At 38.7% G+C, this 48,312-nt stretch carries 44 protein-coding genes (1 of these 44 only partly in view); 24 read left to right on the forward strand and 20 right to left on the reverse strand.

Going from position 1 to position 48,312, the window contains the following annotated elements:
- Positions 1-584, forward strand: partial view of a 30S ribosomal protein S1 gene (gene rpsA, locus ACYVFA_RS00965; RefSeq protein WP_460469910.1) — the 3' portion only. It extends 1,228 nt beyond the left edge of the window; the window shows 584 of its 1,812 coding nt (coding positions 1,229-1,812); its start codon lies off the left edge, out of view; its stop codon occupies positions 582-584.
- A gap of 59 nt (positions 585-643) precedes the next feature.
- On the opposite strand, the gene vapB is transcribed toward rpsA, so the two are convergent.
- Together vapB and ACYVFA_RS00975 are read right to left on the reverse strand one after the other, a co-directional pair.
- Positions 644-823, reverse strand: coding sequence for a DUF2281 domain-containing protein (vapB, locus tag ACYVFA_RS00970; RefSeq protein ID WP_460469911.1), 180 nt, complete (start codon positions 821-823; stop codon positions 644-646).
- Positions 824-1,045: 222 nt separating this feature from the next.
- Positions 1,046-3,193, reverse strand: a complete 2,148-nt coding sequence (locus ACYVFA_RS00975; protein WP_460469912.1) for a S9 family peptidase — start codon at positions 3,191-3,193, stop codon at positions 1,046-1,048.
- 143 nt (positions 3,194-3,336) lie between these two features.
- Here ACYVFA_RS00975 and ACYVFA_RS00980 point away from each other — a divergent pair, with 143 nt between their 5' ends.
- On the forward strand, positions 3,337-4,329 hold the full coding sequence (locus ACYVFA_RS00980) for a PKD domain-containing protein (RefSeq protein WP_460469913.1): 993 nt from the start codon (positions 3,337-3,339) through the stop codon (positions 4,327-4,329).
- Between the two features lie 91 nt (positions 4,330-4,420).
- Here ACYVFA_RS00980 and rpsG read toward each other — a convergent pair whose 3' ends face one another.
- Together rpsG and rpsL are read right to left on the reverse strand one after the other, a co-directional pair.
- Entirely contained in the window at positions 4,421-4,888 is a 468-nt protein-coding gene (rpsG, locus tag ACYVFA_RS00985) for a small ribosomal subunit protein uS7 (protein ID WP_460469914.1), read from the reverse strand.
- Between the two features lie 114 nt (positions 4,889-5,002).
- Complete coding sequence (rpsL, locus tag ACYVFA_RS00990) at positions 5,003-5,428, reverse strand: 30S ribosomal protein S12 (protein WP_460469915.1); 426 nt, start codon at positions 5,426-5,428, stop codon at positions 5,003-5,005.
- 288 nt (positions 5,429-5,716) lie between these two features.
- Here rpsL and ACYVFA_RS00995 point away from each other — a divergent pair, with 288 nt between their 5' ends.
- Both ACYVFA_RS00995 and ACYVFA_RS01000 read left to right on the forward strand, forming a co-directional pair.
- Positions 5,717-6,583: a ThuA domain-containing protein gene (locus ACYVFA_RS00995; RefSeq protein ID WP_460469916.1), complete on the forward strand. Its 867-nt coding sequence runs from the start codon at positions 5,717-5,719 to the stop codon at positions 6,581-6,583.
- Positions 6,584-6,766: 183 nt separating this feature from the next.
- Entirely contained in the window at positions 6,767-9,928 is a 3,162-nt protein-coding gene (locus ACYVFA_RS01000; RefSeq protein ID WP_460469917.1) for a PVC-type heme-binding CxxCH protein, read from the forward strand.
- Positions 9,929-9,984: 56 nt separating this feature from the next.
- Here the strand turns inward: ACYVFA_RS01000 and ACYVFA_RS01005 are convergent, their stop codons facing one another.
- Positions 9,985-10,737 carry a hypothetical protein gene (locus ACYVFA_RS01005; RefSeq protein WP_460469918.1) on the reverse strand — a complete coding sequence of 251 codons (753 nt, stop codon included), beginning with the start codon at positions 10,735-10,737 and terminating at the stop codon, positions 9,985-9,987.
- Positions 10,738-10,803: 66 nt separating this feature from the next.
- Here ACYVFA_RS01005 and ACYVFA_RS01010 point away from each other — a divergent pair, with 66 nt between their 5' ends.
- Positions 10,804-11,961 (forward strand): helix-turn-helix transcriptional regulator, encoded by a 1,158-nt coding sequence (locus ACYVFA_RS01010; protein ID WP_460469919.1) that lies wholly within the window; start codon positions 10,804-10,806, stop codon positions 11,959-11,961.
- Between the two features lie 114 nt (positions 11,962-12,075).
- A complete protein-coding gene (locus ACYVFA_RS01015; protein ID WP_460469920.1) occupies positions 12,076-13,242 on the forward strand; it encodes an acyltransferase family protein in 1,167 nt (388 codons plus the stop codon).
- 96 nt (positions 13,243-13,338) lie between these two features.
- On the opposite strand, the gene ACYVFA_RS01020 is transcribed toward ACYVFA_RS01015, so the two are convergent.
- A complete protein-coding gene (locus tag ACYVFA_RS01020; protein ID WP_460469921.1) occupies positions 13,339-13,704 on the reverse strand; it encodes a hypothetical protein in 366 nt (121 codons plus the stop codon).
- A gap of 240 nt (positions 13,705-13,944) precedes the next feature.
- Complete coding sequence (locus ACYVFA_RS01025) at positions 13,945-15,459, reverse strand: choice-of-anchor I family protein (protein WP_460469922.1); 1,515 nt, start codon at positions 15,457-15,459, stop codon at positions 13,945-13,947.
- 301 nt (positions 15,460-15,760) lie between these two features.
- On the opposite strand from ACYVFA_RS01025, the gene ACYVFA_RS01030 reads away from it, so the two are divergent.
- From ACYVFA_RS01030 to ACYVFA_RS01045, 4 genes are all read left to right on the forward strand, one after another.
- The gene (locus ACYVFA_RS01030) at positions 15,761-17,902 is read left to right on the forward strand and encodes a S9 family peptidase (protein WP_460469923.1); all 2,142 of its coding nucleotides are present in this window, start codon (positions 15,761-15,763) and stop codon (positions 17,900-17,902) included.
- Positions 17,903-18,131: 229 nt separating this feature from the next.
- Entirely contained in the window at positions 18,132-18,815 is a 684-nt protein-coding gene (locus ACYVFA_RS01035) for a 3-keto-disaccharide hydrolase (protein WP_460469924.1), read from the forward strand.
- Between the two features lie 49 nt (positions 18,816-18,864).
- Positions 18,865-19,215, forward strand: coding sequence for a hypothetical protein (locus tag ACYVFA_RS01040; protein WP_460469925.1), 351 nt, complete (start codon positions 18,865-18,867; stop codon positions 19,213-19,215).
- Positions 19,216-19,278: 63 nt separating this feature from the next.
- Positions 19,279-20,802 (forward strand): zinc-binding dehydrogenase, encoded by a 1,524-nt coding sequence (locus ACYVFA_RS01045; protein ID WP_460469926.1) that lies wholly within the window; start codon positions 19,279-19,281, stop codon positions 20,800-20,802.
- An 11-nt stretch (positions 20,803-20,813) separates the two neighbouring features.
- Here ACYVFA_RS01045 and ACYVFA_RS01050 read toward each other — a convergent pair whose 3' ends face one another.
- The 4 genes from ACYVFA_RS01050 to prmC form a co-directional block, all read right to left on the reverse strand.
- A complete protein-coding gene (locus ACYVFA_RS01050; RefSeq protein ID WP_460469927.1) occupies positions 20,814-20,972 on the reverse strand; it encodes a hypothetical protein in 159 nt (52 codons plus the stop codon).
- Between the two features lie 2 nt (positions 20,973-20,974).
- Positions 20,975-21,415 carry a DUF6934 family protein gene (locus ACYVFA_RS01055; protein ID WP_460469928.1) on the reverse strand — a complete coding sequence of 147 codons (441 nt, stop codon included), beginning with the start codon at positions 21,413-21,415 and terminating at the stop codon, positions 20,975-20,977.
- A gap of 17 nt (positions 21,416-21,432) precedes the next feature.
- Positions 21,433-22,404 carry an AAA family ATPase gene (locus ACYVFA_RS01060; protein WP_460469929.1) on the reverse strand — a complete coding sequence of 324 codons (972 nt, stop codon included), beginning with the start codon at positions 22,402-22,404 and terminating at the stop codon, positions 21,433-21,435.
- 144 nt (positions 22,405-22,548) lie between these two features.
- A complete protein-coding gene (gene prmC, locus ACYVFA_RS01065; RefSeq protein ID WP_460469930.1) occupies positions 22,549-23,445 on the reverse strand; it encodes a peptide chain release factor N(5)-glutamine methyltransferase in 897 nt (298 codons plus the stop codon).
- A gap of 61 nt (positions 23,446-23,506) precedes the next feature.
- On the opposite strand from prmC, the gene ribD reads away from it, so the two are divergent.
- The 4 genes from ribD to ACYVFA_RS01085 all read left to right on the forward strand — a co-directional run bounded on the left by ribD (position 23,507) and on the right by ACYVFA_RS01085 (position 28,738).
- A complete protein-coding gene (gene ribD / locus ACYVFA_RS01070) occupies positions 23,507-24,523 on the forward strand; it encodes a bifunctional diaminohydroxyphosphoribosylaminopyrimidine deaminase/5-amino-6-(5-phosphoribosylamino)uracil reductase RibD (protein WP_460469931.1) in 1,017 nt (338 codons plus the stop codon).
- 266 nt (positions 24,524-24,789) lie between these two features.
- On the forward strand, positions 24,790-25,590 hold the full coding sequence (gene proC / locus ACYVFA_RS01075) for a pyrroline-5-carboxylate reductase family protein (protein WP_460469932.1): 801 nt from the start codon (positions 24,790-24,792) through the stop codon (positions 25,588-25,590).
- 180 nt (positions 25,591-25,770) lie between these two features.
- Positions 25,771-26,892 carry an acyltransferase family protein gene (locus tag ACYVFA_RS01080; RefSeq protein WP_460469933.1) on the forward strand — a complete coding sequence of 374 codons (1,122 nt, stop codon included), beginning with the start codon at positions 25,771-25,773 and terminating at the stop codon, positions 26,890-26,892.
- A gap of 178 nt (positions 26,893-27,070) precedes the next feature.
- Entirely contained in the window at positions 27,071-28,738 is a 1,668-nt protein-coding gene (locus ACYVFA_RS01085) for a S41 family peptidase (protein ID WP_460469934.1), read from the forward strand.
- A 50-nt stretch (positions 28,739-28,788) separates the two neighbouring features.
- Here the strand turns inward: ACYVFA_RS01085 and ACYVFA_RS01090 are convergent, their stop codons facing one another.
- Complete coding sequence (locus tag ACYVFA_RS01090; RefSeq protein ID WP_460469935.1) at positions 28,789-29,832, reverse strand: M28 family peptidase; 1,044 nt, start codon at positions 29,830-29,832, stop codon at positions 28,789-28,791.
- Positions 29,833-30,117: 285 nt separating this feature from the next.
- On the opposite strand from ACYVFA_RS01090, the gene ACYVFA_RS01095 reads away from it, so the two are divergent.
- The 4 genes from ACYVFA_RS01095 to gltX all read left to right on the forward strand — a co-directional run bounded on the left by ACYVFA_RS01095 (position 30,118) and on the right by gltX (position 33,647).
- The gene (locus ACYVFA_RS01095; protein WP_460469936.1) at positions 30,118-30,444 is read left to right on the forward strand and encodes a nucleotide pyrophosphohydrolase; all 327 of its coding nucleotides are present in this window, start codon (positions 30,118-30,120) and stop codon (positions 30,442-30,444) included.
- A gap of 12 nt (positions 30,445-30,456) precedes the next feature.
- The gene (locus ACYVFA_RS01100; protein WP_460469937.1) at positions 30,457-31,392 is read left to right on the forward strand and encodes a hypothetical protein; all 936 of its coding nucleotides are present in this window, start codon (positions 30,457-30,459) and stop codon (positions 31,390-31,392) included.
- A 93-nt stretch (positions 31,393-31,485) separates the two neighbouring features.
- Complete coding sequence (locus ACYVFA_RS01105; protein ID WP_460469938.1) at positions 31,486-32,001, forward strand: DUF2480 family protein; 516 nt, start codon at positions 31,486-31,488, stop codon at positions 31,999-32,001.
- A gap of 140 nt (positions 32,002-32,141) precedes the next feature.
- On the forward strand, positions 32,142-33,647 hold the full coding sequence (gene gltX, locus ACYVFA_RS01110) for a glutamate--tRNA ligase (protein WP_460469939.1): 1,506 nt from the start codon (positions 32,142-32,144) through the stop codon (positions 33,645-33,647).
- On the opposite strand, the gene ACYVFA_RS01115 is transcribed toward gltX, so the two are convergent.
- Positions 33,639-34,340, reverse strand: a complete 702-nt coding sequence (locus ACYVFA_RS01115; protein WP_460469940.1) for a hypothetical protein — start codon at positions 34,338-34,340, stop codon at positions 33,639-33,641. The two genes, gltX and ACYVFA_RS01115, sit on opposite strands and share 9 nt — an antisense overlap.
- A 69-nt stretch (positions 34,341-34,409) precedes the next feature.
- Here ACYVFA_RS01115 and ACYVFA_RS01120 point away from each other — a divergent pair, with 69 nt between their 5' ends.
- Positions 34,410-34,607: a hypothetical protein gene (locus tag ACYVFA_RS01120; RefSeq protein WP_460469954.1), complete on the forward strand. Its 198-nt coding sequence runs from the start codon at positions 34,410-34,412 to the stop codon at positions 34,605-34,607.
- 1 nt (position 34,608) lies between these two features.
- Here the strand turns inward: ACYVFA_RS01120 and ACYVFA_RS01125 are convergent, their stop codons facing one another.
- The 3 genes from ACYVFA_RS01125 to ACYVFA_RS01135 form a co-directional block, all read right to left on the reverse strand.
- Positions 34,609-35,301 carry a hypothetical protein gene (locus ACYVFA_RS01125; RefSeq protein WP_460469941.1) on the reverse strand — a complete coding sequence of 231 codons (693 nt, stop codon included), beginning with the start codon at positions 35,299-35,301 and terminating at the stop codon, positions 34,609-34,611.
- A gap of 258 nt (positions 35,302-35,559) precedes the next feature.
- Entirely contained in the window at positions 35,560-35,784 is a 225-nt protein-coding gene (locus tag ACYVFA_RS01130; RefSeq protein ID WP_460469942.1) for a cysteine-rich CWC family protein, read from the reverse strand.
- Between the two features lies 1 nt (position 35,785).
- Entirely contained in the window at positions 35,786-36,292 is a 507-nt protein-coding gene (locus ACYVFA_RS01135; RefSeq protein ID WP_460469943.1) for a PAS domain-containing protein, read from the reverse strand.
- A 160-nt stretch (positions 36,293-36,452) separates the two neighbouring features.
- Between ACYVFA_RS01135 and ACYVFA_RS01140 the strand changes: the two genes are divergently transcribed.
- Complete coding sequence (locus ACYVFA_RS01140; protein ID WP_460469944.1) at positions 36,453-38,876, forward strand: endonuclease MutS2; 2,424 nt, start codon at positions 36,453-36,455, stop codon at positions 38,874-38,876.
- Positions 38,877-38,941: 65 nt separating this feature from the next.
- Here the strand turns inward: ACYVFA_RS01140 and ACYVFA_RS01145 are convergent, their stop codons facing one another.
- Complete coding sequence (locus tag ACYVFA_RS01145; protein WP_460469945.1) at positions 38,942-40,576, reverse strand: hypothetical protein; 1,635 nt, start codon at positions 40,574-40,576, stop codon at positions 38,942-38,944.
- Between the two features lie 122 nt (positions 40,577-40,698).
- Positions 40,699-42,411 carry a lysine--tRNA ligase gene (gene lysS, locus ACYVFA_RS01150; protein WP_460469946.1) on the reverse strand — a complete coding sequence of 571 codons (1,713 nt, stop codon included), beginning with the start codon at positions 42,409-42,411 and terminating at the stop codon, positions 40,699-40,701.
- A gap of 166 nt (positions 42,412-42,577) precedes the next feature.
- On the opposite strand from lysS, the gene ACYVFA_RS01155 reads away from it, so the two are divergent.
- From ACYVFA_RS01155 to ACYVFA_RS01170, 4 genes are all read left to right on the forward strand, one after another.
- Positions 42,578-43,429: an SPFH domain-containing protein gene (locus tag ACYVFA_RS01155; RefSeq protein WP_460469947.1), complete on the forward strand. Its 852-nt coding sequence runs from the start codon at positions 42,578-42,580 to the stop codon at positions 43,427-43,429.
- A complete protein-coding gene (locus ACYVFA_RS01160) occupies positions 43,429-43,593 on the forward strand; it encodes a type II toxin-antitoxin system antitoxin (protein WP_460469948.1) in 165 nt (54 codons plus the stop codon). Before ACYVFA_RS01155 ends, ACYVFA_RS01160 begins: the two co-directional genes overlap by 1 nt.
- A 268-nt stretch (positions 43,594-43,861) precedes the next feature.
- Positions 43,862-45,295 carry an asparagine--tRNA ligase gene (gene asnS, locus ACYVFA_RS01165; RefSeq protein ID WP_460469949.1) on the forward strand — a complete coding sequence of 478 codons (1,434 nt, stop codon included), beginning with the start codon at positions 43,862-43,864 and terminating at the stop codon, positions 45,293-45,295.
- Positions 45,296-45,308: 13 nt separating this feature from the next.
- Complete coding sequence (locus ACYVFA_RS01170; RefSeq protein WP_460469950.1) at positions 45,309-46,394, forward strand: complex I subunit 1/NuoH family protein; 1,086 nt, start codon at positions 45,309-45,311, stop codon at positions 46,392-46,394.
- Between the two features lie 16 nt (positions 46,395-46,410).
- On the opposite strand, the gene ACYVFA_RS01175 is transcribed toward ACYVFA_RS01170, so the two are convergent.
- Positions 46,411-46,980 (reverse strand): hypothetical protein, encoded by a 570-nt coding sequence (locus ACYVFA_RS01175; RefSeq protein ID WP_460469951.1) that lies wholly within the window; start codon positions 46,978-46,980, stop codon positions 46,411-46,413.
- Between the two features lie 179 nt (positions 46,981-47,159).
- Positions 47,160-48,312, reverse strand: a 1,153-nt coding sequence (locus ACYVFA_RS01180; protein WP_460469952.1) for a 3-coathanger stack domain-containing protein, incomplete at its 5' end; no start/stop codon positions are given.

Below are 48,312 nucleotides of genomic sequence, written 5' to 3' on the forward strand. Positions count from 1 at the left end.
GTTTGGTTCACGTATCTGATTTATCTTGGACTAAGAAAATCAAACACCCGTCTGACTTCGTGAAAGTTGGTGATACGCTTGAAGTAGTGGTACTTGAGCTTGACGTTGAAAACCGTCGTTTAGCCCTTAGCCACAAACACCTGGAAGAAAATCCTTGGGATACTTTCGAGCACATCTTCACAGTAGGTTCTGAGCACGAGTGTACAATTATCTCTAAAAATGACAAACAAGCTACTCTTGAGCTACCTTACGGTATCGAAGGATACGCCTTGTTGAAACATTTGGCTAAAGCTGACGGTACAGTAGCTGAAGCTGGTGAGAAATTGCCATTCCAGGTGCTTGAGTTCCACAAAGAAGAGAAGAAAATCATGCTTTCTCACTCTAAAACCTGGGAAGCTCCTAAGGAAGACGAGAAAAAAGAAGCTAAGAAAAAAGGTGGAAAAGAAGCAACTGCTTCTTCAAACGAAGAAAAATCAACACTTGGAGATCTTGATGCCCTTGCTGCTTTAAAAGAGCAAATGGTAGAAGGTGAGAAAAAGAAACTTTCTAACAAAAAGAAAGAATCTGAATCAGTATCTGAGTAAGATAACATATGAGTAACAAAAAAGGCTTCCCGGTGGGAGGCCTTTTTTGTTTTAATTGGTTACATATATTCTTTAAAATCTTCTAAAGGAGCATCAAAATCACTTGCCATTTTAAACATTCCTTTCCCTGAACCAAACTTAGGAACACGCTTCTGTAATTGACTCTCTGAAAATTGTTTTGATAACAAAAAATCAAGATACAGAATTAAATCCTTTTTTAGTTCTTCTGATTGAAACATACTTATCTTTGATTGGATCAAAAGGTCAATCATTTCTAAATTTCTTATGTAAGAATATATCAGCGTATACACAGCAGCGAATAAAATTCGCCGTCTAAATTAACAAAGGAATAATTATTCATGTAAGCCGGACTTAAGTCCGGCGATGTATGAGGACAATACCTTTGTTATCTTAGCCACCGACTTCAGTCGGTGAACTTTGGTAGTAGAGAAACGAAGCCACTACTTCACCCCCACAAACCGCTCAAAAAATTCATAAATCCTCAAAATTCTATCTATTCTCTGGCGGACATTACCTGTTCTTGATAGTTCATGTGTAGCACCCGGCATACGAACGTATTCCACATCTTTACCCAGATATTTCAGGCTTCTGAACATCATTTCTGATTGGATTACACCCGTGCGCAAATCGTTTTCACCGTGCTTAATTAAAAATGGAGTCCTAATCTGATTAACAAAAGTATAAGGCGAATTCGCATCTATTTTGGTTACTTTTTCATCTTCCCAAGGTAGGCCGAAATAATTTGGTACTAAACGCCACGCATTGGCTTCTCCCATGAAAGTAGTCAGGTCATAAACCCCACGTTGCGCAAATGCGGCTTTGAAACGATGGTCTTGGGTAATAATCCATGCTGTTAAATATCCTGCATACGAACCTCCGGTAATTACTTGTTTTGATGTATCTGCCCAAGCTTCTTTAGCTGCTGCACTACAAGCACCTAAGGCATCTTCCTGTGGACCTTTACCCCAATCGCGGTAATTAGAAAACTGAAATTCTTTACCATAACCACCTGAGCCTCTTTGGTTTGGATAGACTACACCATACCCTTGTGAACAGAAATACTGAAATTCATGCCACATAGATAGCTCTCCCGGTCCCCACATAGCTGTTGGGCCACCGTGCATGTTCAACAATAATGGATATTTCTTACCTGCTTCCATAAAAGTAGGTTTCATAATCCAGTAGTCTACTTTTTCGCCTTTTGAATTGGTGTACACGTGTTTTTCAGGATAGCTTAGTTTTCTGTCTTTCAACCAGCCATCGTTATGTGCGCTGAGTTTTACACCATTTTTCATGGTTAAATCAGCCATGTATAATTCTGATGGATTGGCAACTTCCGTTTTGGCAAAAACTACCTTATCGTTGGTCAATTCAAATGGGCTTGCCCCTGATTCGTAATCGCTTAAGCGCTCAATTTTACGGGTTTTAACATCCATTCTGAAAACAGGAATTCCACCATTAGAAGAAGCAGACAGATAGAGATATTTATTATCCGAAGTCCATTTAAGATTACCCGGCACACGGTCAAAATCTACTACCTGACGGTTGGTACCATCAGCATTTGCAATCACTAATTGGCCGAAAGAAAGTAAGTTTGGTGTGTTCATGGTCATAGCCAATAGTTTACCATCTGGTGAAGGCTCTATACCTGAAAAGCTTTTGCCATTTTCAGATACTAACACTTTTCTATCAGAACCATCCGGATTCATGCTTATGACTATACTTTCTTGTTCACGGTCAGGGTGTTGGTCGGCATCTTTACCACAAACGGCTAATACTCTTTTACCATCTGTTGCCCAGGTGGCTTGTCCATACGACCAGAATCCGGTTGTTAATGGAGTAGCTTTGGTATTTTCTTTTACGTCTGTAACGAAGATATGTGAGAAACTCAATTCAGGTTCTACAGTAGCCTCACCCTGAAAATTCAGGCGGTTTACTACTCTGGCTTTCTTATCTTCTACATCTTTATCCAGATAAGCTCTTATTTCTTCGATATTCCCGTCAGGATTAGCCTTGATTTTTTTGTCTTTAGTCAAGAACTCATTTTTTGGAAAACCCGGTTTTTCTAAAGACCATACCGGCCCTGCTTTCGATGGATTCAGGGTTGAATCTTTCAATAATTCATTAAAAGAGATACCCCCACTAAACAGGATTTTTGAACCATCAGGCGAAAATGAGGGGTTGCCAGCACCATATTTAGAGTTAGTTAACTGCCATGCTTCACCTCCATCCAGAGGCATGATAAAAATCTGTCCTTTACCCTTTGTGGCTCTTACGAATGCTATGGTTTTGCCATCAGGCGAAAAGGTAGCTTGTGAGGCACTCTCTGTGCCACGTGTTAAGGCTTTGGGCGCGCTACCAGCCAGTAAATCTACCAGATATAGGTGGGTACGATAATCGTACTCCAAAGCATTATCAGCATTTGTCTCAATAGTTCTCAGACCATAAACGGCCTTTTTTCCATCAGGCGATGTAGCGATAGATACGACTTGCTTGATTCGGGTTAAATCTGAGACTAAGACTTTCTGTGAATGGGTTTGTGCAAAGACTAGGTTTGAAATGAAGAGTAATATCAGAAGTATTCTCATAGTAGTTTGTTTTGAGGTTTATGTGGTAAAAATACGAAAACCAAAGAAATTAAAAACAGATGTTTCCAAAAGACCACTCTTTTTACCACCATTCCAACCTTTTTATAGATTGATAAGTCAAAAGCATATATATAAAACAATCAATGAAAACAACGCTGTGCATATTAAGTATCCTTTTTGTTTTACTGGCTTGCCAGCAAAATAAAGTACCACCCATTGTATATGCCGTACCAGACGCGACAATTCTGGTAATCAATGTAGATGGTTCTAATACCGCCGCTTTTACTTTTCGATATAATAGTGGAGATATCTATACATTCGATTTTGGCGATGGAAATACATTGACAGATAGTTTAACAGGAATTACTGGCTATGGAGAGTATCAACGAATTGGTCATCACTATGCAAAAAATGGCGATTATACCGTAACACTTACAATTAAAAATCCAAAATATACCAGTCAGAGCCAAACAATTGTTGAGGCTAGAAGAATAGCTATTGCTGATTTTAGTTATGAAATATTAGCCAATGGGCAGGTGAAATTGAAGAATTTATCTGAAAATAAAAATGGTTCCTACAAATGGCTTGTTAGCACTTACGCCCTTTCAGATGGTAATTGTTTTATTTATACCTCTGGTAAAGAAGAGCCTGTTTTCAATTTTGATTTAAATGGAAGATATAAAATAAACCTACAAGCTATCAACGGTAATACAAGTGAAGTAACAAAGACCATAGATATTAGCAATGCTAAAAATCAAATGACATTTTCGGGTCATTATAAAGGTGAGAAAGTCAACTTTGTCTTAAATGGGTATGATTTTGGTTATACTTGTTTTGCCAGAGATGGGGAAATAGAGCTGATAGTTCATAATCAGAATTTTCGGACTGCGGAATCAATAGTATTCTGGAGGAGGTATTATTACCAATTTGATATTGGAAAAGAGAAAAAGTACGTAATACTCAAGGATTATATTAAAACTCATGATACAGAGGTTGTTCAGTTAGAAGAAGAAACGCTCGACCCTGATTTGTATAATAATATCGGAGAGATTTATTCCAAAGCGCTTTGGGTAACCTACAAAGTAAAAAATGAGCAATTGGATGGAGAATTAAAAGTTCGACTACTCATACACTAATGATAACAGACATCATTATAAATTTATACCAACAAAAAACCGCAAGCACCTTTCAGTACTTGCGGTTTTGTATGTAAACACTTCTGATTGATTAGAATCTGAAGTGTGAGAACGCTTTGTTAGCTTCTGCCATACGGTGCGTATCATCTTTTTTCTTCACTGCTGCACCTTCACCTTTTGAAGCCGCAACGATTTCACCTGCCAAACGCTCTGTCATGGTTTTCTCTCCACGTCTACGTGAATAGCTGATCAACCATTTCATTCCTAAAGATTGTTTACGCTCCGAACGTACCTCTGTTGGTACCTGGAAAGTAGCACCACCTACACGACGGCTCTTAACCTCTACCGCTGGTGATACGTTGCTCAACGCTTTTTTCCAAAGCTCCAAGCCGTTTTCTTTTGTACGTTTCTCTACTAGCTCTAATGCACCGTAGAAAATACTGTAGGCAATACTTTTCTTGCCATCGTACATCAGGTTATTAACGAATTTTGTTACGACTACATCTCTGAATTTAGGATCAGGTAATACGTAACGTTTTTTTGGTTTTGCCTTTCTCATTTTTTTAAATAAGGTTTCGTTTTTTGAAAACTAATTCACCCTGAACCCTCAGGATTACTACCCCGTAACTAAACGAATTTCCGTAGTGACGGTACTAAAACACATTAACAGCGATTATTTTTTCTTACCGCCGCCTTTGCCGCCTTTTTGTGGCGCTGCAACCTGACCTGGTTTAGGACGTTTCGCACCATATTTAGAACGACTTTGTTTACGATTGTTCACACCTGAAGTATCAAGGGCTCCGCGAACAATGTGGTAACGTACACCCGGAAGGTCTTTTACACGACCACCACGAATCAATACGATTGAGTGCTCCTGTAAGTTGTGGCCTTCACCCGGAATATAGGCATTCACCTCTTTTGTGTTACTTAAGCGAACACGAGCTACTTTACGAAGCGCAGAGTTTGGTTTCTTTGGAGTCGTAGTATACACACGAGTACACACGCCACGACGTTGTGGGCATGAGTCCAACGCTGGAGACTTCGATTTCCAAGTCATTTGCTCTCTACCGTTTCTTACTAACTGTTGTATAGTAGGCATTTTGTTTTGAAAATTATTTTTCGTTTAGTTACTAAATTCCTAAATAGGGCTGCAAAGGTACAGACTATTTTTGAGAAAAGAAAACAGTTTTTAAATATTTTAGGGCAAAACTGGCCTTATTATCAATTATTTAACAAAAAAACACTCTTTTTGAGGCAATTAGCCCAATCATTTTAATATCGGGCAGCAAACAATGATATTATTTAAAAATATGTAAATTGCGTACTAAATATTCAAACCTCGGGGTATTTAACCATATCCCTATATAAACCTATAAACCTTCTATTTATGGCAAAGTCCATAGTATCCACCTTTCTTTTGATTGTATTTATCCATGTATCGGTAATTCAATCATTCGCTCAATCCAAAAACGCGCCCCTGATAGTTTTTGTCACAGGCGACCACGAGTATAGTGGCGAACACACCCTTCCGCTGATTGCCGCTGAATTAGAAAAAAACTACGGTTTCAGAACCAAAGTATTAAAAGCCTATCCCGACCAGAATGCTGAAAAGGATATTCCGGGCTTAGAAGCACTGAAAGATGCTGATTTAGCAGTATTTTATCTGCGTTGGCGTCAATTACCCAAAGAACAATTGGATTACATTGAAGCCTATCTGAAAACAGGTAAGCCTGTGATGGGTTTCCGTACTACTACCCACGCTTTCAATTATCCTAAAGGAAGTGAATTAGAGAAATGGAATGCCTTTGGCGAATTTGCGCTAAATGCCCCTCCGGGTTGGGGAGGCAAAGCGGCTCATACCCATTATGGACATGAAAGTAGTACTGATGTGACCATTATTCCTGCGGCAGCTAAACATCCGATTCTAACAGGTGTAGCTCCAAGTTTTCATGCCCGCTCATGGTTGTACCGAGTTTTGCCTGATTATCCAACCAAAGGCTCAGAGTGGTTATTGATGGGCAAATCGGTAAATCCTGACAAAGCAGCCATTGAAAACCCTGTGGCATGGACAGGCACTAATTCTTTCGGAGCTAAAGTATTTACCACAACTTTAGGCCACCCGGAAGATTTTCAGGTAGAATCATTTCAACGACTGGTAATTAATGCTATCCATTGGGAATTAGGTAAACCAGTTCCTAAAAAATGGAAGGGCAAAATTGATATTAATGTACCTTATAGAGGTATGACGAAATAACTTATGACAACCCCATCCCCAGCCCTTCCCCAACAGTTGAGAAGGGAGCAAAAGCTCTCTTCTCAACTTTCGTATCTTCAGTGGAAAATGGATTTCAATCCCCTCCCCACTTTTGGAGAGAGCTAGGACGGTCGCCCGCTGGCGTGGGGATGTTTTTTAACACAACCCTAAAATATTCTATTCATGAAACTCAATATCAGACTACTCATAGTCCTATTTGTGCTGACAGTCTTTGCTATCAGTTCATTTCAGGCTACCCCTCCCCCAACATTGACCGTTCAGAAAGACTCACATATATCTTTAATCGGTGGAAACTTAGGTTCGAGAATGATGAATTACGGGCTTTTTGAGACCGAAATGCATGTTCGCTATCCCGATTACAATTTATATATCCGCAATATGTGTGATGGCGGAGATACCCCGGGTTTCAGACCACACGCCAGCCGTAATTTACCTTGGGCTTTTCCGGGAGCAGAGAAATTCCAGACAGAATACGTCAAAAACTCCCAGAGTGAAGGACATTTTGATTCACCTGACCAATGGCTTACCCGCCTGAAAACAGATATTATCATTGGCATGTTTGGTTATAGCGAATCTTTCTTAGGCAAAGCCAAACTTGATACCTACAAAGCGGAGCTAGATGCGTTTATCAAATACACACTCAATCAGAAATATAATGGTAAAAGCGCTCCGCAATTAGTCATTGTTTCTCCGATTGCTTTCGAAGACCTGTCAGGTAAATACGATTTACCGAATGGTGTAAAAGAGAATGAAAATCTGTGGTTGTATACCAAGGCAATGAAAGAAGTAGCCGACCAGAATAATGTATTATTCGTTGATGCTTTTACGCCTTCTAAAAAATGGTATGATACTACACAGGAATTTTTAACCATTGATGGCTCTCAATTGAATGCAGAAGGTTATAAAAGATTTTCTAATTTAATAACGGACGCCATTTTCGGCAAAGCCCCTGCCAAAGCGGAATCTAACCGAAACCTGATTCTGGCGGCAGTAAAAGAAAAAAACTGGATGTGGCACAACGACTATAAAATTCCAAATGGGGTGCATGTGTATGGTCGTCGGTATAATCCTTTCGGGCCGGATAATTATCCTGCAGAGATTGAAAAGATTCGCCAGATGACCGATATTCGCGATAAGGCCGTTTGGTTGGCAGCCTCAAAAGGTGAGAAAATGGATGTGACAATGGCTGATAAAAATACGAGAACCTTACCGGAGGTAAAAACGAACTTCAACCCGGAAAAGAATGGTAGCTTAACCTATCTCTATGGTGAAGAAGCGCTTAGTAAACTGAAAGTACCAGCAGGTTATAAAATCGAGTTGTTTGCTTCAGAACAGGAATTCCCTGATCTGGCTAAACCGATGCAGATGTCATTCGATAATAAAGGTCGTTTATGGGTAGCAGCCATGCCGAGTTATCCGCATTATAAACCGGGAGATACCAAGCCCAATGACAAGATTCTAATCTTTGAAGACACCAATAATGATGGTAAAGCTGATAAAGAAACCGTCTTTGCCGATGGTTTACATCTACCTTTAGGTTTTGAAATCACACACGAAGGCGTTTTTGTTTCACAGGGTACGAATCTGAAATTGCTTACTGATACCAATGGCGATGATAAAGCAGATAAAGAAGAGATTATATTCAGTGGATATGACGACCATGATACGCACCATAACAGCCATGCGTATACCGTTGACCCATCAGGCGCTATTTATTCGGGCGAAGGTGTATTCTTACATACCAATATAGAAACTTCTTATGGAACTGTACGTGCTACCAATGGTGGTTTTTATAGATTCAGCCCACAATTGCGCAAACTGGAACGTACGGCACAATTATCTATACCGAATCCGTGGGGAATTGCTTTTGATGATTGGGGACAACCATTTTTTGCTGAAACCTCAAGCCCAGATGTACGTTGGATGATGCCGGGTACTGTATTGCCTCGCTACGGAGAATTCACCCATAAAAGTGTGCAATTGATAGAAAAAGACCACATGGTTCGCCCGACTTCCGGCTTAGAGTTTGTTTCTAGCCGCCACTTCCCTGATGAAGTACAAGGAGATTTATTAATCAATAATACCATTGGTTTCTTAGGCATGAAGATGCACAGCATGGTTGATGATGGCACAGGTTATAAAAGCAAGCACGTAGCAGATTTGATTGTGAGTGAAGACCGTAACTTCCGTCCAGTAGATATGGAGTTTGCCCCTGATGGTTCGCTTTACCTGATTGACTGGCATAATATTCTGATAGGTCATATGCAACACAATGCCCGTGACCCGCTTCGCGACCACTCTCATGGCCGTATCTATCGTATCACTTATCCATCAAGACCATTGGTAAAACCTGCTTCAATCGCCGGAGCAAGTGTAGAGACCTTGTTAGATAATCTGAAACTACCAGAATACCGCACACGCTACCGCACTCGTAGAGAATTAAGAGGTAGAAGCGCGGCAGAAGTATTACCAAAAATTACTAAATGGGTAGCTGCGCTAGATAAAAATGACCCACGCTATGAGCATAACGTATTAGAGGCACTATGGGTTACCTGGGGCTTAGACAAGGTTGACCAGAAATTATTGAAACAAATGCTCAAAGCCAAAGATTACCATGCCAGAGCGGCCGCAGTTGAAGTTTTGCGCTTTACGGGACATCAAGTGCCTGATCAAGCCGCCTTATTAATGCAAGCGGTAAAGGATGAAAATAGTCGTGTACGTCTGGATGCCATTGTGGCGACTTCGTGGATTGGGAAAGAAAAAGGTAATCCTATTCTGGCAGAAGCGAAAAAGAAACCTTTAGACGACTGGATGATTCATGCCTATGAAACAGCAGTAGCGCATCTAAACGATATGCCTGTGAAGAAAGAGAAAGAAGTGGCCGAAAAATCTACGCTGAAAGGCGCAGAACTGGAATTGTTTAATATTGGTAAAGCGATTTATGCTAAAGAAGGCTATTGCGCTACTTGTCATCAGGCAGATGGTAAAGGGCTTACGGCTTCAGGCTTTCCGCCATTAGCTGGTACTACCTGGGTAAATGGGAATGAAGAGCGCGCTATTAAGATTGTATTGAAAGGCTTATTAGGCCCGATAGAAGTCAATGGCAAAAAATATCCGGGACAAGTGCCTATGACACCGTTTGAAGGCTTATTGAATGATAAAGAAGTAGCGGCAGTATTAACTTATGTACGCAACTCTTTTGGAAACAATTCGCCTGCCATTCAGCCTGAAAAAGTGAAAGCAGTGAGGGCAGCTTTGAAAAACCAGAAAGATATTTATAATGCTTCGAAGCTATTAGCGGAGCATCCGCTAGAGAAGCAATAATTTTGCAGTTATTATCAAAAACATGGAGCTGTGCACAACGGCTCCCTATTTTTGATTTAAATCAAATAGAATCTATTTATCAAGTATTTTACTTTTAAAATACCATCTATATCGCCATAATCTTTAAAATTAGCTTTGATTTTATAGGTTACCCAAAACGCCTTGGGATAATAAGCCAATTGAAACCTATCCAGCTTAGTGGTAATGGTTTTAGTATCCACTTCTCTAACTTCTAATATCTCAATATAAGCACCTTCTTTTATACTTTGCCATTTATAACTTATTCTCTCATTAAGTGTAATTCCTACACTCCAGTGAATAGGGCCAGTATTAGTTAAAGACTCTTTCTGCACTCCTACTTTTAGCATTCTTTTTAAATAATTATAAGTGCTATCAGGAACAGATATTCCGTCACCATAATCTTTAAACAAACCCAAACTTACATTAATAGATATTTTATCGTTATAATGTATATCATTTGGTTGAGTAAGATACAATTTATTTATGATAGGACATATGGAATATTCCCCATAGCTATCTTTATAGCCTTTACCTGAAATATTCTTGAATACACTGTCTTTTTCACTAAAGACAACCTCTTTTCCTAAAAATATGCCTCTGAATTCTGCACTGAATGTTTTGTCCGAAGCATTATTCAATACCTGATCCTTTTCAGAAAAAACTGCCTCTTTTTCTAATAATTCATTGCTAACCTCTGTCGACCTATTTTCTTTCAATACATCTGTTTTTTTACAAGAAATCAAGCAGACGACAGTAAGTGAAATAACAAAAGCTATTTTTCTCATCATATTAAAAGTCTATTTTATTCAGCTAAAAAATAATTTATTCGTAATTTGGTCTGAAAATTCGCCTGAATGTTTAAAACACTGCCCCTCAAAATTGATTTGTTTGCGATTGTTATACTATTAGGCGTAGTACAAGGCTTCTTTCTGGCGTTTTTCTTTCTCACTACCAAACAAGGCAACAAAGTAGCCCACCGATATTTAGGCTTGTTTTTGTTTTCGATGGCTTTTGCCATTACAGAAGTATTAATGGGTTATACTAATTATACTTTCCAGACGCTTTATCTGGTAGACATGGCCGAGCCTACTAATTTTATAATGGCGCCACTCTCTTTTCTTTATATTCAGACCTATATCACCGAGCGATTTACAAAGGCACAGCTCTTGCACTTTATTCCGTTTTTTGCGTATCTTATTTATATGTCGGTCTTGTTTTATCCCTTATCCGACACTTATCATTATAATTCTTATCTCTACGCTTTTCATCCTGACATGACTACCATACCTTATGACTATGCTGAGCGGGAATGGTATTATTTTTTTAAACATCATGTGAATGACCTGATGTTTGTCCAAATGGTTGTATATACTATAGCAGGTTTTTATGTAGTTATTAAGGCATTTAAAAAAGAGGGCTTACCTTTTAATTCAAACCAGAGTTCTAAATTGAGTTGGGCGCGTAGTCAGGTTATTTCGCTGGCTTCTATCGTTATTATCTTCTTGATTATCAAGCGCACTTTCATTCATGATTTAGGCGATCATATTCTGGCAGGCCATATCACGATTATTATCTATGCGATTTCTTTCTCAGTTATCAGCCGCTCAAAATTCTTTCATGAAGAACAGGCCAGGACCGTCAAGAAATATGAGAAATCATCTCTCACAACTTATATTCAGGATAATGTATTAGAAAAATTGACAGAGGTAATGAATACCGAAAAGCCTTTTCTGAATGACTCCTTTTCCTTGCCCGGTCTGGCAAAAATGCTGGCTGTTTCGCCGCATCATCTCTCACAAATTCTGAACGAAAAGTTGGGGCAGAGTTTTTTTGATTATACAGCCACCTATCGTATCAGGGAAGCACAACAATTATTAGTATCTCCCGAACACGCCCATATCAAGATTGAGGAAATAGCCGAAATGGTGGGTTATAACTCAAAATCAGCCTTTAATACCTCATTTAAGAAGATTGTGGGGCAGACACCCTCACAATTCAGGGTAAAGAAATAAGGTTTTTCATGTTCGTTTTTATCGGCTCGAACGTCTGGTTTATCGGCAAAGGCTTCCTGAGCCTATGAGTCCCTCTACTTTTGTGGCATCATTTAAACAATTATGCACAAAATCATGGAACCTATTACTGTAACAGCAACCCCCGAAACCAAAACGGCCAAACGCCAGTATTATATCGACTGGATCCGGGTATTGGCTTTCTGTATTCTTATTTTCTTTCATAGTGGAATGTTCTTCGTCAGTTGGGATTGGCATGTAAAAAACAATGTCATTAATCACACAATGGAATACCCGATGGAGTGGCTACACCTCTGGCGCTTGCCTCTCTTATTCTTTATTTCTGGTGTAGGTGTAAGCTTTGCCATGAAATCCCGCACGGGTTGGCAATTTGTAGGTGAGCGCACCAAGCGTTTATTGTTGCCTTTGGTATTTGGTATGTTTATCATTGTGCCTTCGCAGATTTACTTTGAGCGCCTGCAAAGCGGCCAATTCAATGGGTCTTATGTAAATTTCTACCCGAATGTTTTCAATTTCATTCCTTATCCCAAAGGAGATTTTTCGTGGCATCACTTATGGTTTGTGGCATATTTATGGGTTTTCTCTTTGCTGGGCACGCCTTTGTTTGTATGGTTAAAATCAGCTCATGCGCAAAAAATTGTAAAGACTGTAAGAAGTTTATTCAGCAATATCTGGGGAGTATTATTATTGAGTGTAATACCAATGATTCTTTACTGGACGCTCCGCCAAAAATGGCCTGTGGCCAATAATCTGATTGCCGATTGGTATAATTTCACTCTATCTCTTACCATTTTTATCTATGGTTATCTGATAGGAACAAATCAGAAAATATGGGATTTGATGGAGAAATACTGTGTGGCACTTATTAGCGTCGGGACATTTATTGTAGCCTTTAGAATTTCTTTTGATGCGCTTATCGGGGAAGTTCCCGAAGACCTTCCTTTTATGCCCTTTATCAATGGCTTTCTGACTATGGTCAGCCTCTGGACAACTATTCTGGGTATCTGTGGATTGGCGAAACATCACCTTAATTTCAAAAACAGGTTTCTAACCTATAGTACAGAGGCGGTTTATCCATTCTATATTCTGCATCAGACCATTACTGTTGCTATTGGCTTCCATATTGCTGATTGGGATTTGAATGTGTGGTTGAAGTTATTGATTCTTGTGCTAGGTACATTTGGGTTTAGTTTATTTATTTATCATTTTCTTATCCGGCCATTTAATTTTATGAGGTTGTTGTTTGGGGTAAAGGGGAGGTAAGTTTTTATCATGGAGTTACCCGGAGTTATACACGAGATTATACAGAATATAAAAAACTAGGAAGACAAAATACTCTTAAGCACTTTGTTTTCGTACTTAGTTAGAAATTTTCACCATTTCAGAGGGCAAGTCTTTCAATTTCCAGGTAGCTTCAACAGGAACTTTAACCAAATAAGAGTCAGTTGCTTTTTTAATAAAAGAACTTCTTATCATTGGGTTTGGTGTGGTATTTAAATCTTCTCTCACTACTTTCACATCAATATAGTTGCCCGTTTTATTATATTCATAATCAACACCCGGCGAATAATAGGATGCCTCTTTAGGTACAGTATAGTAAATGCTCACATAATTACCATCTGAAATAGTTTTCAACAACTCTACTTTTTCTTTTGCATAATAGTTATTCTTAGTAGAACAACTCATTACAGCTATGCTTATTAGTATGCCTATTATCTTTCTCATTATCAGTTTTGCGTTTGTTTTTATCTGATTTGTTAAACGATTTCTTTAATCAATCCGTAAATATAAAATCCCATTTACCATATTTTATGATTAAAATTCTTTAATTTATGTAGACATTTTGCTTGATGATGAATCAGATACTTGGCAAGATAAAGCAGCCGACTCGATAAATTATAAAACTGGCATAAAAAAAGGTGCTTAATCAAGCACCTTTTTCAAAATTCTCCAAACAGATATATATTACAATTTATTTGCCTTATATACTTTTACTACACCGTCGTTTTCGCTACTTACCACAATCAAACTTTGTTGGATAGGGCTTTTTGACGAAGGAATAAACAATACACCTTCTGGTGCATCACCCGTAGGTATTACTTTTACACATACCGGCGCAGCCGGGTTAGTTACATCATAAATCGCTACGGCATCTACTCTTTCCATGCCAACATAAGCAATCATTTTGCTACCTACTCTACCAATAGCAACTGCCTCTGGTTCAACTGATTTATCATCACTTCTGGTATCATCATAGAAACCAGCTTCTTTGATTTTCACATCCAGTTCATTTTTGCTGTCATATACTTGTTGACCGGTTTGTGCATTCCATACAGAGAAAGATCTTGCACCAAAGCTGTAAAGGGCATCATAGTCACCGTCACCATCTGTATCACCCAAAGTATTGGTCACGTTCAAACGTCCCATTTGTGTATCTCCCTGAAGTGCCGCGGCATTAGGGAAAGCAGTTGCGTCTAATTTCAAGTCTTTTACGCGTTTTACTTCTGCAAAAGCATCATATTCGCGGGCATCACCTTCGTTGGCTGTAAATAAGTAAGTGATACCGTTATGTTTCATAGAAGCAATCGCATCAGGCATATACGTACCAAATACTTTCCAGTTGGCAAAATTGCCTACGGCATTATCTCTATCGCTGATGTCAATCAGGTTTCCGGCAGCATTATAATCTTTAAAGCCAAGTGGAGCTATTTTTGTGATAATTCCGGCAGCGATATTAATTTCTGCGATGGCATTGTTTTCTTGTAGTGTTACCCACGCAGTTTTTGAATCGTCAGAAACCGTAATATACTCAGGCTCAATATCTTTTACAAAATCTTTACCAGGCCCAAAAATTCTGAATCCTTTAGAAGTCAAATCAGCCAACTGACTCGCAAAAGCAGAGAAATTAACTGTTTTCACCGCATAATTATTAGCTACGTCAATAATGGAGATTGAACCCTCAGGATCATTGGTATAACTGGCATTAGGCTCACCTTCGTTGGCACTCAGGATATATTTACCATCCGGACTATAGGTAACCATATCAGGCAAAGCACCTACGGTAATCACTTTTTCTTCGGCATAAGTAGCGGCATTAAATACAACTACTTTTCCAGCGGCTTGTTTGTCTTTAGATTCAATAGCAGCAGCTACTTTGCCTTCAAAGGCCGATACACTGTTTACATAACCACCATAAGGAGCCATGCTGATTGAGTGAATCAACGAGATACTGGCAGGATTAGCAAAATCAATTACGTCGATTTTGTTAGTAGTACCATTGTTTACTGCGAATAATCTTTTGGTTTGTGCATCATAAGTAGTGATTTCTGCAGCTCCTAAATCTCCTAAGTCGATAGTAGAGATTTCTTTGTAAGAAGATACATCTTCATTTACTGTAAATTCCAGTGCAGGTACTTCTTCTTTGTTACATGCTACTACAGCAATAGCTATAGCGCAAGCTAATAAAATGTTTTTTTTCATAAAAGTCTTTAATGTCCGTAGTTTAGGGCGCAAAAGTAGAGTTCGAAAATTATCCTGGTGTTAAGGAAAAATAAAGAAATAATAAATGAGAGGTATTTTTGGGCGCTCCCTCAGTAATAAATATTTATGGTATCTTGATTCTGCTCAGAAGCATCTACTTTTTTGCGATACTTATCTATGATTAACCGATTATTGGCTTCACCTCATGCAGATGACATAAAAATTACCTATTTTTAAGCGTCAATTATCTATAAGCGTATCAGAAACCTATAATCATTTTAAACTAAACACTTCATAAACCATGAAAAAAGTCTTAGCACTTTTACTCCTCACTCATGCTGGTGTCTTTGCTCAGAAAAAAGATTTTAATGAAAAAGAATTAAAAGCAGGTCGTCCGCCACAGAATTTCCAACAAACTCTACCGCTCGTACAATGGGCTGATGGTGATAAGTTGTCGGTAGTACAAAGAAGCGGCGAGACCAAGAATTTTGTCTTAGACCTGACTAATGGTAAAATGACAGAAGGAACAGCGCAGATTTCGTCAAAAATACCTCAACCAAAAAAATCAGTCTCGATAAAGAATGGTGATATTTTCCTGAAAGATACCAACGGAGAAAAACAATTAACGAACGATAAAGCAGAAGAGAAAAACCCGACTTTCTCACCAGATAGTAATTTTATTGCCTATACTAAAGACAATAACCTCTATACTTTCAACCTGAAAACCAATAAAGAAATACAGCATACAACCGATGGTACTAAAACTACCCTCAACGGCTATGCAACTTGGGTATATTGGGAGGAAATCTTTGGCCGTCCGACTCGTTTCAGAGCTTTCTGGTGGAGCCCTGATAGTAAGAAACTGGCCTTTATGCGTTTTGATGAAAGCAAAATTCAGATGTTTCCTTTATATAATAGTGAAGGACAACACGGCTTTATAGAAGAAACCCGCTACCCGAAAAGCGGCGACCCGAACCCGGAAGCAAAAATAGGTTTTGTATCGCCGGAGGGTGGAAAAGTTACCTGGGCTGATTTCAATGAGAAAGATGAACAATATTTTGGCTGGCCTGAGTGGTTGTTAGATGGCAGTGGATTAATGGTTCAATGGATTAACCGTGGAAACGATAATCTGAAAATGTATAATGTATCACCAAGTAACGGAAGCAAAAAAGAAGTTTATGCCGAAACACAAAAAGCATGGATTGATATTGATGATGCAGATAACCGTTTGACTTTGCTTGATGGTAATAAAGAAATGATTATCCTGAGTGATAAAAGCGGTTGGAAACAATTGTATTTATATGGCTTGGATGGTAAATTGATTAACAATATTACAAACGGGAAATTCACTATCAAATCTGTTGAAGGTATCGACCAGAAAAACAGAGTAGTGTATTTCCATGCGAGAGGTCTTGAAAACTCGGCCCGTTATGATTTTTATCGGGTAGGTTTTGATGGCAAGAATATGAAACGCTTGACTTTCGGCGATTTTAATCACCGTCAGATTCAATTATCGCCTGATTTCAAATATTTTATCACTACTTACTCTAATATCACTACTCCTACCCAAATGGCAGTAGTAGATAATACCGGAAAAATCATTAAAGATTTAGGCACAGTAAAAGGCGCTGAAATGGATACTTATAATGTAGCCAAATCGGAGTTATTGAGAGTAAAAAGTGATGATGGCTTATTTGATTTGCCTATGACCATCACCTATCCTCAGAATATGATGCCGGGCAAAAAATATCCGGTATTAATCAGCATCTATGGAGGCCCTGATGCAGGAACGGTATTTGACCAATGGTCGTGGACACCTCGCAGCCAATGGTATTCACAAGAAGGTTTAATACAGGTATCACTTGACCACCGCGCGAGTGGGCACTTTGGTAAAGAAGGTGTAGCCTATATGCACCGCAATCTGGGTTATTGGGAAATGAAAGATTATATCACTCTAGTAAAATCATTGATTGAGAAAGGTATAGCTGACCCAACCAAAATCTGTATTACGGGCTTTAGTTATGGAGGTTATATGAGTTGTTATGCGCTTACTTATGGGGCAGATGTGTTCACACACGGCATGGCCGGTGGAAGTGTAACCGACTGGAGTTTATACGATAGTGCCTATGTAGAACGCTTTATGGATTCGCCAAATGAAAACCCGGAAGGATACAAAAGTAGTAGTGTCATGACACACGTTGATAAATACAAAGGTATGTTGCAAATTGTGCATGGTACGATGGACGACAATGTACATATGCAAAACAGTATTCAGTTAATCAACAAACTGGAAGATCAGAAAAAGGATTTTGAGTTTATGCTCTATCCGGGTGGCAGACATGGTTGGGGAGGTAATAAAGGTCTTCATTTTGATAACCTGAAAACCAAATTCATCTACAAATATTTACTAGAAAAACCAGTTCCTGAAGGTCTTTTAAAATAAGTCGAAATAAAAAATTATGTAGCCAATAGTACTTTTAAAAAGCTATTGGCTATTTTTATGTACGTAAGGCTATTAAACATGGTTTACTTTTACCACGGAGTAACACTGAGTTTTGCACAGAGTTGCACTAAGTACTATATAAAACTCCGTGAAACTCAGTGCAAAACTTAGTGACACTCCGTGGTTTAAAGTCTCAATAAATTCAATCCAATATAAAACCTATCAATTTATGAAAAAAGTCCTTTTTATTGCAGCCTTAATAGTCTCCTCACTTACAATCAATGCCCAAACTCGAAGCCTGTTCAACTTTAAAAACTTTGATGGCTGGCATATTGATGTGCCTGCATTAGATAATAATCCTAATGGTAAAAATCCGTTTATTATACGTAATGGTCTATTAGTAAGTCTGGCAGACCCACAAGGACATATCATTACGGATTCGGTTTATGAAAACTATCGCCTGGAAGTGGAATATCGTTTTGCGGCCAAGCCCGGTAACTGTGGGGTTATTTTGCATGCCTCTACGCCAAGAGTATTGTATGCCATGTTTCCAAAATCTATTGAAGCGCAATTAATGCATAAAAATGCAGGAGATTTCTGGTGTATTGGTGAAGACATCAGCGTACCTGATATGGAGAAAAGAAGAGGGCCTAAAAAGAACTGGGGTTCTGTAGACGGTAAAGAACGCAGAATCGTGAATCTGACCGATAATTCTGAAAAGCCTGTGGGTGAATGGAATACTATGCGTGTAGAATGCCTGGGTGATCAGATAAAAGTATGGGTCAATGGCGATTTAGTTAATCATGGGTTTAATTGTACTGTACGCAAAGGGCAAATTGCTTTACAAGCCGAAAGCTCAGAAGTAGAATTTCGTAGAGTAGATTTTACGCCAATTACGCAATTATCGAATTAGTTGGATATGAATGACTGGAAAGAGATGAAAGTTAATAATAAAAAATATTATGATTCCGAAGCTTGAAAATTCCCATCAGGTGGCTAATCTTTTTCCGATTTTTTCCCAAAAACAGGGCAAACAAATTTTATTTGATGAGAGTAAAATTGAGATAATAACTAATGTGAAATTGACTTTAGAAAATACTATTGGTATTTATACTATTAGAAGTAGAGTTGCAAAAGAAAAGAAAAAAGATTTATACCCACAATTACAAGAATTAGTAAAATGTTTAAAAAAAGTAGATTTTGAATATATCTTATCTATTAGAATTGAAATTAAAGAAGATAACAGCAATCTTAACTTTTTGATATTCTCGAATATTGATTTAGATAAGAATATTTTTACTATTGAATTTTAAAAATACAAGTTAGTACTAAACCATAAAAACATTAGAAATACCCACCATCAAACAAAACCATCTATGAAAGCCCTTTTGTGTAAAGAATTTGGCAAACCAGATACCTTAGTTTTAGAAGAATTAGAGCCGTTAAAGGCAGAAGCAGGCAAACTGGTTATTACCATCAAAGCTTGTAGCGCCAATTTTCCTGATACGTTGATTATCCAAAACCTATATCAGTTTAAACCAGCTCTGCCTTTCTCTCCGGGTGGTGAGGTTTCGGGTGTGGTAAAAGAAGTAGGTGAAGGTGTCAAACACGTAAAAGTGGGTGATAAGGTTTTTGCGATGACAGGTTGGGGAGGCATGGCAGAAGAGGTATTAGTAGATGCCCGTCGGGTTTTTCCGATGTTGCCTTCAATGGATTTTGTTACAGCGGCGTCGGTTATGTATAATTATGGCACTTCTTACCATGCTTTGAAAGATAGAGCCGAGTTAAAAGCAGGCGAAACGCTATTGGTTTTAGGTGCTGCCGGAGGGGTTGGATTAGCAGCGGTTGAACTGGGTAAAATGATGGGAGCCAAAGTAATAGCCGCGGCATCAAGTGATGAAAAGTTAGCCGTTTGCAAAGAAAAAGGAGCAGATTATACTATTAATTATAGCAGGGAAGATTTAAGAGAACAAATCAAAACATTCACCGAAAACAAGGGAGTAGATGTCATTTATGATGCCGTGGGAGATAAATATGCTGAACCGGCCTTGCGTTCTATCGCCTGGAAGGGTCGATACTTAGTAGTAGGTTTTGCCGCAGGTGAAATTCCTAAAATTCCTTTGAATCTGGCTTTACTAAAAGGTTGTTCTATTGTGGGAGTTTTCTGGGGACAATTTGCTGAAAAAGAATCAGCAAAGAACTTTCAGAATATTCAGGAGTTGGCAGGATACTTTATGAAAGGCAAACTTCGTCCGCATATCCACAAATTATACCCATTGGAAGAGGCTGCTGAAGCTATAGCTGATTTGATGAATAGAAAGGTTGTTGGGAAAGCCGTAGTAGTGATGTCGGCTGACGTAAAGATGCCACCTTATGAAGCGCCTAAAGAAGAGGTAAGAGCAAAAGAAGAAAAACCTGCCGAAATCAAGAAAGAAGGCAATATGATTCTCTTTAAAAATATTGCCGAACTCAAAGCTTTCAAAGGCAAAGAACTCGGTATATCAAGTTGGCAGACACTCTCACAGGAAATGATTAACGATTTTGCCAAAGCGACTTTCGACGACCAATGGATTCATGTGAATGAAGAAATGGCGAAACAGCTTTCTCCTTTTGGCAAAACCATTGCTCACGGCTTTCTTTCCTTATCGCTTTCACCCAAGTTTATGTATGAAATGTTTAAGGTAGAATCAGCCAAAATGGGATTAAACTATGGCACTAATAAAGTTCGTTTTATTTCTCCTGTGCCATCTGGCAGCAGAGTGCGCATGAAAGCGGTTTTAAAAGAAGTAGAAGATATGCAGCCCAATGGAGTAAAACTGATAATTGATGCTGTTTTTGAACTAGAAGGCTCTGAGAAACCTGCTTGTGCTGCAGAGTTGTTGAGTGTGATTTATGAGTAGGAAAAATAGCGTTATTTTTCTAATTCCTTAGGCAAGCCAACCTTTTTAAGCAACTGATTAACCTCTTCTAATTTTTGCTCAAGAAATGGTTGGTTTTGTCTTTTAGCAGTAGACTTACTAACTAATTTACTTGAAGCTAAGCTCTTAATATTTTTTTCTATGGTTTTCATAGTTACTTTCTTTTTGCTAAAAATGCTGTGTAATTTTTATTTTTTTCGAATAACTCCCAACTCTCATTGAACAATCCCCATATTACAAATAGTTCAGAAATTTCATCAAAGTTGCTATTTATTCCCATCTGATATAACCTTGTTCTGGCAGCAGTACTCCCTATAACAACAATTAAAGCTTCAGGAAAATGTTCCGAAAATTTAATACAAGTATGCGCTACTGTCGCTAAAACTTTATCCCTATCGCCATTATCAGATATAACAGTATCATCTATTTCTCCCGTAATTGGGTTTATGTCTCCGAAACCTAAATTCCAGACATTTGAAATATCAGTTTGTATATAACGGACACCCTTAAGTATTTTTCCTTTAGAGCCTTCGCTTAAGAAATCATAGGCCAAGAAATGAGAAGAGACAGTAGTTTGGTAAATGTTATTAGTCATTCCAGTCTAATATTAAATCATCGCCCAATCGCCACTCTCTTCAACAAAGTATCAATCACCTGACGGGTAGTTATACCATCAGCTTCTGCTTCGTAGTTTAAGATAATTCTATGGTTAAATACATCATGCACCAGGGCTTTAATGTCTTCGGGCAATACATAATCTCTTTCGTCAAAATAGGCTAAGGCTTTAGCGGCATTGTATAGAGACAACCCTGCACGCGGAGAAACACCAAACTGAATGTAACGGGCTTCATCTTTCAAACCATATTCAGCCGGACGACGGGTAGAAAATACCAGCTCAATAATGTATCTTTCCAGCATTTCGGAAATCGTAATTCTATTAATTTCCTGCTTAACTGCTGATATCTCCTCTTTGTCTAATATTGGTTTCGGCACATAATTAAAGTTCAGATTTGCCATTTTGCGAACCATCTCCAGCTCAGAATTTTTGTCGAGATAATCTACAAAAACCTTCATCATAAAACGATCAACCTGAGCTTCGGGTAACGGATAAGTTCCTTCTTGTTCTACCGGGTTTTGGGTGGCCATTACCAGAAACGGGCGGTCAAGTTGGTGCGTTTCATCACCAATCGTTACCTGTTTCTCCGCCATGGCTTCCAATAAGGCCGATTGCACTTTGGCAGGGGCACGGTTTACTTCATCGGCCAGAATCAGATTAGAAAATATTGGTCCTTTCTTTACCTCAAAATCACCTGATTTCTGGTTATATATCATCGTTCCGACCAAATCAGAAGGCAAAAGGTCTGGAGTAAATTGAATGCGGTTAAAGCCCAGGTCTAATACCTTGGCAAGAGTATTGATTGTTTTTGTTTTAGCAAGTCCCGGAACACCTTCAAGCAAAATATGACCACCTGTAAAAAGCCCTATCAGCAAACGATTAATTAATCGCTCCTGCCCTATCACTACTTTACTTGTTTCTGAAAAAACCTCTCTTATTTTTTTATGTAAAATTCTCGAACCTTCCATTAGTTAGTATAAGATTAAAGCAAAATCGTTGGATTAATAAATATAAAACACCTTGATTTCAGAGGAGTAGAATCTGCCAAAATCAAAAAAACTGACCCATTATATTGTAAAAAGTGTGAAGATAGGAAAATCCATTAAAAACACTTAATCCTTTTTCATCTTTTTACTTAACGTCGCTTTCACAAATCTATTTTTCTGATGCAAATCCTTGATAATTTCTACTTCCGAAAAACCTTCCTTTATAAACACCTCTGCCGTTTCCTGCCCCAGACTTTCATTGATTTCAACTACTATTAAGCCTTCCTCATTTAATGTCTGTGACGCAAAACGGGCAATAGCTATATAAAAAATCAATGGGTCATTATCCTCCACAAAAAGCGCTAAGTGTGGTTCAAAATCCAGCACATTATTTCGCATCTGGGTTGCCTCTTGCTTAGTCACATAAGGCGGATTACTCACGATTATATCAAAACGAAGGTTGGTTTTTGCTTCGTCCGATAAGTATTGCAATATATCTACCTTTTCAAAAACCACATTAGTTGCTTGGTTCAGAGTTGCATTTTTTTGTGCCGTTACCAAAGCTTTATCTGAAACATCATATGCCCTGACCTGAGCTTTGCTTAATTCTTTTGCCAATGATATAGCAATACATCCGCTGCCCGTCCCAATATCCACTACTTTTTTTTCAACTCCGACTCTCTGTGTTTTCCTTTCCCACTGACAAACATACTCTACCAGTTCTTCTGTTTCGGGTCTCGGAATCAACACTGAATCATCTATCAGAAATCTTCTGCCATAGAAATTTGTTTCTCCTAAAATGTATTGAATGGGTTCATGATTGTTTAGCCGTTTAATTATTGAACCCCAGTCGATGTTTTTTGAGGAATTGATGGGGCGATTACTCAGAATATCTATTTTTTTCAGGCCCAGTTCATGTTCCAGCAACCAGAATACAATTTCTTTTGCTTCCTGTGTTTCATACACCGTAATTTGGTGTAGCAATTCGTCGAAGAGTTGTTTGCTGGCGATGATCTCTTTCAAAATATACATTGGTAATTTGCCGCAAAATTAACGCAAGAAATCTAGAATGGAAGAAAAATATATGTTAAGGGCACTACAACTGGCCGAAATAGGTAGAGGACAGGTTAGTCCTAACCCAATGGTAGGCTGTGTAATTGTGCATAACCATGAGATAATAGGCGAAGGCTGGCACCAGAAATATGGTAGCTGGCATGCTGAAGTGAATGCCGTAAATTCAGTACAAGACCCATCAAAATTAACACAATCAACCGTCTATGTAACGCTTGAGCCTTGTTCACATTTTGGTAAAACCCCTCCTTGTGCCGATTTATTGGTGAAACATCAGGTAAAAAAAGTAATCATCTGCAATGATGACCCAAACCCATTAGTAGCCGGGAAAGGCATTGCCAAATTACGCGCAGCAGGTATTGAAGTAGAACAAGGATTATTAGCAGAAAAAGGAAGAGCCCTAAATGCCCGCTTCTTTACCTATGTAGAAAAACAGCGCCCCTATATTATTCTGAAATGGGCGGAAACTGCCGATGGTTTTATAGCAGGCGAAAACTATGACCCTGTAAAAATCAGTAATGCGCTTTCGCATAAACTGGCTCATAAATGGCGTAGTGAAGAAGACGCGATTATGGTTGGTACGAATACGGCCCGATACGATAACCCAAAACTCAATGCCAGAGAATGGCAGGGCACTAAAAATCCTGTAAGGATAGTGCTTGATAAAAGACTACAATTGGAACAATCATTAAACTTATTTGATAATACACAAGATACCTGGATTTTTAATGAGCAGGCGGATAAATCAGAAGACAAGAATACCTATATCAAAATAGCATTTGGGGAGGCATTTATTGAAAATGTATTGCAGGAACTGTATCAGCGAAAAATCCAGTCAGTTTATGTAGAGGGCGGTACTACGCTTTTGAAGAGTTTTATAGATGCCAATCTCTTTGATGAAATCAGGGTCTTTCGTAGCCCGAATCAATTGTATAAAGGCATTGCTGCACCCACTATGCCTAAAAATGTTGAGATAATAGAAAAACAAAACTTGTCGGGCGATGAGCTAATTATTTATAAACATCTTTAGAAACTGTTTGAGTTAATCTTATTTTGTTCAAAATGGCGGTCCGCCGCCGCGGTTATTTTTTGCAAATACTGCGCTACCAAAATCCTCATTTAGCATTGCTAAACTCCGGTTTTGTTATCTTGTCTTTATAAAAAATAATTCATTTTGATTCATAAAATTTAACTCAAACAGTTTCTTAATTTTGTAAAATTACCTTTCTACCCTATAGAGGTAATCTATCTTTCACCAAAAAATACTCCGATAAAGGGTAAGGAGATTGTTGATTCATGAAAATTGCCATTATAGGCTGCGGAAATATGGGAATGGCCTTTGCCCGTTCGTTTTTGCAGTATGATTTAGTAAGAAAAGAAGACCTATTATTAATTGAAAAAAGTCAGGAGCGCAGCGAAACATTGAAAAGCGCCAAAGAAGGCGTAGTTGTGAGCACCATTAACGCGCAGATTGCCGACTATGAACTGATTATCCTATCAGTAAAACCACAGGATTTTGGTTCTCTGAAAGAAGAGTTGGGAGCCGTTATCCAACCGCAACAAGTAGTATTATCTATTATGGCGGGTATTCCTATGAGCAAAATACAGGAGATGCTAGATCATAAATTAGTCGTAAGAGCCATGCCGAATACGCCTGCTATGTTGGGCATGGGCATTACGGGCTTTACGGCTGCCCCTGAAGTGGATGCCACTAAATTACGCAAAGTTGAAAACCTGATTAATGCCACAGGTCGCTCGGTATATTTGGAAGACGAAAGCATGATTGATGCCGTTACGGCATTGAGCGGTAGTGGCCCGGCCTATTTCTATTATCTCGTCAAACACATGATAGAAGCTGGTAAACAGATGGGCTTTGATGAGGGGATGGCAAGCCTGTTGGTTAAACAAACCATGTTAGGCTCTTATCACCTGATTAACAATGCCGAAAAAAGTCTGGATGATTTGATTAAAGCCGTAGCATCTAAAGGAGGTACTACCGAAGCCGCCCTGAAAACGTTTGAAGAAAGTCAACTACCGGAAGGTTTAATCAACGGTATTCTGGCTGCTGAAAGAAGAGCGAAGGAATTATCTAAGTGACGCCATCTTTAACGACCTGCGAAGTCATCCACGCGGTGTCCGCTTTTTTTGCTAGACAAGCGGCCGCCGCTACGGGTGCATTTTTTCGATCGCAGCGAACCGTTCATCCTCTCTCGTCGGGATGGCGTCCGCATAAAACAAAAAGGCTAAACAGGTTCAATATAAAATCAGATGTAGCAAATGAAGCGACTTCATTATTTAGATAATCTTATGATATTCTTATCCGTTCTGGTTGTACTCCATCATGTTAGTATTGGTTATGGAACAATGGGCGGCTGGTGCTATGTTACCTCTGAAAAGCTAAGCAGCACAATTCAAATTTTCCTTTCGGCATTAACTGGAATCGAGGCATCATTTTCAATGAGCCTTTTCTTTTTCATTTCTGCTTTTTTAACAATTCCTTCGTTAGAGAAAAAAGGGGTATCAAAATTTATCATAGCAAGATTATTCCGGCTGGTGATACCCTTGTTATTTGTAATGATTGTTTTTGCCCCAAGTATTTTATATTATATTGAAATCCATAATAAGTCAACTCAACTATCATGGTTTAATTATGTATTACTGCAAAACACAAAACCGTATACTTCTCATGCATGGTTTATTCTGGTGTTATTAATTTTTGAATTAGTATATGTTTGCTATTGGAAATTTATAAAACCTCATTTTTCTATTTCAAAATATATATCAGATAATACCCCCACACATGTAAATATATTGATGTTTATTCTTCTATGCGGTGGTCTTTTACTCATTGTGAGGCAGTTTTTTCCACTTGGACAGAACTTTATAGGCATAGAGTTTTCCAATATCACTCCTTATATTTTCATGTATGCAATCGGATTATTAGTTTATAGAAAGAATTGGCTTGATGAGATTTCCAGAAAAGTGGCAATAATATGGTTTCCCCTCTCACTTATTGCCGCCATTTACTTTTGCGTCATTATTAATCTTCTTTCAAAGTATCCTTCTAAAGTTGATAAATTTGTTTCGGGCATTACATGGGAATCAGTTTCTCTTTCATTTGCCCAAACCTTTTTGTGTATTGGTTTCTCTGGCTTTTGCCTTTATCTATTTAAGAAGAAACTCAACTTCACAAATTTTGTTTTAACAGGGCTAAGAGACAATAGATATGGCGTTTATATTTTCCATTCTGCTGTTGTAGTTGGTGTTACTATTATTCTGGAATCTTTAACGCTTAGGCCAACTATTAAATATATTATTGCCTGCATTTTAAGTGTTTTATTTTCCTACATACTTGTTGGGCTAATTCGTAAAATTCCTTTAGTGAAGAGAGTAATTTGACTGATAGCCTGTTAAAAATTCACATCAACAAAATTTATTCGACGCATTTTCTGTTATTAGTGGGAATCCGATTAAACCGGAAATTCGCATTTTAATGTAAGATTTAAAACAATTCATTGATAAAGTCAGTATATTTATCTTACAAACAGATATCAATTCTAAAACAAAGTGTTTTAAAGTGGAAGAAAACAAAATACAGAATAGTAAAGCCACTGTACGGACACCTATCATTGTGGGTACAACCCTCGCTCTGGGTATTCTGATAGGTGCAACATTTTTTGGAGGTCGTCGTCCGGCGGGTGATGTGTCTCGTAGCTCAAGTAAATTTCGGGAGATTCTGACCTATATTAACAGAAGTTATGTCGATAGCGTGAACACCGATAGTCTGGTCGATTATTCAATCACAAAAATGCTTGAAAAATTAGACCCGCATACCTATTATTTCCCCCCACAAGATGCCGAACTGGCCCGCTCGCAACTGGAAAGTGGTTTCGATGGTATCGGTATTGAGTTTAACGTATTCAATGATACGGTATATGTAGTAACGCCATTAGCCGGAGGGCCGTCTGAGGCCGTAGGTATCCAGAGTGGTGATGCCATTATCAAAGCTAACGATAATAATCTGACTGGCAAAGAAGCCAGTAGCACGAATATTTTTGCCAATCTGAGAGGTAAACGTGGGTCAATAGCCAAACTGGAAATCAAACGTAAGGGTTTTAAAGAACTATTGAAATTCTCAGTTACGCGTGATAAAATCCCTCAATATTCAATAGATGCTGCTTATTTGATGAACGATAAAAAGACAGGTTATCTGAAAATTAATCGTTTTACGGAAACTACTTACGACGAGTTCAAAGAGCACATGGCCGACTTGCAAAAACAAGGCATGAAGCAATTGCTTTTGGATTTACGTGGGAATCCGGGCGGATATATGGACAGAGCAACAGATATTGTAGATGAACTGGTAGCAGGCCAGGGTGTAATTGTATATACCGATGGCAAAGATGCCCGTAACAACCGCAAAACCAATGCACACATTAATGGGATGTTCGAAAAAGGTGCTGTGGTAGTATTGGTTGACGAAGGAAGTGCTTCGGCATCTGAGATTGTATCTGGTTCTTTGCAGGATTATGACCGAGCCTTGATAGTTGGTCGTAGAACATTTGGTAAAGGTTTGGTGCAACAACCAATTCAATTGTCTGATGGTTCGGAGTTACGTTTGACTATCTCACGTTATTATATTCCAAGTGGTAGAAGTATTCAGAAACCTTATGTAAAGGGGCATCTGGAAAACTATGAGCATGAATTAGATGATAGAGGGAAATCGGGTGAGTATTTCATTGCGGATAGTATCAAAAATAACCCTAAGATGCGTTTCAAAACGGTTGGTGGGAGAACAGTTTACGGCGGTGGCGGTGTAACTCCTGATATTTTTGTACCGCGTGATACAAGCCATATTACGAAATATCTGATGGAATTGTATGGCAGAAATATCATTCGTGAATATGCCATGAGTTATGCCAACGATAATAGCAAAAGCCTGACCAAACAATCATTTGACAGTTATCTGAAAGGATTCAATGTGAGTGATGCGATGCTTGGCGACATGAATAAAATACTAACCAATACAGGAGTAACTTATTCGGCGAAAGAATTTGCAGATTCTAAAGAATTCATCAAATCTCAGTTAAAAGCGGCTATTGCCCGTCATATCTGGCACCGTAGCGTAAAAAATGGTCTGAATAATGAATATTATCAGATTGTATACCACGACGACCCAATGATTGAAACAGCAATGAAAAGCTTTGCGAAAGCTGAGAAATTGGAGAAAGAAAAGAAATTGTAAGATTAAGATAAAAATGAACGAAACAGGGAGCCGTGGCTCCCTGTTTCGTTTTATAGATTTCCGTTATCTTCCTGATACAATACCTGTAAAACCGTTTGCCCAACGGCTTTCAATGTATTTTTATCAATGATACTCATATTATCACCATGCGTATGATGATAGGCCCCAAAAGTGCGGTTACTGTTTAATTCCTGATGCAGAATATCTACCATCGGTATTTTCGCTACTGTATTCACAAATACATGGTCGTCGGTAATGCCGCCGCCTTCTTGTTTTAAAAAGTATTGACTATATCCTAAACGCTCGGCAATATCCCATATCTGATTGGTAATATTACCGGCAAACTGAACAGATTGCCCTTCTTTCGGGAAAGTTGCTCCCTTTGCTCCTACCATATCCAGCAGAATTCCGAAATAGGCTGAATAATTAGGTTTATGCAGATTATTAGCCCAGTACTGAGAGCCGAGGCACCAAAAGACTTTTTTCTGATCCGGTTGCATATCATCTTTTTCTCCCCAGTCTTCTGCATCAAACAAGATAATATCAACGCCTATATTCAGTTTTTGTTGGGCTGTATGAATCGTGCGGGCTACTTCCAACAATACCCCTACCCCACTCGCGCCATCATTAGCGGCATCAATTGCCTGTTCTTTTTTTACTGAATCTTTATCGGCAAACGGGCGGGAGTCCCAGTGAGCGGCTAATAAAATACGCTTGGTGGCTGTTGGATTAAAACTTCCAATGATATTACGGGCGCTTAAAACCTTGCCATTAAACGTAACAGGTTTAAAATTCTGTTCTGTTACCTCGAAACCATATTCTTTCAATTTCTTTACCATCCAGTCTCCTCCTTTCAAGTGCGCTGAGGTATTCGGTACACGAGGGCCGAATTGTACCTGCTTATCCACAAAAGCATAAGCCGAATCGGCATTAAAGGTTGGTGCACTTGCCAGTTTTATCTGTTCAGCTTCATTCTCAGCCGCGCTTGGCTTTTGTTTACAACCAACAAGAGTGGTAAGCGATAGTAATAAAATTACTATCCCAGCATAGGGGAATCGGTTATTTTGAATTGTCTGTTTTTTAAACAAGTTCATTTGAATCATTAAATTTTAAAATAGAAATTTTAGAGTATGACCTGAAAAATATGAAACCACTAATCGCTTACAAAGGTATTCATTTTAAATTCAGCGATTAAGAGAAAATTAATTTGACTCAGAATCGTTTTAAAAATACCTTTATAAGCCGTTGATTACAAATCGTTTGTATTTATCTTCAAAGTGCTATTTTGGTTTTTGCTTATAAATTAACGCTATGGTGTAGAATCTATTTCGGGAAGCACTTTTTTTGCCTTAATTTTGCACCTCAAAAAACCATTCGACATGACTATTGCAGAAGCACAAGCAGAAGTAGATAACTGGATCAAGACCATCGGCGTGCGGTATTTTAACGAGCTCACCAATATGGCAATGTTGATGGAGGAAGTAGGAGAAGTAGCCCGTATCATGGCCCGCAGATATGGCGAACAATCAGAAAAAGAATCGGATAAAGATAAAGATCTGGGCGATGAAATGGCCGATGTTCTTTTTGTATTAATATGCCTGGCTAACCAAACGAATATAGATTTGACAGACGCGCTTCGAAAAAACCTTGAAAAGAAGACAAAAAGAGATAAATTGCGTCACCAAAACAACACAAAACTAACCTAACCAATATGTAATATGTTTACGATACTCTCCCAGGCATTTAACCGAACTGCCCGCAACTGGAAAATGGTTCTGACAGTTTTTATCGTTAATTTGGGTCTTGGATTAATCTTAGCTGTTCCCCTTTATAACTTGCTGCAATCAGAAGCCCAGGGCTCTTTAGAATTTAATAAACTTATCGGCGGTTTTGATTTAACCGTAATCATTGATTTTCTGAGCAAAAGCGGCAAGAAATTGCCACCTTTCTGGCTACTAGGCTTTGTTTTGTCTTTGCTTTATCTGGTATTAAATATATTTTTTGCCGGTGGTATTCTGTCTCAATTTGCTTTAAGAGGTACTTTCACTTTCAGGCTTAAAGAATTTCTGAAAAATTCAGCGCATTATTTCGGTAAATTCTTATTGGTATTTCTGATCGAACTGGTGGCACTTTTAGGCGTGTGTATGGTATCGTTTATCTTTTTAGGCGTTTCATTAATTGCCTCTCTAGATAGTACCGAGCCTGTGCAAATGGCATGGCTTGCTCCCTCTTTTCTGATTTCAGGCTTTTTATTTACTATCGTATTGAATATTGGTAATTATGCGAAAGTCATTCTATTCAAAAATTTCTCTCTGAGTGTCTGGGTGAGTTTCTGGAAAGCGACCAATTATATATTCCAGAATTTCAAAACCATGCGTATCTATTGGGCTATCATTGCTGTAGCAGTTATCTTGGTGCTGGTTTATCTGTTTCTTGAGTCTGCTATCGGAATGAACACAGCATTCAAGATTTTTGTGATGTTTATTGTGCAACAGGCTTTTGTTTTCGGAAGAGTATTTATGAAAATGTGGATGTTTAGCGGGGCATTTGAATACATAACCTTAAAACCTGTTCCATTGGCTACTACTCCTGCGTTTGTAGCGAATGACCTGAACGATCTATCAGATAATACCGAAAGCAAACTTTCTGAGTAAAGAAAGTGTTATTTTACTACAAGATTTATTTTGTAAGAATCTGTGCCATTTGAAGCATTTGAGCTTATAATGGTACTTTTTTATTTTAAACTAATGGAAGAAGAACTAATCATAAACCGCGTAAGCAAAAGTGGCCTGGTTACGCTTGACTTAGAGGATTTTTATCATAAAGGTGACCGTGTGGTATACGATATAAAAGACAACCTCTTTATGGGCTTGATTTTGCGTGAAAAAGATTTCCGTGAGTTTCTGAAAACACATGATTGGTCTTATTATACCAATAAAAATATAGCCATTACCTGCACCGAAGAAGCAATCATTCCTACATGGGCATACATGCTTTTGGCAATACATTTAGAACCTTATGCAAATATGGTTGTTTATGGTACACTCGAAGATCTGGACACAAAGCTTTACGATGATGCCATTAATACTATTGATTTTAAAGAGTATATAGGTGCCAAAGTGGTAGTAAAAGGATGCAGTAAAGTGGCAGTACCCACTTCGGCTTATGTTGAAATCACTCGCCGTTTAAAACCTTTTGCTCAAAGCATTATGTTTGGTGAGCCTTGCAGTACTGTGCCTTTGTATAAGAAGCCGAAAGCATAAACTATTTAAAGGATTTGCTAATTTTCAGAGAATAGCCAATCAGCCTACAATTTTTTCGTAAATTGCGCCCCGTTTTCATTCAGGGTCATCAAGACCAGTATTTTAAATTTTGACGATTTAGAAAATCGTCCGTAACAATTATGTCTGTTCGTGTAAGATTTGCTCCGAGTCCAACAGGCCCGCTTCATATTGGAGGGGTTCGTACGGCTTTGTATAATTATTTATTTGCTCAGAAAATGGGCGGAAAGATGTTGCTTCGTGTAGAAGACACAGACCAGAACCGCTTTGTACCCGGAGCAGAAGAGTATATTTTAGAAGCCCTGAACTGGATAGGAATTAAAATAGATGAAGGACAAGGCGTTGGAGGCCCTGAGTCTTCTTACCGTCAGTCTGAACGTAAAGAAATCTATCGCAGATATTCTGATCAGTTATTACAGGAAGGCAAAGCCTATATTGCTTTTGATACAGCCGAAGAGTTGGAAGAAATGCGTAAACGCCTGGAAGATGCTAAGATTGATAATCCGTCTTACAACGCGGTTACGAGAATGCAGATGAAAAACTCTCTGACACTATCGAAAGAAGAAGTAGATGCCAGAATTGCCAACGGAGATCCGCACGTAATTCGTCTGAAAGTACCTTTAAAAGAAGAAATCCGTTTCAAAGATATTATCCGTGACTGGGTAGTAGTTCATTCATCAACCATTGATGATAAAGTACTATTGAAATCAGATGGGATGCCTACGTATCATTTAGCGAATATCGTGGATGATCATTTGATGGGTATTACACACGTAATCCGTGGAGAAGAGTGGTTGCCATCGGCGCCGTTGCACGTATTGCTTTATAGAGCATTTGGCTGGAAAGCACCTGAGTTTGCACACTTACCACTCCTTTTAAAACCGGAAGGTAATGGTAAACTAAACAAACGTGATGGTTTATTGGGTAATTTCCCTGTATTTCCATTAAAATGGACAGACCCATTCACAGGAGAGCAGGCCAGAGGTTTCCGCGAAGACGGGTATTTTCCTGAAGCTCTGGTCAACTTCCTTGCCTTTTTAGGATGGAATCCGGGTACAGAGCAGGAGATTTTCTCTATGAGTGAACTGGTTGAATCATTCAGCTTAGATAAGATACATAAATCAGGTGCCAGATTCATGGTTGATAAAGCCAAGTGGTACAATCAACATTATCTGAAGGAAAAATCAGAGGAAGAACTGGCGGCTTTGCTTGAGCTTCCGGCTTCGGCTTCTGCTGATATTGCGCCTAAACTGGTTCGTCTGATGAAAGACCGCGTTACTTTCCCGCAGGAAATTGTAACAGAAGTGCCTTTCATTTTTGAAGCTCCTGCTACTTACGACGAAGAAATCGTGAAAAGCAAATGGAATGATGATGCCCGCAAGGCCATGAGAGCCATTAAAGAAGCGATACAAGGCATGAGCGATGATAGCTTTGTGGCTCAGTCTATTCATGATACTATCTTCCCGGCATTGGAAGCCGCCGGCCTAAAACCGGGTAAGGTCATGCAGGCTTTCCGCTTGTCGATAACAGGCGTAGGGAAAGGCCCTGATTTGATGCTTACCTTAGAGATTCTGGGTAAAGAAGAGGTAATCAGAAGAATAGAAAAAGCAACAGACGTATTAGCGTAAATAAGGTGACTCTACTTCGTGTGTTTCTCTATGCAATAAACTCATAGCCAGAAACACACGAAAAGCTACCGCCGTGAATCTCACCACAGCAAAATCGTATTCATACGGCGATACACAGATTCTTAAGAAATTTGCTCCGCTCGATAATACAAGTATCCCCATCGCCAAAGACACATACAATTTACTCTTCTCAGGAAACGGAACAAAAGCCGATAAGGTAGTAATGTACATCATCTGCAATAAGTAAAAAGTAAACAACACTATCGGGATAACCTGATTGGTAGGCAATACTACAAAACAGAAAAATAATACCGGAAGTATAATGTAAGGAACTAATACTTTGATAAAAGTATTCTTTTGATTAACAGAAAAATTAATTTTTGCGCCTTCTTCTATCCAGATAGACGCAATTAGTTGATTACTCGCCATCAGAAGGATGATTTCGAGTATTTTAGTCGGAACAGAAGGCCAGATATAATCAGCCAGAGGCGAAAATATCGGTAATATACATGACCAGATAAAAAGTTTATCTGTTAAATTTAACGCATTATCGCGCTTTCTTTCGGTATAATACCAATAGATGATAGAAGAATATACTAAAGCTCTGGCGGGATAAGCAATAATTCGGTTAAATTTGTAAAAAAGCACCATCTCTAACAAGAACAGGGCCGATATAAGAACAATTTTAATCATAATAGGTAGTAAGTTATATTTACACAACAAAAAATAACAGTTTAATAGTCTATTCAAATTTCTAAAACCATGGCCAAAAAGAAAACAGACGAAAAATTACCAGCCGAAAATCCTCGCGTACACAAAGATTTGAATGGCTTTGATATTAAAATCAACTCTTTTGGTGAAATTCAAATGAGCTTTGAAATTGATAAAATCAACAGTTTTTTAAATAATACGGTGGATGATAAAAAGCTTCGCAATCGCAAAAAAGATAGCGAAAAATAGTTTATGCTAATTTGGGAAGAAGAATTTCTCTCTTCATACGATTAAGTAGACCAATAATAATCAGTATGCGACCAAGATTGGCGGCTATTCTGACTGTGCCATAGTCGAACTCATAAGGTGATACATACACCCGATGCACGCTTGCTCCGCTGGCAAACAGAATAAAAAACATTCCTAAAGATATATAGAGCTTACTTTTTTCAGGCAACGGCAAATAGGCTGATAGCACAGCCATATACATAACCTGAATCAGGTAAATCAGACAAATCAGAAATACATCTGGTTTTGCTACAGGAAATACCACAAAGAAAAAATACGAGAGTGGTAAAAAAACGTAAGGTATCAATACAGCGATAAACGTTTTCAGATTATTGGTAAACCTGATTTTTGCCCCCTCTAAGGTATAAATTCTGATTAATAGCTGATAGCTTACCAAAAGCAAAATGGCTTCCAGGAGCGTCCCCCAGGTAAATCCGAAGAAATAAATAGGTATAGGTGTAATAGCAGGAATCAGACAGGAAATAAGAAATAATCTATCGGTCAGGTTGAGTTCGTTTTTTCTTTCAGAATAATACCAGTAAGCCATAAACAAATGGATGAGCCCTCTGAAAGGATAGGCAAGGTTTGAGTCTAATTTATAAAATACAGTCAACTCAATAATTAACATCAAAGAAATTATACCAATCTTCATCATGGTAGGGGTCAGGAAGTAGGGACATCATTGAAATAACTCTGAAAAAGAATCATTCAATGTAATATTTAGCTTAGTTAAATTATAAAGACTTATGCAATACTTTACATTATAAATCTTTCCAAATTTGCAAAAAATGAAAGAAAAAAGAAAGAAAAATTGCAAAAAATACCGCTTTTAATACAAAAAACAAGTAAATTTACCTAAAAGAAGAAGAAGAAATTTTGTTGATTATTAAGGTAGAGTATATAGAAAGTACAATTATTGAATAAAGACCCGGGGTTGACTTTCGTATTCCTGTTGCAAAATATACAAACAGTTAATACACAAACAAGTAGTGTATCGTTGATTAATAAAAATCTTTTGTTCCCTACTGAGAGAGATAGCACTACACTGACAAGCGTCAATCTCATGGGCTTTGCAGGCAAAAGATTGTTGGCAGCGCGGACATACGTTTGGAGAAAATACAGGAACCAGTTCTGGCATATTAGTTGACTTCTTTTTCAATGGCAATATAATGTATAACTTCGCCCTGATTATTCTGAACAGGAAAAATCCTGATACCACACCAATAGGACTCTCCGTTTTTGCGATAGTTTAAGATTTTGGCCTCAATGTTTTCCAGTTTAGCTAGTTTCTCTCTGATTAACATTTTTACCTGCGGGTTCGTTTTGTCTCCTTGCAGAAATGAAGGTGTTTTACCAATCGCTTCTTCCGGACAATAGCCTGTCATAGCTTGAAAACTTCGGCTTACCCAGACGATTTTCTGTGATAGATTGGTCACAACCAGGGTATAATTATCTATCAATAATTTTTTAAAGTTTATATCCGAGTGCCAATCATAGGTAAGTATCAGGGTTTCAATCTGCTGAATATCATTGTGAATCTGGACCCGTTTTTCTAATAAAGGATTGGCGATGTCCCAACACAACAATGGGGCTATTACAGGTGTTTCCTTTTCTTCCTGATGAGCAAAAGCTTGTATATTTAACATAGTTTTCATTTTTCAGTGAATACCATTTGTTTAAGGCAAATGTTTAAAAAAATTTCAGGATTTATCAAGAATCTATTCCAGAACATAGCTCTACTCCTGTCTGGGCTTATAAAAAGACAGGAAATTTTAGTAAATTTGCACCCGTTTTCAAATAAAAATCATGCTTTACCCGCAAAATATAGAACAAAAAATAGGGTTTGATAAAATTCGTGAACTCATTGCCGAACAATGTGTGAGTTCGCTTGGACGAGCTTTTGTTGACAAAATACGTTTTTCTGATGATTATAAAATAATTGACCGATTGATCAGACAAGTAGCAGAATTTAAATTGATTCTGCAAACCGAGTCGGGTTTTCCGGAGCAAAATTATATAGATGTAAGTGAAGCGCTGGCACGTGCTTCTATTGAAGGCGCATTTATTGGCGAAGAACAGTTTTTTGAAATCAAACTTTCGCTTCGCACCATTCAGCAGATTATCCATTTCTTCAAAACGAAAGAAGAAACTATCTATCCTGAATTAAAAACGCTTACCACTAATTCATTGCCGGTATCAGACAATGAGGGTTGGGGAGGCGTTATTTCACAGATAGATAAAATCATTGACGAGAGAGGCAAAGTAAGAGATTCGGCATCGCCAGAATTAGCCGATATTCGCAGAAGACTCATAGCCGAACAAAGCGATTTAAGAAAAACCCTCGAACGCATTCTCCGCACAGCCCGCAATAGCGGCTGGATTGGAGACGATATGTCGTTGACCATTCGTGATGGCCGAATGGTAATTCCGGTTTTATCAGAACATAAACGGAAGCTGAAAGGCTTTGTGCACGATGAGTCTGCCACAGGCCAGATGGCCTTTGTTGAACCAGCCGAAGTACTGGAAGCTAACAATGAAATAAGAGAACTGGAAGCTCGCGAACGCCGTGAAATTGTCAAGATTCTGGAGAAACTGACAGCCTTTCTACGTCCGCACGTTCCGGCATTGCGCAAAGCCTATTTGTTTTTAGGCCTGGTAGATTTCATCAAAGCCAAAGCTAAATTCGCTTTGGCCATCAATGCCACTGCGCCTCTATTAGTCGAACATCAGGCTTTGGAATGGTATAGAGCTACACACCCTTTATTGTATCTGGCGCATCAAAAACAGAACAAGACCATAGTACCACTCTCAATTAAGCTTGACCATGAAAATAGAATCGTTTTGGTGTCAGGGCCGAATGCCGGAGGTAAATCGGTCATGCTCAAAACTATTGGTCTGGTGCAATATATGGCTCAATGCGGGCTATTAGTGCCTGCCTCGCCTGATTCTAAGGTTGGGATATTCAAGAATATCTTTATTGACATTGGTGATGAACAAAGTATCGAAAATGACTTAAGTACGTATAGTTCGCACCTGACGAACATGAAGCACTTTGTCAATTTCTCAAATAAATTCACTTTGTTTCTGATTGACGAGTTTGGTACGGGCACAGAGCCCAGTTTAGGCGGGGCTATTGCTGAGTCTATTTTAGAGCAATTGTTACGCGCAAAAGCCTATGGTGTCATTAATACCCACTATACCAACCTGAAAGTATTTGCCAATAAAAACAGCGGTACGATTAATGGGGCCATGAAGTTTGATGCGGAGCATTTAGAGCCTATGTACGAGCTGGAAATTGGTAAGCCGGGTAGTTCTTTTGCTCTGGAAGTAGCCCAGAAAATAGGCTTACCAAAGCAAGTAATTGATAATGCCAAGCGTAAATTAGGCACCCAACAGATTGATTTCGAAAAGTTAATTAAAGAATTAGAGATTGAAAGAAAAGTCTTTTCTGATAGAAACAAGGAGTTTATCGAGAAGAATCAGCAATTGAAAAATACCCTTGAGCAATACAATGGCCTGAAGAGTTTTCTGGAAACAGAAAAGAAGAAAATTCTGAACGATGCCAAGGCACAAGCCAAAGAATTGCTGAAAGAGACCAATCGCAAGATAGAGACTACCATTAAGGAGATAAAAGAAGGAAAGGCCGACAAAGACCTTACTAAACTGATTCGTCAGGAACTGCAAACCTTCGAAACACAGGAGTTGAAACCTGAAAAAGTAGAAGAGCAAAAACCTGTTTCGGAAGAATGGGAGACAGAAAAAGGCGAGATTATGATAGGAAGTTTTGTGAGAATAAAAGGACAAGCTACTATCGGCGAAGTGCTCTCTATGAAAGGAAAAGATGCCGAAATTGCCATTGGTGAGCTGAAAACCAATGTGAAACTGAACCGCCTGGAGAAAATGAGCCGGAAGGAGTTCAGAGAGGCTGTTAAAGAGACCATCAGACCTAAAATGACGGGTATTGACCTGAACGAAAAAATGATGAATTTCAGCTTTAACCTTGATTTGAGAGGCAAACGTGGCGAAGAAGCCTTGGGCGAAGTTGATAACCTGATGAATGATGCAATAATGCTTGGCTATCCTGAATTAAGAATTATTCATGGCAAAGGTGATGGTATCCTGAGAACGCTGATTCGCCAACATCTGCGCTCCTACAAACAGGTAGCCGGCATGAGCGACGAACACGCCGACCGCGGTGGGCAGGGCGTAACGATTGTGAGGATGAAATAAAATAAAATGGGGTTGTCGTGCGACAATCCCATTTGCATAAAAAATCAAAATATAATTACTCAAAATCACTTCTTACAACCTCCCACAAGGGCTTTAAACGTAGCAACGCCTTTTTGTGCATCTTCAATGGTATTTACAACCAGATTAACTTCACTGGTAAAGGTTGGCTTTCCGTCTTTGGTTTGCTTAATAAACTTTTCTTTATTGATTGTAATACCCATAATACCGACTGTTTTGCCCGATACATCGACCTCTATTTTATTAGGGTCAATATCGTAAAGGTTAAATTCCAGGATAGTTTCTACAGTTTTTTTAGAGTCTGACTCGTTGGATGTTAATTTCCACTTACATTTATCACCATCCTGTAAAACCAGCTCTTGCTTTGGATTTTCAATGGTTTTTACTTTGCTTGCCAGCCAACTGAAATCTCCCGCAGCAACATTTCCTTTGCAGCCTTTGGCAATAGCAGGTAAGGCTTCTATCAGGTATCGTGCATCTTCAATGTCTCCTACTACAAAATCTATATTGTTGTCGTAGTTTTGTAAGGCCCCATCTTTAGTGGCTTGAATAAATTTTTTGCCATCCTGTACTTTTGAAGCAATCTTCACTACATCTTTTGAAACTGACAATTTAAAATCTGTCAAATCACCAAAGTTAAACTTGAAAGTTTCGTCAACACTCTTACCTTTTACTTCTGATTTGCGGCTATAAGTGGTCATACAAGCAGGCTCTATTTTTTGAGTATAGCTTGATTCGTTTACTTTCACATCTTTGAATCTATCTTTCAGAATCTTGAAACCTTCTTCTTTAGTAGCCACTTTGGGCACTCTATTCTGCAATTCTTTCTTGGCCAAAGCAATAATCTTCTGAATAGCCATTTGTAAAACTGTTCCCTCAGTTGGATTTGCTGCGGCAAACTTCACTTCGTCTTCATAGCCTTTCATCACACTGCCTTGCTGGGTTCTCACATAATCGTTCTTTGATTTAACACTGACGGTTATCTCCTTTCCACTAATTTTCAACTCAGCGCCATTGTCGTTAAAATCACCCCAACTAAAGTCTGAAACTAATTCAGTAGTTTTTTTGCCGTCGTTTTCCTCGCTTATCAATACTGCACGGTCTTTATAAGTGCTTGATTTTTTCAGACTTTGTTTGACAGATTGTTTATCTGATGATACATCTTTTATATTTTGCTCAAGCCAGTTTTGTAGGGCTACCAAATCGTCTTTAGGTAATTTAATAGATGCTTCCCAGCCTGTTTTAGCAGCTGCAATGGCATCTTTCAGGTTTTTCTCCAGTTCACGGGCATCATCTACATTTTCGGCTAAAATTTCTACTTTATTTTCATAATTCTGCATTTCTCCGCCCTTGGTATTACGCATTACTTTCAGGTTTTTCTGAGAGCTCAATTCTACCTTCATTTCTTTGCTTGATGCACTTCTTTTCACCTCTCCCATCAATCCCATATTAAATTCGTAAATTTCCTCTGTAGTTTTCCCTTTCGAGTCCGAAGTAGTAATGGCTATTTTTACATTGTAAGGATTGGCATTATCGTAGCTGAATTGTTGGCTAACGGTAGATTTCTCTAATTTAATCTCTTTTACGTAGCTTTTCACTTTATCAAGTGAGGCTTTCAGGTTTCCCTGTGCCTGTGTAAGTATTGGCAGAATGACCAGATAGTAGGTAATGTATTTTTTCATGGAATCGCTATTGTTTTTGGCAAATTTAGCGATATAAATCCTTATGATTATGACCGGATAATAAAAAAGCAGCATTATCGGTTGAAATGCTGCTTTTAGAGTTTAAATTGTATTTTATAAGCTTATTCTACCCAAGCCTTCACCTCATCAAGTGTAGGCATTTTTTCTTCAATTTTCAGTTTCTTTCTTACACCACCTAAATCGTTGAAAATTTTGTTTGGGTTTGCTCCTTTCAGTTGCTCAACCATCACAAAACCCATTTTCTGCAATGCCGGTATCCAGACTGTTGGTACACCAATGGCTTCATAATCAGCATCAGTTGATAGTTCCTGTTTTTTCTCAGGGCGCATTTGTGGGAAGAACAATACCTCCTGAATGCTGGCATTGTCTGTCAACATCATTGTCAAGCGGTCAATACCGATACCGATACCTGCGGTTGGTGGCATTCCATATTCCAGTGAACGGATAAAGTCTTCGTCCATTGCCATGGCTTCTTCATCACCACGTTCAGCCAGTTTCAATTGTTCTTCAAAACGCTCCCGTTGGTCGATAGGGTCGTTCAATTCAGAATAAGCATTGGCTACCTCTTTACCATTGACAAATAACTCAAAACGCTCTACTAAATCGGCTTTACTGCGGTGTTTTTTGGTTAATGGCGACATCTCCACCGGATAATCGATAATGAAAGTCGGTTGAATCAGGTTGTCCTCTACTTTCTCACCAAAAATCTCATCAATCAATTTAGCCTTACCCATCGTATCATCTACTTCCATTCCCCATTGGCGGCAATGTTGGCGTGTTTCTTCTTCGGTCAATGCACCTATATTTACTCCTGTGTATTTTTCGATAGCTTCAAGGATACTCAGACGGGCAAAAGGCCCTGCAAAATCCAGTTCGTGTTCGCCTGATTTGAATTTGGTTGTGCCGTGAACTGCCAAAGCTACTTTTTCAAATATTTCTTCGGTGATGTTCATCATCCATTCATAGTCTTTGTAAGCTACATAGAATTCTAAAGAGGTAAATTCAGGATTATGGGTTCTGTCCATACCCTCATTACGGAACATTTTACCGAATTCATAAACCCCATCAAAACCACCGACAATCAATCTTTTCAGATATAATTCATTGGCAATACGCATATACAAAGGCATATCCAAGGTATTATGGTGTGTTTTGAATGGGCGAGCCGCCGCGCCGCCATGAATAGGCTGTAAAATAGGCGTTTCTACCTCTAACCAGCCTCTTTCGTCGAACATCTGACGCATGGTAGAGATAATCTTCGCTCTTTTGATAAATATCTCTTTAACACGCGGATTCACGATTAAGTCCACATAGCGTTGGCGATAGCGTTGCTCAGGGTCTGTGAAAGCATCGTATACTTTACCCTCTACTTCTCTTACTACGGGAAGTGGACGTAATGATTTGTTCAGAATTTTAAATTCTGTTACGTGTATTGATATTTCGTTGGTTTGGGTAGTGAACACATAACCTTTTACTCCGATAATATCGCCAATATCTAATAGCTTCTTGAAAACCGTATTATATAAGGTCTTGTCTTCACCAGGACATAAATCATCACGACGAAAATAAAGCTGGATTCTACCGGTTGAATCTTGAAGCTCAGCAAATGAGGCACTTCCCATAATACGGAAATTCATCAAACGGCCAGCAATTGAAACATTCTTATAGTCTAACTTATTGTTCTCGTAATTCTTATGAATATCGGCGCTATTTACATTCACCTCAAATAATTCGGCAGGATAGGGATCGATGCCCATCGCCATTAAATCTTGTCTTTTCTGACGGCGTAAAATTTCTTGTTCGCTAAGAACCATCGTTTTATCTGTTAATTTTCAATTAAGTCGCAATTTATGAAAAAATGTCGATTATTATTTATTACCACTCATCTAGAAAAAGCTGCTTCCATCATTTTTTCTTTTGGCAATCTCGCCAATACTAATATCTTTGTGATATTAAAATAATATCAAAATCATACCTCCTATGAAAGAAAAAGAATTATCCTCGCAATCTGGTTATATCCTATTAGTAGCCGGACTTTTATTGCTGATTATACCTCCACTAACCATCCTTAAGATTGCCACACTTTTAGCAGTTATTCTGATGTTAGCCGGTTTTATCCTGATTATTGGGCTGACAGTTATTAATCCCAACGAAGCAGCCGTTACCACTTTCTTTGGTGATTATATGGGTACAATGAAACAAAATGGTTTACGTTGGGTGAATCCTTTGTATAAACGCAAGAAAATCAGTCTTCGCGCCAGAAACCTGAACGGACAAAAACTGAAAGTAAACGATAAAATGGGGAATCCTATTGAAATTGCCGCAGTAGTAGTATGGCGGGTAAGTGATACAGCTAAAGCTCTTTTTGAGGTAGATGATTATCAAAAGTTTGTAGATATTCAGTCAGAGGCAGCTGTACGACATCTGGCAAGCTCGTATGCTTATGATACTATCGAAGATGAAAATGCCAGCATTACATTAAGAGACGGTTCGGGTAAAATTAATGAAATGTTAGAAAAAGAACTGAATGAGCGTATTACACAAGCAGGTGTAGAGGTAATGGAAGCGCGTATCAGTCACTTATCTTATGCGCCGGAAATTGCAGGAGCTATGCTACAACGCCAACAGGCTACTGCCGTAGTAGCTGCCCGTAAACAAATTGTAGAGGGTGCTGTGGGTATGGTAGAAATGGCCCTGGCTCGTTTATCAGAAAAAGAAATTGTTCATCTGGACGAAGAGCGAAAAGCTGCCATGGTAAGTAATTTATTGGTAGTTTTGTGTGGAGAAAAATCTGTGAGTCCAGTGGTAAATGCCGGAACCCTATATAACTAATGGCTAGTGAAAAGAAAGCATTTGTATTAAGAATCAGCCCTGAGGTGTTGAAAGAACTAGAAAAGTGGTCAGCTGAGGAGTTCAGAAGCCTGAACGGGCAGATAGAATACATACTAAGCGATGCTCTGAAAAAAAGAAAAAAGAGCAAGAAAAGTGAGGAGTAATTGACAGGAGGGGTATTCACGCCTCCTGTTTAAACATATCTATACGCCACCCCTAATGGTACGACGGACCTCCCCAAGGGGGATTCTTTTAACTACGATTATTCTGCTTACACTATATCTCCCTTATCGGCAAACCTCCTTTTTCCGTTCTCCTTTCTCCATATTCCTTAAACATTTCCTCAAAATTCCCTTGTTTTATTTCTGATAAAGGCACGTATAACTAGCTAATTTTCGCTATTTTTGCGGCTCATTATAAGTTTTTATTTTTATGCAAATCAAGGAAATTCTTACACAGACACCTGCAGAACAAGAGGTAACAGTAAAAGGCTGGGTACGTACCAAACGAGGACAAGCAGCCGTAACATTCATTGCGATTAATGATGGATCGACCATTAATAATATTCAAGCGGTAGTAGAAGGTGATAATAATCAGATCAATGAAGATACTTTACGTTTAATTACCACTGGTTCGTGTGTAGCTGTAACGGGTAAATTGATTGCTTCGCAAGGGTCAGGGCAAGCAGTTGAGGTGAAGGCTGAGAAAATAGAAGTATATGGCTCAGCTGATGAGACTTTCCCGATGCAACCTAAACGCCACTCGATGGAATTTTTACGTGAAAAAGCACACTTGCGTTTCCGTACAAATACATTCGGTGCTATTTTCCGTATCCGTCATAACTTAGCGTTTGCTATCAATAAATATTTCAACGATAAAGGATTCTTTTATCTGCATACACCTATCATCACGGCATCTGATGCTGAGGGCGCAGGTGAAATGTTTCATGTAACGACTTTTGACATCAAAAATCCTCCGAGAACAGAAGACGGACAAATTGATTATAAAGAAGATTTCTTCGGTCGTGAAACAAGCCTGACCGTATCAGGACAATTAGAGGGAGAATTAGGCGCTTTGGCTTTATCGAAAATTTATACCTTCGGGCCAACTTTCCGTGCTGAAAACTCTAATACGACACGCCACTTAGCCGAGTTCTGGATGATTGAGCCGGAAGTAGCTTTCTATGAGTTGGAAGACAACATGGCTTTGGCAGAAGATTTCGTACAATATGTAATCAAATATGCTTTAGAAAACTGTGCGGATGATTTGGCTTTCTTAGAGAAACGTTTGTTAGACGAAGAGAAAAACAAACCTCAGAACGAGCGCAGCGAAATGGCTCTGTTGGAGAAATTGCGTTTTGTGGTTGATAACCAATTTGAAAGATTGACTTATACGGAAGCGATTGAGATTCTATTAAAATCAAAACCGCATAAAGAAAAGAAATTCCAGTATCCTGTTGAATGGGGTATCGACTTACAGTCAGAACATGAGCGTTATTTAGTGGAAAAACACTTCAAAAAACCTGTAATTCTTACTAACTACCCTCGTGAAATTAAAGCGTTCTATATGAAACAGGATGCCGATGGTAAGACTGTGAGAGCGATGGACGTGTTATTCCCAGGGATTGGTGAAATCATTGGTGGTTCACAACGTGAGGATGATTACGAAAAATTATTAACCCGTGTGAAAGAAGTGGGTATCGACCCAGAAAACATCTGGTGGTATCTTGAAACCCGTAAATTCGGTTCTGCACCACACTCAGGTTTTGGTTTAGGTTTTGAGCGTCTGGTATTGTTTGTGACAGGTATGACCAATATCCGTGACGTAATTCCTTTCCCAAGAACACCTAAGAGTGCTGAATTTTAATTAAAAGAAACAGATGATACTTACGCTCGCTATATTTCTTGCTATTGCTTTTGCCAACGTAGTGGTCGGGGTTTATCTCGAGCGTAAGGTTTCTGCTTTTATACAAGACCGTCTAGGGCCTATGGAAGTAGGTCATTGGGGACTTTTGCAGTTGATTGCCGACTTATTGAAATTAATTCAGAAAGAAGATATTACCCCTGCCAGTGCAGATCGCAATCTTTTTAAGTTTGCGCCTATCATGCTCTTTATGGTAGTTTTTGCAGGCTTTGCTGTTTTTCCATTATCTCCAGGTTTATCTGGTTCCGGTACCCAAACGGGTGTTTTTCTTCTATTGGCTGTTGTTTCCTTAGATATTTTAGCCATTCTGATGGCTGGCTGGGCTTCTAATAATAAATATTCTTTACTCGGAGCTATGCGCTCAGTAGCACAGATTATTTCTTATGAAATACCGCTTGGGCTATCCATCCTCTGTGTGATTCTGATTACACAAACCTTAGATTTACAGGAAATCAGTTTTCAACAGGGAATCTTCTGGGATGAGAAAAATTATCTTTTTGGTATTAAGGCATTAGGTGTAGAAGTAGGTGAGGTTGGCGGTTTTCTGACATGGAATATTTTCAGAAATCCGTTTCTATTGATTGTCTTTGTTATTTATTTTATTGCCTCACTTGCTGAAAGTAACCGTGCACCATTTGACTTGCCAGAGGCTGAATCTGAATTAATTGCAGGTTTTCATACCGAATATTCCGGTTTCAGATGGGCCGTAATGATGCTTTCTGAATATGCTATGATGCTTCTGGTGTCTATCTTGGGTGTGATTTTATTTCTGGGTGGCTGGAATACTCCTTTTCCAAATATAGGACCTGTAGAATTGGCAGATTGGACAAGTGGGACAGTTGGCGAATGGTCGGGCAATTTGTGGGGTGCTTTCTGGTTATTGTCAAAATCTTATGTCCTCATTTTCATACAGATGTGGCTTCGTTGGACACTCCCACGTTTACGTGTTGACCAATTGATGCACCTATCCTGGAAAATTCTTACGCCTTTCTGTTTAATTCTTTTATTAATTTCAGGGGTTTGGCGGTTGTTGATGGTTTAGAATAATTTTATTGAATCTACTGTCTTTCTCTTGCCATTTCATCAGAGAGGTTCATCATTAAATATGCCCAAAGGCTTGATTTAATAGGCATTGGTGTGTTTATGGCTGATAAATTATATTCACCATAGCGCTTACCATCTATGTCTTTCAGTACAAAATAGGATGGTCTTCCACTACTATTAGTAGCTTCTGGTATTTTAGTAATATAGTTTGTATGATAGGTGCTTACATCAAATATGGGTTCTGCCTCTGAAAGCAATTTTCGATAATGGTCTTGCTGTTGTTTTTGTTTTTCAGTTATTAGCTCAGCTTTTATTGGTCTTACACTTTCTATCTCTCCCGAATTATTTAGCCTAACATAATATTCATTATAATCAGGTTTGCTCTTAATAATCAAATAGAACTCTTTATTTTCCAAAGCGTATAGAATCTTGGGAGCTTGTATAGTATCAAAATGACTCAAAACCATATCTGCTCTTTGCCTGCTAATAAGTGCCAAAGCATCTGATACTTTCTCCCAATTATTTTGAGCTTCGCATATAATGGAAAAGCTTAGTAATAAGATTATATGGCCTACTGTTTTCATTTCTTATCATTTATTTTGTGTGCTTTCGTAAGACGTTTTTAAAGGCACTTTTCGATGGCCTTTATCATTATTTCTTATGAAATTTAGTTTAAAGACGACAATTATAGCTACATAGCCATAAAAAATAGCCGACCTTGCGAGTCGGCTATTCTTATAAAACACTACTTAATTATTTATAATTAATTACATCCCTGTATTTCTGCTTTAAATACTGCTCCGTTTTCTACCATAAATCCTGGCTTCAATACTATTGAATTAGCTGCAAAATACGTTACATTTGGTTTAGGTGTGATTGACAAGCTACCTATTTCTTTATCTGATTCTATCGTCTGAGCCGCCTTTTCAATTACTGTTCCAGTCAGAACATCGTTAGATATTAATATATTGTTCTGCGCTATTGTTACAGTAGTATTTGCTGAACTTCCTAAAGAACAGACGGCAGTGTAAGTTGTTGTAACAGCAGGACTTACTGTTATGCTAGTTCCTGCTCCAGTCTCTCCCCCACTCCAGCTTATACTTCCTCCATTACAACCTGAAATCGTCAAAGTTATGCTTTTACCGGGGCATATCACAGGATTTACAGGGTTGATAGACGTAAATCTGCAACTTCCAGAAGTAATCACTATACTGCCAGATGGGCTTGTACAACCATTATCTATACACACAGCCGTGTAAGTTCCTGTGGTGCTAATCGTATGGGTGCTTCCTGTTCCGGATGGATTCCACGATACTGCTCCAGAAGCACAAGAGGCTCTGAGCAATAAGGTCTGCCCATTGCATATTGTGGTGCTATCGGCAGTAATAACAGGTGCGGTTGGTATCGGTTTTACGGTAATAATAGTCGCCTCGCTTGAATCGCTGGTGCAGGATATTTGAGTACAGACTGCTTTATAATTCTTTGTTGTGACCGGAGATACAATTATCGACGAACCTGTTAAACCGCCTGTCCATTTTACAATGCCACCTGAGCAACCTGATACTGACAAAGTGGTATTTGTCCCTTTACAGATAGCTGTTGAAGTAGCACTTATAGTTGGTGCAGTGGGAGTTGGATTGACTGTTATTACAGATACGTCACTGGAATCGCTTGTACAATTCAATTGCGTACACGCTACTTTGTAAGATTTAGTAGCCGTCGGGCTTATTGTTATACTTGTGCCTGTTAAACCACCTGTCCATCGTAAAGTCCCACCAGTGCAAGCCGATGCTAGTAAAGTTGTAGATACTCCTGAACATATGGTTAAACTTGCTGGTGAAATAGTCGGTTTGGCGGGAACTGGATTGACTGTAATAGTTGAGACATCACTTGAATCACTCGTGCAATTCAATTGC

The sequence above is a fragment of the Emticicia fontis genome, assembly GCF_054779675.1.

Excerpts from the sequence above, each read along its gene's own strand:
- ACYVFA_RS00995 (WP_460469916.1), top strand. The coding sequence starts at position 5,717 with ATGGCAAAGTCCATAGTATCCACCTTTCTTTTGATTGTATTTATCCAT.
- ACYVFA_RS01140 (WP_460469944.1), top strand. The coding sequence starts at position 36,453 with ATGCTTTACCCGCAAAATATAGAACAAAAAATAGGGTTTGATAAAATT.
- ACYVFA_RS01135 (WP_460469943.1), bottom strand. The coding sequence starts at position 36,292 with ATGTTAAATATACAAGCTTTTGCTCATCAGGAAGAAAAGGAAACACCT.
- ACYVFA_RS01040 (WP_460469925.1), top strand. The coding sequence starts at position 18,865 with ATGATTCCGAAGCTTGAAAATTCCCATCAGGTGGCTAATCTTTTTCCG.
- ACYVFA_RS01005 (WP_460469918.1), bottom strand. The coding sequence starts at position 10,737 with ATGATGAGAAAAATAGCTTTTGTTATTTCACTTACTGTCGTCTGCTTG.
- ACYVFA_RS01100 (WP_460469937.1), top strand. The coding sequence starts at position 30,457 with ATGTTTACGATACTCTCCCAGGCATTTAACCGAACTGCCCGCAACTGG.
- ACYVFA_RS01035 (WP_460469924.1), top strand. The coding sequence starts at position 18,132 with ATGAAAAAAGTCCTTTTTATTGCAGCCTTAATAGTCTCCTCACTTACA.
- ACYVFA_RS01095 (WP_460469936.1), top strand. The coding sequence starts at position 30,118 with ATGACTATTGCAGAAGCACAAGCAGAAGTAGATAACTGGATCAAGACC.
- ACYVFA_RS01045 (WP_460469926.1), top strand. The coding sequence starts at position 19,279 with ATGAAAGCCCTTTTGTGTAAAGAATTTGGCAAACCAGATACCTTAGTT.
- ACYVFA_RS01125 (WP_460469941.1), bottom strand. The coding sequence starts at position 35,301 with ATGATGAAGATTGGTATAATTTCTTTGATGTTAATTATTGAGTTGACT.
- ACYVFA_RS01055 (WP_460469928.1), bottom strand. The coding sequence starts at position 21,415 with ATGACTAATAACATTTACCAAACTACTGTCTCTTCTCATTTCTTGGCC.
- ACYVFA_RS00975 (WP_460469912.1), bottom strand. The coding sequence starts at position 3,193 with ATGAGAATACTTCTGATATTACTCTTCATTTCAAACCTAGTCTTTGCA.
- ACYVFA_RS00980 (WP_460469913.1), top strand. The coding sequence starts at position 3,337 with ATGAAAACAACGCTGTGCATATTAAGTATCCTTTTTGTTTTACTGGCT.
- ACYVFA_RS01115 (WP_460469940.1), bottom strand. The coding sequence starts at position 34,340 with ATGATTAAAATTGTTCTTATATCGGCCCTGTTCTTGTTAGAGATGGTG.
- ACYVFA_RS01145 (WP_460469945.1), bottom strand. The coding sequence starts at position 40,576 with ATGAAAAAATACATTACCTACTATCTGGTCATTCTGCCAATACTTACA.
- ACYVFA_RS01060 (WP_460469929.1), bottom strand. The coding sequence starts at position 22,404 with ATGGAAGGTTCGAGAATTTTACATAAAAAAATAAGAGAGGTTTTTTCA.
- rpsL (WP_460469915.1), bottom strand. The coding sequence starts at position 5,428 with ATGCCTACTATACAACAGTTAGTAAGAAACGGTAGAGAGCAAATGACT.
- ACYVFA_RS01090 (WP_460469935.1), bottom strand. The coding sequence starts at position 29,832 with ATGAACTTGTTTAAAAAACAGACAATTCAAAATAACCGATTCCCCTAT.
- ACYVFA_RS01105 (WP_460469938.1), top strand. The coding sequence starts at position 31,486 with ATGGAAGAAGAACTAATCATAAACCGCGTAAGCAAAAGTGGCCTGGTT.
- ACYVFA_RS01015 (WP_460469920.1), top strand. The coding sequence starts at position 12,076 with ATGGAACCTATTACTGTAACAGCAACCCCCGAAACCAAAACGGCCAAA.
- vapB (WP_460469911.1), bottom strand. The coding sequence starts at position 823 with ATGTTTCAATCAGAAGAACTAAAAAAGGATTTAATTCTGTATCTTGAT.
- ACYVFA_RS01160 (WP_460469948.1), top strand. The coding sequence starts at position 43,429 with ATGGCTAGTGAAAAGAAAGCATTTGTATTAAGAATCAGCCCTGAGGTG.
- ACYVFA_RS01010 (WP_460469919.1), top strand. The coding sequence starts at position 10,804 with ATGTTTAAAACACTGCCCCTCAAAATTGATTTGTTTGCGATTGTTATA.
- ACYVFA_RS01020 (WP_460469921.1), bottom strand. The coding sequence starts at position 13,704 with ATGAGAAAGATAATAGGCATACTAATAAGCATAGCTGTAATGAGTTGT.
- ACYVFA_RS01130 (WP_460469942.1), bottom strand. The coding sequence starts at position 35,784 with ATGCCAGAACTGGTTCCTGTATTTTCTCCAAACGTATGTCCGCGCTGC.
- ACYVFA_RS01170 (WP_460469950.1), top strand. The coding sequence starts at position 45,309 with ATGATACTTACGCTCGCTATATTTCTTGCTATTGCTTTTGCCAACGTA.
- ribD (WP_460469931.1), top strand. The coding sequence starts at position 23,507 with ATGTTAAGGGCACTACAACTGGCCGAAATAGGTAGAGGACAGGTTAGT.
- gltX (WP_460469939.1), top strand. The coding sequence starts at position 32,142 with ATGTCTGTTCGTGTAAGATTTGCTCCGAGTCCAACAGGCCCGCTTCAT.
- ACYVFA_RS01030 (WP_460469923.1), top strand. The coding sequence starts at position 15,761 with ATGAAAAAAGTCTTAGCACTTTTACTCCTCACTCATGCTGGTGTCTTT.
- ACYVFA_RS01175 (WP_460469951.1), bottom strand. The coding sequence starts at position 46,980 with ATGAAAACAGTAGGCCATATAATCTTATTACTAAGCTTTTCCATTATA.
- ACYVFA_RS01000 (WP_460469917.1), top strand. The coding sequence starts at position 6,767 with ATGAAACTCAATATCAGACTACTCATAGTCCTATTTGTGCTGACAGTC.
- ACYVFA_RS01025 (WP_460469922.1), bottom strand. The coding sequence starts at position 15,459 with ATGAAAAAAAACATTTTATTAGCTTGCGCTATAGCTATTGCTGTAGTA.
- lysS (WP_460469946.1), bottom strand. The coding sequence starts at position 42,411 with ATGGTTCTTAGCGAACAAGAAATTTTACGCCGTCAGAAAAGACAAGAT.
- rpsG (WP_460469914.1), bottom strand. The coding sequence starts at position 4,888 with ATGAGAAAGGCAAAACCAAAAAAACGTTACGTATTACCTGATCCTAAA.
- ACYVFA_RS01080 (WP_460469933.1), top strand. The coding sequence starts at position 25,771 with ATGAAGCGACTTCATTATTTAGATAATCTTATGATATTCTTATCCGTT.
- proC (WP_460469932.1), top strand. The coding sequence starts at position 24,790 with ATGAAAATTGCCATTATAGGCTGCGGAAATATGGGAATGGCCTTTGCC.
- ACYVFA_RS01050 (WP_460469927.1), bottom strand. The coding sequence starts at position 20,972 with ATGAAAACCATAGAAAAAAATATTAAGAGCTTAGCTTCAAGTAAATTA.
- ACYVFA_RS01155 (WP_460469947.1), top strand. The coding sequence starts at position 42,578 with ATGAAAGAAAAAGAATTATCCTCGCAATCTGGTTATATCCTATTAGTA.
- asnS (WP_460469949.1), top strand. The coding sequence starts at position 43,862 with ATGCAAATCAAGGAAATTCTTACACAGACACCTGCAGAACAAGAGGTA.
- ACYVFA_RS01120 (WP_460469954.1), top strand. The coding sequence starts at position 34,410 with ATGGCCAAAAAGAAAACAGACGAAAAATTACCAGCCGAAAATCCTCGC.